Below are 56863 nucleotides of genomic sequence, written 5' to 3' on the forward strand. Positions count from 1 at the left end.
GGTCACACTGGCGACGCCGACACCAACGCCACGCAAGCCGATGCCACTACCAGCGCAGATCCCAACGCTGATCTCAAAATGCCACTGGAGTACTAAATGAGAAATTATGAGCTGTTCGGCGGCTCACTCCCCGCGTATTGCCCTCAGGTGGCGCCTCATGATCTGGAGACCTGCCGGGCATCGTCGGCGCCGTCGCCGGCATCGCCTGGCTGCAGACCCGCCAGCATCAGCAGATCGCCACGTCGTACTCCATCGCCGCCCTGGAACTGGCCGATATCGTGTCGCGGGTGGAATGGCCTCGGACGGAGACCGAATGGGCCCATTTCGTGGACGAGTCCGAGGAGGCCATCGCCCGTGAACACATGCTGTGGTGGGGCTCGCGCAGCTGAGGGAGGCCGTTCGCCGGTGGCCCGGCACTCGGCCGCGCCTCTACTGACTGAGCCCGCTCCTCGCCGTCCCGCCTCCGGTCCGTCGGTGAACGGCCGTGTCAGCCCCGCCGCGAAGCTCTTCGGCGGCACGGCGGACGGCTGGCGACGTATCGCGGTGTCCGGGCACCGGGGCCTGCCGGCCGCGACCGCCGCGCTGGTCGAGCGCGCCATCCGCGGCATTCTGGCGCGGCACGCCCCCGCTGTCAGGGGGGTGTCCTGCCTGGCCGACGGCGCCGACCAGATCTTCGCCAGGGCGGTCGTCGACCTCGGCGGCTCGCTGGAGGCCGTCGTCTGCTCCGAGCGCTACCGCGAGGGACTGCCACCCGACGCCAGGGACGAGTACGACTCACTCATGACGGCCGCCGAGAAGGTCCACCGCCTCGGGTACGTCGAGTCCACCAACGAATCCCACATGGAGGGCGGCAAGCTCATTCTCGACCTGGCCGATGAGCTGTACGCCGTCTGGGATGGCAAGCCGGCCCGTGGCTACGGCGGCACCGCCGACGTGGTCGCGGAGGCACGCCGCCGAGGCATCCACGTCCACGTGATCTGGCCCGAGGGCGCCCGCCGCGAGTAACCCCCGAGGTGAGGCGGGCCGGTGGTCGCGGTCCTCACCGGATTTCCGTACCTGACATCGGGTGACAGGTATGACGTCCAGGATGGGGGTCATGACGACGAAAGCGACTCTCATCGCCGTGACCATCGACTGTGCCGAGCCCAAGAAGCTCGCCGAGTTCTATTCCGCCATCACCGGGTTCGAGGTGCAGTACGCCGAGGACGAGTACGCCGGCATCGGGGACGGTACGACGAGCATCTACTTCGGGCGGGTCCCCGAGCGCAAGCCGGCCGAGTGGCCGGGGCCGGACAAGCAGTTCCACCTCGACTTCCGGGTTCCGGACGTCGACAAGGCCGTCCAGGAGTACGTCGAGCTGGGCGCCACCAAGCCGGACCACCAGCCCGGCCAGGGATGGATCGTCCTCGCCGACCCCGAGGGCCACCTGTTCTGCGTGTGCCCCGAGCGCTCCTGACCCTGCGGGCGCTCCTGACCGTGTGCCGCGGGCGCTCCTGACGGGGGGCGGACGATCGGAGAACGGCCGCCGTGCGATCGGATTACGGCGGTCTTCTCCGGGCAGCGTAGGAGGCCATGGCCGCCAGTGGGGACCACCAGCGGAGCGGCGCGCGACCGCCGTCCGTGCGCGAAACCGCCGATGCCGCAGGCACTCCGCTCGCCGGAGGCGTGCACGCCGATCGCCCGGCGACCCCCGGCCCGCGGGTCGCCTCCGCCCGGCGGGTACCCCCTGATCATGGAGTGATGCCAGGAAGGGCGACCGCGTTCCTCGCATTTGTCCTTAAGCTGGCATGGTGCTCCCTCTGATGACCCCACCTGTGCTCCCCGCTGCCCGCGTATTGCCCTCAGGTGGCGCCTCATGATCTGGCTCGGCGTGTCCATCGCGCTCGTCGGAGCCCTGGGGTACGCGGGCGGCGCCGCCCTGCAGCAGTTCGAGGCCGTGCACGGGGGCGCCAACCTCAAGCTCATCAGAAGGCCGCGCTGGCTGATCGGCGGCGTCATCGGGCTGCTCGGCGCCGGCCTGCACGCCGTGGCGCTGAGCTTCGCGCCGCTGGTGCTGATCCAGCCGGTCAGCGTGGCGACGCTCGTGTTCGCCGTCCCGCTGGCGGCGGTCCTGCACGGCAGGCGTCCGCACAAGGCCGAGGTGCTCGGCTCGATCGCGGTGGCCGCCGGCCTGCTGGGGCTCATGCTGCTGATCCCGCAGAGCAACACCCGCCCCGTCCTGTCCACCCCGGCGGCGCTCGCGTTCCTGGCCGTCGTCGGCGCGGTGGTCGCGGTGTGCGAGGTCGCGTCGCGGCGCGCGCGGGGTCCGGCGAAGGCGCTGCTGCTCTCCATCGGCGCCGGGTCGGTGACCGCGTCGGTCTCCACGTTCGTCCGGGTCGTCGGCGGCGGGCTGGGCGGCGACCTGTCGCGGCTGGTCCACTGGTTCACGGTCGCCATCCCGGTGCTGCTGGTCTTCGCCATCGTGCTGCTGCAGAAGTCGTACGCCGTGGGCTACTTCGGCATCGCCTACGCCGGCGTCCAGGTGGTCGACCCGATCACCTCGGTGATCGCCGGAGCCGTGCTGCTCGGGGAGCCGCTGCCGACGGGGGTGGGCGACGTCATCCCGGCGATCATCTCGGCCGCCGTCCTGATAGCGGGGACGATCACGTTGAGCCGCCTGACGCCCGAGACCACCCAGGCCGTCTCCCCTCCGCACCCCGAACTCCCCGTTCCCGTCACCAGCCGGGCCGGCGCCAGGTAGGTCCCCGCCAGCGGGTCACGCGGGCGGGCGCCAGGTGAAGACGTCCTGGAACCGGCGCAGGGTCAGGTCATCGCCGAGGCGGCCGGTCAGCGCCATGGCCGCGTTCCTGGCGCCCACGGCCAGCGGGTTGGACCACTGGGTCATGCGGCACACGGCCCGCGACCTTCGCATGATCGTGGTGGTGCGGCGCAGCCTGGCCGCCGTGTAGGCGGGGAGGTCGTCCGCGAGGTGGGCGAGGACCACCGCGTCCTCGATGGCCTGGCACGCGCCCTGGCCGAGGTTCGGGGTCATCGCGTGGGCCGCGTCGCCGAGCAGCGCCACCTTGCCCGAGTGGTAGGCGGGCAGCGGAGCGGCCAGGCAGAAGATGTCGTGCCGCAGGATCGACTCCTCGCGCGCCGCCTCGATCAGCCGGGGGATCGGGTCGTGCCAGCCGCCGAACAACCTCGTGAGCTCGGCCTTGTGCGCGCCGCCGCCCGTCGCGGCGGCAGGGGACCGGGCGGGGACGGGCGCGGTGGCGTAGCAGTACACCAGGCCGCCTGCCATGGGCACCACGCCGAACACCTGGCCGTTTCCCCATGACTCGCTGCCGCGCGGCTCGCCCTCCGGCCGGTCGGCCAGCAGCCGCCAGGCCGTCACGCCGGAGTGCGCGGTCCCCGGATGCCGGGGGAACAGGGAGCGGCGCACGGCCGAGTCGATGCCGTCGGCCGCCACCACCAGGTCGGCCCGCAGGTCCCCGGCGCCGGTGGAGACCTGCCCGGTGCGCGGGTCGACGGCGTGGACGGTCGTGCCGAGGCGCAGCGCCGCGGGCGGCAGGCGGCTCGCGAGCAGGTCGACCAGCGTGGCGCGCAGCAGGATCACCGTCGGCTCGCCGAACCGCGCCAGGGCGGCGTCGGCGCTGGTGCGCAGCAGCCATCGACCCCGCTCGGTGCGTATGCCCGCCTCTCCCTGCATCGCCGACAGCTCGCGCACCTCGCCGCCCACGCCGATGGTGTCCAGGGCCCTGAGCGCGTTGGGGGCGATGGCGATGCCGGAGCCGACCGGTTCGATCGACGCGGCGCGCTCGCACACCGTGACCGACCACCCTCTGCGACAGAGCGCCGCCGCGGCGGTCAGACCGCCGATGCCACCGCCGACCACCACCGCATGGGACATGCCGCGCCTCCTTCGACTACATCCTCCCGCGACCTTGAACGGTACGGCGCTGGTTGGTCGCCTTCGGGGGAGGGGTGCCGTTCGACGCGGGCGCGGGCGTCGTCGCCGCGCTGGAGGACGTGCGCGCCGGGATGCGGGAACTGCTCCACGGCATGCTCGCCTGAGTCTCAGGCCCGCCGTGCCGTGGCTCGGCTCAGTTCTTGGCTTCTCGCGTCCATCACCCGGCTTCGCCGCGTCCGACCCTAGGCTGGAGGCCGTGGCGTGCTCGGACGTGCCGGGTGTGCCGGGGCCTCGTCGAGCGGTCGACAGGCATACCGGCCGGTCGGTACGCTCCATGGCACTGGGACGACTGGGGAGCGCGATGCCCGCACGAATCGACACAGGCCCGCCGGGCTTGGACCTCGGCCGTCTGAGAGACCATCTCGGCCGGCACGGGCTCGCCGAAGGCGCGCTGACCGCCGAGGTGATCCACGGAGGGCGGTCGAACCTGACCTACCTCGTGCGCGACGGCGGGCGCCGGTTCGTGGTCCGCAGGCCGCCGCTCGGGCACGTCCTGGCCACGGCGCACGACATGGGCCGCGAGTACCGCGTGATGACCGCGCTCCGCGACACCGGGGTCCCCGTCCCTCGCACGTACCTGCTGTGCGACGACCCCGAGGTCATCGGGGCGCCCTTCTACGTCATGGAGTACGTCGAAGGCGGCCAGCCCCCGGCGACGCCCGCCATCGAGGCCGAGCTGACCGACATCCTCGCCCGGCTGCACGCGCTGGACCCGGCCGCCGTCGGGCTCGCCGACTTCGGCCGGCCGGAAGGCTTCCTGGAACGCCAGGTCAACCGGTGGAAGCGTCAGCTCGACGCCTCACGCAGCCGGGAGATCCCCGGCATCGACCACCTCTACGACCGCCTCGCGCGCGCCGTGCCCGTCACCCAGCGCCACGCGATCGTGCACGGCGACTTCAAACTGGGCAACACGCTGATCGCCGGCGGGCGGGTGCGGGCCGTCCTCGACTGGGAGATGTCCACCCTCGGCGACCCGCTCACCGACCTGGCGCTGTTCCTCCTCTACGGCGACTTCGCGGCCCTGAACACCGGGGGACGGCCCGAGGCCGGCACGGCCGCCGCCTCGGCCGCGCCCGCGCTGGCGCAGCGGTACGCGGCCGGCGCCGGCCTTGAGGTGTCCCGCCTCGGCTGGTACCTCGGCCTGGCCTGCTTCAAGCTCGCGGTGATCTCCGAGGGCATCCATTTCCGCTATACCCAGGGCCTGACCGTCGGAGAGGGCTTCGACGAGATCGGCGGGCACGTCGCCCCGCTGGTGGCCCACGGACTGCACGCACTGGAGTCACTGGAGGGCTGATGCACTTCCCACACGCGCTCACGTCACTGGAGGGCTGATGGACTTCGCTTACGACAACACCACCGAGGACCTGCGCAAGCGGCTGCTCGAGTTCATGGACGAGTGCGTGTACCCGGCGGAGGAGGCCTTCGAGTGGCAGGCCGCGGAAAGCGGGTGGACCGCCCCGCCGATGCTGGAGGACCTCAAGGCCGAGGCGCGCGAGCGGGGCCTGTGGAACCTGTTCCTGCCCGGTGAGTACGGCGCGGGGCTGACCAACCTGCAGTACGCCCCGCTCGCCGAGATCATGGGCCGCAGCCCGCGCATCGCCCCGCCCGCCACCAACTGCGCCGCCCCCGACACCGGCAACATGGAACTGCTCGCCACGTTCGGCAGCGACCGGCAGCGCGACAGGTGGCTGCGGCCGCTGCTGGACGGCGAGATCAGGTCGGCGTTCGCGATGACCGAGCCGGAGGTCGCCTCCTCCGACGCCACCAACATCGCCACGTCGATCGTGCGCGACGGCGGCGAATACGTCATCAACGGCCGCAAGTGGTTCGCCTCCGGCGCGATGAACCCGCGCTGCGCCGTCTTCATCGTGATGGGCAAGACCGCCCAGGAGGGTCCCGAGCACCGGCGGCAGAGCATGGTGCTCGTGCCGCGCGACACCCCGGGCGTCACCGTCCAGCGCGGCATGAACGTCTTCGGCTACACCGACGGCGACCACGGCGGCCACGCCGAGGTGGTCTTCGAAGACGTCCGCGTGCCCGTGGACCACCTGATCGGCGAGGAGGGCGGCGGGTTCGCCATCGCCCAGGCGCGCCTCGGGCCCGGCCGCATCCACCACTGCATGCGCCTGATCGGCATGGCCGAGCGGGCGATCGAGCTGATGTGCCGGCGGGCCCTGTCGCGGGTCGCGTTCGGCAAGCAGGTCGCCCAGCAGGGGGTCGTCCAGGACTGGATCGCCGAGTCGCGGGTCAAGGTGGAGCAGCTGCGGCTGCTGGTCCTGAAGACCGCATGGCTGATGGACACCGTCGGCAACCGCGGCGCGCACACCGAGATCCAGGCCATAAAGATCGCCACGCCGCGCGAGGTGGAGTGGATCCTGGACAAGGCCATCCAGGTCCACGGGGCGGGGGGCGTCAGCCAGGACTTCCCGCTGGCCGGCCTGTGGGCGGCGGCCCGCACGCTGCGGCTCGCCGACGGCCCCGACGAGGTGCACAAGCGCTCGCTGGCCCGCCGCGAGCTCAAGAAGTACATGCCCGCGGAATGACCCCGCCCTCCGCCGGACGCCCGCGCCGCGCCGCTCCGGGTGACCGGCCCGTCTCCGGCGCGGTGAGAGGACAGAGGCGATGACATGCCGAGTGCGGCCACGCGGGCGGTGACATGCCGAGCGCGGACACGCGGGCGGTGACATGCCGAGTGGGAACACGCGGGCGGTGACGTGCCGAGTGGGAACACGCGGGCGGTGACGTGCCCGTCAGGGGCCGGCCCGGCCGTGACATGCCGGACGATCGAAGGGACCTTTCAGTGACTGTGGACGAGGCGGCGATCAAGGAGCGGGTGCGCGCGTTCCTTGCGGGGAACGACCCGGCCGCGACCGCGCCGCTCGACTTCCTGCGGGCGCGGTTCGACGCCGGGCTGGCCTGGGTGCACTTCCCCGAGGGCCTCGGCGGGCTGGGCGCGCGCCGCGAGCTGCAGGGCGTCGTGGAGGCCGAGCTGTCGGGCACCCCGCAGCTCGACGTCGGCAAGCTGGGCATCGGGCTCGGCATGGCGGCGCCCACGATCCTCGCCTTCGGCACCGAGGAGCAGAAGAAGCGCTTCCTGCGGCCGCTGTGGACCGGCGAGGAGATCTGGTGCCAGCTCTTCAGCGAGCCCGGCGCCGGATCCGACCTGGCGACGCTCGGCACCAGGGCCGTGCGCGAAGGTGACGAATGGGTCGTGGACGGGCAGAAGGTGTGGACGTCCGGGGCCCACCACGCCCGCTGGGCCATCCTCGTCGCCCGGACCGACCCGGACGTGCCGAAGCACCGGGGCATGACCTACTTCGTCTGCGACATGCACGCTCCGGGCGTGGACGTGCGGCCGCTGCGGCAGATCACCGGCGAGGCCGAGTTCAACGAGGTCTTCCTCACCGGCGTGCGGTTGCCCGACGACCTCCGCCTGGGGGAGGTGGGCGACGGCTGGCGCGTGGCCCAGACCACCCTCATGAACGAGCGCGTGGCCATCGGCGGCGCGCCCTCGCGACGCGGCGGAGGCGTGATGGGAGCGGTCGCCGAGACCTGGCGGCGGCGTCCGGAGCTGCGCACCCACGACCTGCACCAGCGCCTCCTCCGCCTGTGGGTCGAGGCCGAGGTCACCCGGCTCGCCGGGGCGCGGCTGCGCGAGCAGCTCGCCGCGGGGACGCCCGGACCTGAGGGCTCAGGGATGAAACTGGCCTTCGCCCGCCTGAACCAGGCGCTCTCCGGGCTGGACGTCGAGCTGCGCCGCGAAGAGGGCCTGCTGTACGACGACTGGACCTTCCGCAGGTCCGAGACGGTCGACTTCTTCGGCCGCGGGCCGGGATATCGATATCTGAGGGCCAAGGGGAACTCGATCGAGGGCGGCACCTCCGAGATCCTGCGCAACATCATCGCCGAACGGGTCCTCGGCCTGCCCGCCGAACCCCGCGTCGACAAGAACGTCCCCTGGAAGGACCTCCCCCGATGACCGCGGGCGGATCCGCCACAGGCCGGGACGCCGTCTCCGTCCGGGCCGAGGGCCATGAAGAGCGAGTGGGCGGCGCATGAGGACGGGCGCACGGACCGTGAGACGGGCCGCCGCCCGCACACTGAACGAGGAGTGGTGAGCGACCAGATGACACTGCTTTACTCCGAGGTCGAGGAGGAACTGCGGGCGGCCGTCCGCGACCTGCTGGCCGACCGGTGCCCGCCGTCCGCGGTGCTCGCCCGGGTCGAGAGCGCCTCGCCGTACGACGCCGACCTGTGGAAGGCGCTGGCCCGCGACATCGGCGCCGCCGGGCTGCTCATCCCCGAAGACCTGGGCGGCGCGGGGGCGTCCGCCCGCGAGGCGGCGGTCGTACTGGAGGAGCTCGGCCGCGCGGTCACTCCGGCGCCGTTCCTGACCAGTGCCGTCATGGCGACGTGGGCGCTGGTGGACTCCGGCGTCGGCGAGGCCCGCGACCTGCTCGCGGCCCTCGCGACGGGGGAGACCACGGCCGCCCTCGCCGTCTCGTTCGCCACCTCGCCGTACGCGCTCCCCTCACCGCCGACCGGCCTCGCGAGCACGCCCGGCGCACCCGGCGCACCCGGCGCGACCGGTGAGACGGACGCGGCCGATGCCGGCGCGGACCGTGCCGCCGGGGCGGTGCCGGCGGGCGTGCGGGCCGAGCGGGGCAGGCTGACCGGGCGGGTCACCGCCGTCGCGGGGGCCGAGGTCGCCGACGTGCTGATCGTGCCCGCCTCCGGCGTGCTGTACGCGGTGGACGCGGCCGACGCGACCGTCGAGCCGGTCACCTCCCTCGACCTCACCCGGCCGATCGCCACCGTGACCTTCACCGGCGCGCCCGGCCGGCCGGTCGCCGCCGACCTCGCGCCGCTGCGCGCGGCGCTGGAGATGGGCGCGGGACTGCTCGCCTCGGAGCAGCTCGGCCTGGCCGAGTGGTGCCTGACCACGACGCTGGCCTACGTCAAGGAGCGGCACCAGTTCGCCAGGCCGGTCGGGTCGTTCCAGGCGCTGAAGCACCGGCTCGCCGACCTGTGGATGGAACTCGTCCAGGCCAGGGCCGCGGCCCGCAACGCCGCCGACGCCCTCGCCTCCAGGGCGGACGCCCTCGCGTCCAGGGCCGGCGGCGGCGCCGGTCACGCGGACGAAGCCGCTCTGGCGGTCGCGGTCGCGCAGGCGTGGTGCGCGGAGGTGGCCGTGCACGCGGCCGAGGAGTGCCTGCAACTGCACGGAGGCATTGGGATGACCTGGGAGCATCCCCTGCATCTCGCCCTGAAGCGCGCCAAGGCCGACGAGATCGCGCTCGGTACCCCCGGCGACCACCGCGACGCCCTCGCCCACCTCGCCGACCTCCCCGCCCCGCTCACCGTCTGACCTCAGGCGCGAGATCCCTTCCCGACGCGGGCCCGCCCTCGCGCGTGGCACCGAGGGCCCCACGGAGACGTGCGGGCCCCTTCCGCCGGTCGCTCAAGGGCGGAGGGGCCGGTCGCTCAGGGGTGCGGAGGTGGTTGCTCAGGGCGGAGGGAGGCCAGGAGGAGGTCGGCGAAGTGGCGGCCGACCTCGCCGCCCGACAGAGGGCCGTTCGCGTGGTACCACGTGCCGAGGTGGTGGACCGAGCCGAAGAAGAAGTCGACCACGAGATCGGCGGGCACGTCCTTCCTGAACACCCCGGCGCGCTGTCCCTCGGCCAGCAGGTCGCGGAAACGCTCGTGGTAGCGCCGCCGCTCGGCCCGTACGGCCTTCTGCGTCTCGGGCGCGAGCTGGTGCATCGACCGGAAGAAGATCTTGGAGTCGTTCAGGTTCTCGATCGTGGTGGCGATCACGTCGGCCGCGGCGGCGTGGAGGCGTTCGCCGACCGGTCCGGGCGCGTCCGCGAACCTGTCCAGCCGGTCCATCTGCAGCCGCAGCACGCGGGCGTAGATCTCCTGGAGCAGGTCGTCCTTGGAGCCGAAGTAGTGGTACATCGCCCCCTTGGTGACTCCGGCCGCGGCCACGACCTCCTGCACCGACGTGCTCTCGAAGCCCTTCTCGGCGAACAGCCTCGTCGCCTCGGCGATCAGCCGCTGCCGTACGGGCTCGTCCGGCCTGGCGCCGTCGGCCGGTCGGTCCTGTGTCGTGGTGGCTGGTTGCCGGGCCCCGTTGCGCGCCATCTCGCACGCCTCCCCTGAATCGCGATGGCACCAGCATACCGACTGGTCGGTTAACTACCTGCGAAAACCCGACTTCCGGCGTGCTCTTTTACCCCCGCTCGCGAAAGTTCGCGTGCCCATGCTGTGTCGCGGATGTGTTAGTTCCGTTACCTTGAGAAAGTTGGAGCCCCGGCTTGGGTACTCCATAACGTAGTCGACTGAGCCCGAAATCGTGGGGGTTTCCGGTGCCCAATGGGTCCATCTACGTGCCGCAGGACGACAAGTTCAAATGGGGCTCACCTTCGGTGATGTACGAGCTCCGGTGGCGCGAGACAAGGTCGGAGCGCCGTCGTCGGCGCCACTTCATGGCGGGAGCGGGACTCATCCTGTTCACCGCCCTCGCCTTCTACCGCTCCTTCCCGATGCCCTTCCTCATCGGGCTGCTCGGCGGCGGCGGGGTCTGGGTGGCCGACGCGTTCGTCTCCTGGCGGATGTTCGAGGCCACCGCCGTCTGGCGCGGCAAGCGCAGCGGCGCCACCCGTACCGGGCGGGTGTTACGGCGCAGGCTCAGCAAGCACGGGTACCGCGTGCTCGACGGCCGCGCCGTGCCGGGCAAGGCGTCGATCGACCACCTCGTGATCGGTCCGGGCGGCGTCTGGATCGTCGACAACGAGGCGTGGCCGCCGGACACCCACATCGCCGCGTACGGCGGCAAGCTCTTCTTCGGCGAGCGATCCGGTACCCCGGTCGCCAAGGGGCTGGTGGACGCCGCCACGGCGATGGGAGAGCTGCTCTCGCGCGAGTCCGGCATCCCTGTCGACATCGCCCCTCTGCTGGTCGTGCACGGCGGCCGGGTGAAGGCGCCGTTCGTGACCGCCGAGGGCCTGACGCTGTTCCTGCCCCGCAAGGCCGCGCGGTGGATCCTCGGCGACGCGCACGTCGACCTGTCGGAGGAAGAGGTCGAGATCCTCGCCCGCACGGCGGCACGCATCCTGCGCAGAATGCCCTGACGCCCGGCCCATCGCGGAATGCCCCGACGTCCGGCCATGGCCGGCCGGAACTCAACTCGCCGCGCGAGCCCGAGCGGACGCAGGCCGGCCGCGCCCTGCCGGGTGACGGTGCGGTGACTGCTTCCGTGCGCCGGGTGCGCTTCCTCCCATCCGTCCGATGGGGGTGCTCCCATCGGCGCCGGGGCGGTGGACGGTGGATGTCGGCGCCGGTCTACGGCGGGGAGCCGGTGCACCGTTCGGGTCTCGTCGGGCTAGGCGAGTTCCTCGATGAAGGCGGCCAGCTGGGCCGCGTTGCGGCATTCGTGCATCGGGACCACGCCGCCGTAGGCGGTCGCCACCGAGTCGCCGGTGTCCCACTGCACCCGCGGCTCGGGGTTGAGCCAGTACGCGTGCCGCGCGGCGCCGGCGAGCCGCTTCAGGGTGGGCAGCGCCGGACGCTGGTAGTTCGACCGCGCGTCGCCCAGGATCAGCAGTGACGTCTTGGGCGTGATGGCGTCGGCGTACTTCTCGGCGAACCTCTCCAGCGCCTGCCCGTAGTCGCTGCGCCCGAAGCGGGTGATGTCCGCCTCCCTGGTCATCGCCGTGATCGCCTCGACGACGTCCGCGCCGGGCGTGAAGAACCGGGTGATCTCGTCCACGGTGTCCACGAAGGCGAACGCGCGCACCTTGGCGAACTGCTCGCGCAGGGCGTACGTCAGCAGCAGCGTGAAGTGCGAGAAGGCCGACACCGAGTCGCTGGCGTCGCACAGCACCACCAGCTCCGGCTTGTGCGGCCGGCGCGGCCGCATGTGGGTCGCGATCGGCACGCCGCCGGTGCTCAGCGACGCCCGCACCGTGCGCCGGAAGTCGAGCCGTCCCCGGTGCCCGTGCCTGTGCTTGATCGTCAGGCGGGTGGCCAGGCGGCGGGCCAGCGGGTGGACCTCGCGCCGCAGCCGGGCCAGGTCGGCCTTGGTGACCCGCAGGAAGTCGATCTGGTCGATCGGCGGCCGCACCGTCGCCTTGGCGATCTTCTCCACGCCCGAGTCCTCGGCGATGCGCCTGCGCACGTCCGACGCCACGGCCTCCTCGAAGCCGGTGATGCCGTCCGACAGCCGCCGGCGGGCGACCTTCTCGGCCAGGCCGCCGCGCTCCTGCCCGCGAAGCGCCTCGTTGAGCATCCCGGCCATGAGCGTGCCGGGGGACAGGGCGCCCAGCACCGAGTAGGAGAACCAGTTCTGCCGTCCCGGTGCGGCCGGCCGGCGTCCGAACCGCTCGACCATGGCCCGCACGAACACGCCGAAGGCGGGGTCGCCGGTCGCGCCCGCGTCGGCGAGCAGCAGCTCGGCGAGCCGGGCGCGCAGCTCGGCCACCTCGGCCCGCTCCAGGTCCGGCCCGGCCTGCTCGGTCCCCGCGCCGGGGCTCGGGCCGCCGGTCACCGGCGGGAACCACAGGTCGAACAGCGTGTCGAAGGCCGGCCGGTACGCCGGGCGCTTCACCAGCGTCGCCGCGTACGCCTCGCGCAGCGTCTCGCGTTCGGCCAGCTCGACCACCTGGAGCGCGCGAACGGCGTCCAGCCCTTCGGCCGGCGACACCGGCACCCCGGCCCCGCGCAGCGCGTCCAGGAACCGCACATGCCTGTCCAGCAACGACACCCTGTCCCCCTGTGTTCGTCTCGCCGTGCTCGCCCCGGCGGGTGCGCGGGGCCTTCGCAGCGGGTTCGGCGGCTTCGCGCGGCGCGGGCCTAGGCCCCTTCGCGCGGCGCGGGCCTAGGATCCGGCGAGGCCCAGTTCCTTGACCGCCCGGGTCTGGTCGGAGGCGTGCTTGAGCACCACGCCCAGCGTCCCCGCCGTCGTGGCCTCGTCGAGATCGGAGCGTCCCAGCGCGAGCAGCGTGTGGGCCCAGTCGATGGTCTCGGCGATCGACGGCGACTTCTTCAGCTCCAGCGCGCGCAGCGTGGCGACCGTGCGGGCGAGCTGCTCGGCCAGCGAGGCGGCGATGCCGGGCACCTGGGCGACGACGATGTCCCGCTCGCGTTCGGGCGACGGATAGTCCAGGTGCAGGTACAGGCAGCGCCGTTTCAGCGCCTCCGACAGCTCCCGGGTCGCGTTCGAGGTCAGCACGACGTACGGCCTGCGGATGGCGGTGATCGTGCCCAGTTCGGGGATGGTCACCTGGTAGTCGGACAGGATCTCCAGCAGCAGGCCCTCGACCTCGACGTCGGCCTTGTCGATCTCGTCGATCAGCAGCACGGTCGGCCCGGTGCGCCTGATCGCCTTCAGCAGCGGCCGCTCCAGCAGGAACTCCTCGCTGAAGATGTCGTCGTGGGTCTCCTCCCACGCCTGCCCGCCCGCGGACTGGATGCGCAGGAGCTGCTTCTTGTAGTTCCACTCGTACAGCGCCCGCGCCTCGTCCAGCCCTTCGTAGCACTGCAACCGGATGAGCTCGGCGCCCGTGGCCTGGGCGACGGCCTTGGCGAGCTGCGTCTTGCCCACTCCGGCCGGCCCTTCGGCCAGCAACGGCTTGCCCAGGGCGGCGGCCAGGAAGACCGGCGTCGTGATGCCGTCATCGGCCAGATAGTCCACGGCCGCGAGCCGTTCCCCGGCATCGGCGGGCGAGGTGAACCACGACGTCATCGGCGCTCCCGTCAGTGACCCGAATGATGTTCTACTCTAACCCGGTCGACAGGTACGAAGTGGCTCACAAGGTGCGCTAATCTTGTCCTGCTTCCAAGCGCCGCTAGCTCAGTTGGTTAGAGCAGCTGACTCTTAATCAGCGGGTCCGGGGTTCGAGTCCCTGGCGGCGCACAGCACATGCGCACAGCGCATCCCTTGATCACCAGGGATGCGCTGTTCGTGGTTCAGGCACCGGTTCCGGCCGATTGATCCCCTGGCCGATTGCTCCCCCGGCCTGGGTGGGCGAGGTTCTCGCGCGGTCGTCCCACGTGAGAAGCCGCCTCGGTCGTACGCGACGCCGAGGCCGAAAGCGTGGCCAGGGAAGTGAGAGCGATGGCGATCGGCACCCCCTTCTCGGCGGAGTTCGCGCCAGGCCGCGGTCTGCTCCTGCCTGAACCCCTGCCTCCACTGCTGCTCGGCGCCACGTTCCCCGAGGCTCGTGAGACCTTGACACGAGTCGCCCAGGCCGTCGGCGCTCCCGGCCCATCGCACCTGCTCGGTAACGGCTTCGGCGTCACACTCGGGAGCGGCCGCGTCTCCGTCATCTGCGTCGACTATCTGGACGATGGCATCGAGCGCGTCGGTGAGATCACGGTGACAACCGGGATCCCCGCCGCACTGAACGGCTTCGACCTGCTCGGCGACCCGGCCGAGGACGTTCTCTGGCTCCTGGACGAACTGGACGTCCCGGTCAGGCGTCTCGGCGCCATCCAGTGGCTGCTTCCCCGCGAGCTGATCACGCTGCTCCGCCTGGAGCCCGAAGGCCCCTTCTCCCACGCCGGCCTCTGGACCCCCGCCTACTTCACCCAGCGAGACCGCTGGCGATTTTGAATCCCGTCCTTGGAGGCGAACATTCACGTCAGCATCGGCCGATGACCTGGGCACTTTCCACTCGGTGGGGGGCGTCCACGGTCATGTCGGCGTCCGGTAGCCGCAGGCGTCGATGAGCGAGCGCATCTGGGGCCGGTCGAGCAGGTCACGCAGGGACGTCGGCAGCGTGTGCCATTCCCGCAGGTCGCGGGGCAGGTGGGCGAAATCGTCGCCGACGTGTACGCGGGTGGCGAGCACCTCCGGGTCGAAGGCCCCGGGGTGCAGGCCGGTGTGCCGTGCGATGAGTTCACAGGTGCCCCCGGGATCGGCGACGAGATCCTCGTAGCGCAGGCGCAGTACCGGTGGTCCGTCCTGCGGGGGTGCGAGGAAGTCCTGCGCGACGCGCTGCCAGTTCATCATCGCGTCCTCGGTCAGCTGTCGCGTCCAGCGGCCGTTGGTCTTGCGCTCCCACTCGTCCAGACTGCGCAGGATGGCCCGTGGGTCGCGGATGAGCAGGATGACGGCCAGGCCGGGATAGAGCACCTGCAGGCGGCGCACGTCGGCCAGGGTGTAGCGCACCTCCTTCAGCCCCCAGATGGGACGGCCGAGGCGGGCGGCGGGCTCGACGTACAGGGTGTCGACGAAGCGGCGGAGCGCGAGCAGGATCAGATCGCGGTCGGGCGTGAGGTTGGCCATCCAGCTCTGGTACGAGCGTTGCGAGAACTCCACGCGGGCGTCTCCGCCCAGCTCGTGCGACCAGGACAGCAGGCTGTCGGCGGCTTCGAGGATGCGGCCGAGCTGCCCGCCGTGCTCGCCCCAGATGAGGACGCCCGGATGGGAGGTCAGCAGGCGCTGCAGGAGCGTGCTCCCGCAGCGCTGACCGGCGGCGAGGACGACCAGTGGCGTGTGCGGTGTGGTCATCACCCCTCTGTACCGGCCGAAGGACGCGGGGCGACATCGTCCGCGAGACGATGCGACATCGTCCCTGAGACGATCCGCCCCTGCGCCTCTCGCCGTGGACCGCGGTGCCGCCCCGCGGCGACCCGACCGGCCCGCCGGCCGCCCGATCGACCTGACCAGCCCGCGAACGATCGACCGGTCGCGGGCGGGCCTGGTGAGATCAGCCGGTCGCCGGGGGGATGTTCTGGTTGAGGTGGAAGAAGTTGGTCGGGTCGTACTCGGCCTTGATCGCCCGCAGCCGGTTCCAGGTCTCGCCCGGGTAGGCGTCGCGGACGCGGTCGGGGCTCTCGTCGCCGAGGAAGTTGACGTACGCGCCCGAGTCGCTCTGCCGGATGGCCGCCATGAAGTCGGCGACCCACGCCTCGCGGACGACCCGCTCCTCGGGGCCGTCGTAGAACGCGGCGACGTTCACCATGATCTTGCTGTCGCGGTGCGCGAACGCGGTGGCGTCGGCCGGCACGCGGGTCACCGCTCCGCCGAGCACCCGGAGCTGGATGGCGCGCATCGAGGCGTCGGAGGACTCCAGGAAGGACAGGATCGTGTCGGCCATGTCGCGGTCGACGCCGTCCATGAACATCGTGGACGCCACCGCCGTCGGCTGCTCCCCGTGCTCCTCCGGCGGGAACATGCCCGAGTAGGGGATGCGCTGGATGAAGTCGGCGAGCGGCGTGGCCAGCGCGCGGAACGGCGCGAGGACCCGGTCGCCGTCCTCCTCCGGGCCGGAGTGGACCAGGAAGGCCAGCAGGATCATGGTGCCGTGCAGCTCCTCCGGCAGGAACGGCATCGGGGGCGCCGGCATGACGTTCGCGATCGTCGACAGCTCCTCGGGCGCGGCCTCCGCCTCGGCCATGAACCCGGCGATGACCTCGGACGTCGCCGGCAGCACCAGGATCCCGCCGAGGACCGACGACAGCGGGTACAGCTTGAAACGAAGGCGGGTGACCACGCCGAAGTTGCCGCCGCCGCCGCGGATGGCCCAGAACAGGTCCGGGTGGTCGCGCTCGTCGGCGAGGAGCACCTGGCCGTCCGCGGTCACGACCTCGGCGGCCAGCAGGTTGTCGATGCTGAGTCCGTGCTTGCGGACCAGGAATCCGATGCCGCCGCCCAGGGTGATCCCGCCGATGCCGACCGAGCCGGTGTCACCGAAGCCGGTCGCGAGGCCGTGGGCGCCGGCCGCGACGGTGTAGGCGCCGGCGGTCGCCCCGCCCTGGGCCCACGCGGTGCGCCCCTCGACGTCGATCTCGATCTCGGACAGGTCCTGGAGGTCGAGCACGATGCCGCCCTCGGTGACGCTGTGTCCGGCGTTGCTGTGGCCGCCGCCCCGGACGGCCAGTTCCAACCCCGCCTCACGGGCGAAGGTGACGACCCGCACGACGTCGTCGACGTCGGCCGGCCGGACGACGGCCACCGGCCGGCGGTCGAAGCCGCCGTAGACCTTGCGCGCCTCGTCGTATCCGTCGTCATGGGGCTCGATCACGCTGCCGCTGAGAACGGTACGAAGGTGCGAAATCGTGTCAATCGACACATTCACCGACATAAGGATTAACCCCTTCGAAGCGGCCTCTTGAACTCGCCGCTGGTCGCTGACAGAGAGCGCCGTACTCACGTTCCGGCGATGACGGAGTCATCGATCCAGGCATTCACCTTCAGGCAGGATTTCGTCCGGCGCATTCGTCCCACAACCCGGATAGGGGTGGGGTCGGGGTGGGGGCGCGGACCTTCGTCAAAGGGGCGTATCCGTCTTTCCGGCGGTCCCGGTGACCGTGCGCCCGCCGAGCGGTGCATCCCGGGACGCGCGAGATCAACTCGGTTGGCCGCAGGCCCGCGCGTCAGGGAGACTTGGCGGTGATGGATGAACGACGAAGGGTACGGGTCTCCAAATACCTGGCCAAACATCTGCGGCACGAACCGGAGCGCATCGGGCTCAGCCTGGACGCGAACGGCTGGGCCGAACTCGACGCGCTCCTGCGGGCGGCCGACGCGCACGGTTTTTCGATCACGATGCCAGAAGTGGAGCACGTGGTCGCCGCCGACGACAAACGACGTTACGTCCTCAAGGACGGGCGAATCCGCGCGAATCAGGGGCATTCGGTGCCGGTCCAGCTCGACCTGCCGGTGGCCGAGCCGCCCGCGACCCTCTACCACGGCACGGTGGCCCGCAACCTGGCCCCGATCCGCGAGCAGGGGCTGTGGCCGATGAGCCGCCACCACGTCCACCTGTCGCCCGACCGGGAGACCGCGACCCGGGTGGGCGCCCGCCGGGGCGTCCCGGTCGTGCTGGTCGTGGACGCGGCCGCCATGCACGCCGCCGGCCACGCGTTTCACGTCAGCGCGAACGGCGTATGGCTGGTAGACCACGTTCCGCCCGGCTTCCTGATCTTCCCCGATGACGGCGGATTTCAGGCCGATGAACCCGGAGAGCGGTCCAGCGCGTCGTAGCCACTGTGCACCCGTCCGATGAGTCGCTCATCGAGAGCATGGCGTCCGGGGACCAGGACGCGACGTCCGCTCTCGTACGGCGGTTCCACGCACGGGTGTACGGGCTGGCGCTCGGGGTGGTCGGCGACCCCGGGCTCGCCGAGGAGGTGGCCCAGGACGCCTTCGTGCGGGCCTGGCGGCACGCGGCCACCTACGACGCGCGCCGCGGGCGCGGGGCCACCTGGCTGCTGACCATCACCAGGAACGCCGCGGTGGACGCCGCCCGCCTGCGCCGCGACCTGCCGATAGAACCCGAAGGCATCCGCGCCCGGCCGTTCCCCGCGATCCGGGACGCGACCGATCATGACAGGACCGAGCGGCTGGCGCTGCGCCTGCGAGGCCTCCCGCCCGAGCAGAGCAGGCTCGTCGTGCTGTCGGTGGGCTACGGGTTCACGGCCAAGGAGATCGCCGAACGTGAGGGGATACCGCTGGGCACGGCGAAGACCCGGATCAGGCGCGGCCTGGCACGGCTGCGCCGCGAGCTCGGAACGGTGAGCGACGCCGCCGGGTGACGGGGGCGGTCAACGCGTGAGGTTGGACGGGCGGTCATGCGCGGGTGACGTGGGCGGTCATGCGCCGGGTGACGCGGGTGGTCGCGTGCCGGGGCCGCGCCGGCCGCTTCGATCACTTCCAGGACACGCCGCCGAGCAGGTCCGCGGTCACCTCGGCGGGCGCGGCCGCGCCGCAGAGCGTCAGCGCGTTCGCCAGCTCGTTCCCCAGCAGTTCGAGGACCCGTGCCACGCCCGCCTGGCCGGCGACCGCCAGCCCCCACAGCACCGGACGCCCGATCGCCGCGGCTGCGGCGCCGAGCGCGAGCGCCTTGACCACGTCGGTGCCGCGCCGCACCCCGCCGTCGACCAGCAGCGGCACCGTCCCGCCCACCGCCTCGGCGATCAGCGGGAGCCGGTCGGCCGAGGCCGCGGCGGTGTCGAGCTGGCGGCCGCCGTGGTTGGAGACGACGAGCCCGTCGGCGCCGTGCTCGACCGCGAGGCGCGCGTCCTCGGGGTGGAGCACGCCCTTCAGCACGATCGGCAGCGAGGTCGTCCGCCTCAGCCAGTCGATGTGCCACCAGGAGATCTCCGGCGACAGCACGACCTGCCGCGCGTCGCCCTCCTCGCCCATGTTGGCGCAGTGCATGCCGGCGGGCAGGTCGTGGAAGTGGTTGCGGTCCGCGCGCTCGTTGCGGCCGAGGGCGGGGGAGTCGACGGTGACGACCAGCGCGCGGCAGCCCGCGTCCTCGGCGCGCCGGACGAGCGACGTGGTGAAGTCCAGGTCGGGCTGGATGTACAGCTGGAACCACAGCTTGGGCCCGCAGGCGGCGATCCGCTCGATCGTGACCGTGGAGAGCATCGCGGCGATCATGATGACGCCGGCCTCGGCGGCGGCGCGGGCCGTCGCGAGCTCGGCGTCGGGGTGGGCCAGCCGGTGGAACGCCGTCGGCGCCAGCAGGACGGGCATGGACGCGCTCTGCCCGAGCACCTCCACCTCCAGCCTGGGGGCGCCTTGGCCGCGCAGGACGCGCGGGACCAGGGTGTGGCGCCGGAACGCCGCCTCGTTGGCGGCCACCGTGACCTCGTCCTGGGCGCCGCCCGCGAAGTAGTCGTAGTACACCGGGTCGAGCCGCGCGCGGGCGGCCTGCTCGAAGTCGCGGAGGTTGACCGGCGCCCACGCCGTCTCACGCGTCGTCGGCGCCGCCTCGTGCGGCTCCCGGTTCGCCCCGGCGAGGTCCGGCGCGGGCGGGAGGTCGGGACCGCTCACGCCCGCCGGTCCCGAACTGATCGCAACATGATCCATGCCGGTTATACGAATCCCCACACATCTGGAGATTCACGACGAATCCCTCAAGACTCTCTTTTGCGTATAACTGGCACCTCGAGGGATGGGAAAGTCGTGATCGTACTCTTCTCGCTTCTGCTCCTGGCGCTGTTCCTCAGCCTGCCCTACTGGCTGCCCCGCGCGGTCGTCGCGCTGCGGATCTGGCTGTTCGCCCGCGTCAACGGGGCCGAGGGGATCACCGTGCCCGGCGACCGGTTCGGTCCCTCCCGATTCATGGAGATCTACTCCCACCCCGCGGCGGACGGCCGCAGCCGGGGCGCCGCGCTGTCGGACCTGTTCTGGTACTGGCTGTCGCCGGGCCCGGAGCTCCACCAGGAGCACCTGGAACCCGGGCCGCGCTACGACCAGGTCGCGCGCTGCACCCGTGCCATCCTCAGGATGCCGAGCCGGACGGCCGACGACCTGGCCGTGCGAAGCGTGGCGGCGGCGCTGCCCGACCACACCGGCATGGTGCGGCTCCGCGACCTCGTCATGCCCGTCTGGGCTGATCTGTACTACCGGGTGGTCTTCGCCGCGCCGTGCCCGGACGACGTCCGCCGCATGATCGTGGCCAACGCCGACGACGTCGTCACCGCGCTCAAGTGCTGCGGCCTGCGGCACATGGGACGCCGGCTCCGGCTGACCGACCACCTCGAACGCGTGCTGGACGAGGTGCCCCACGAGCTTCCGGGGTCGCTGTCGCGCCGGGAGCGCGCGCTGTACCTGCACGGCACCTTCTTCACCACCGCCGTGGTGCAGAGCTCAGAGGCGACGGCGCACGTGCTGATGATGCTCGCGCGGCACCCGGAGATCCAGCGCCAGGCGGCGGCGGACGAGAAGCTGCTCGCCCACGTCATCGAGGAGACGCTGCGCGTCTTCCCGCTCTTCGGGATCGCCCACCGCATCACCTCGGCCGACATCGCGCTGGAGGAGGGCGAGACCATCCCGGCGGGCTCGGTGGTCTGTTTCGACTACCAGGAGTTCCAGCGTTCGGGATACCGCGACCCCGACACCTTCGACCCGTTCCGGGAGGAACGCCCGACGTACATCCCGTTCGGGGTGGCGGCGAACCGGCCCTGCCCCGCCTGGCACCTCGCCCCGCTGACCGTCCAGGGTGTCGTCAGGGAACTGCTCACCCGTTTCGAGTTCGCGACCTCGGCCGGGCACACCCGCTCGCTGCCGAACCGGGGCCCCTGCCTGGTGACTCCACGCCCGGCGGCCCACGGGCGGCCGCGCCGCGCGGCGCTGGCGGCCATGCGGCTGCGCGACCGGTGGGAGGACGTGTGGCGCAGCCTCGTCCAGCTCTTCCTCGGCACCTTCATGGTCTGGCACGCCCGCCGCCTGCGCCTGTGCGCCCGGTACTTCGCCTCGGAGGAGGGCAGGGCGTAGGGCGGCCCCGCGACGGGCCGAAGGTGCGCTTTGGGCTCCTTGACCTGCGCCGATAGAGTGTGCTTGTACGCCCGCCGGGCCGTCGGACCTGCGTCGGGCCGCGGCACCGGTAGGCCGGGCCGTGGGGGCCGGGTACGGGTGTCGCCGCGCATAAGAGCCAAGGGAGCGGACCACGCTCGAACATCGCCGGCACGTCTCTCGCGTCCCGCCGTCCACCGGAGCCGGGCGGGACGCACTGATCGGCGCGGCCCTGAGCCGCGCGGTCCGCGAGATAGGCGCCTACTCGGGCGCCGTCTACCTGCCCGACCGCGATGGGCTGCATCTGTCCGCGACCGTGATCTGCGGCGCGCCTCCGTCGATCTTCACGATGCCCGATCGCATGGCGATGGACAGCCTCTACGCGACGCCGACGGCCTACCGCACCGGTCGGCCGGTGAGCGCGGGCCTGCCCGGGGAGACCCACCCGAACGCGCAGCTCGTGCCGCTGATCCCGTTCGCGTACTCGGTGGTCGCGGTCCCGCTCGTCGCGGGGGAGCATCGCGTCGGAGCGCTCACCCTGGCCTGGGTGCCCCCGCGCGGGGAACGGTTGCCGGACGCCGACATGCGCCGCCTGCGCGGCATCTGCCGCACTCTGGCCCGCGACCTGGTCGGCCTCGCCACCCGCGGCACGTCCCTGCTGGCCACCCGCTCGCCGGTGGTCGTGCCGCTGTACGACAGCGTCGGCCACGAGCCGGCGTGGGGTCTGGCGGGAGTCCCCGGCTCGATCGGCCTGTCGCTCATGTACCAGGTGTACAAGCTGTCCGGGGCGCTCAACGAGGCGTGCGGCCTGCCGGAGATCGTCAGGACCGCCGGGCAGCGGATCATGTCCCCGTTCGGCGGCTCCTGCTTCGCCCTGGCCACCATCAACGAGGGCCGGCTGCGCCTGGCCGGCCAGGCCAACTGCGAGGCGGAGCTGAGTGAGGAGATCCGCGGCGTCGCCCTGAACCGGTCCACGCCCTACACCGACGTGATCCGCACCGGCCGGCCGCTGTTCTTCAACGACAGTGACGCCCTGCTCCGCGACTATCCGGATATGACGGGCGGCGGCGTCCAGTCCATGGCCGTGCTGCCGATCGGCCCGTGGGCCACGCCACTCGGCAGCTGCATCATCGGCTTCGACGAGCCGCGGCGGTTCGGCGCAGGCGAGCGCGCCGTCCTGCTGATGATGACGGGCCTGCTCGGCATGGCGGTGGAGCGGGCGCAGCTCGGCGAGAACGAGCGGGCTCTCGCCCAGGGACTGCAGAAGAGGCTGCTGCCGCGCACGCTCGCCGAGCTGCCGCAGGTGATCACCACCGCCCGCTATCTGTCCGCCTCCACCTGCACCGAGGTGGGCGGCGACTGGTACGACGCGTTCTGCCTGCCCGGAAACCGCATCGGCCTGGTGGTGGGCGACGTCGAGGGGCACAACATCGACAGCGCGGTGATCATGGGCCAGCTGCGCAGCGCGCTGCGCGCCTACGCGACCGAGGGGCACGACCCGGCCGCGGTGCTGGCGAGATCCAGCGACCTGCTCGCCGATCTCGACACCGACCTGCTCGCCACCTGCTGCTACGTGCGCATGGACCCCGAGACCGGCGTCGCGGAGATCGCGCTCGCCGGGCACCCCGTGCCGCTGGTCTGCGAGGCGGGCGGCACGGTCACCGTGCCGGAGGTCCCGGCGAACGTGCCGCTGGGGGTCCCGCTCACCGGAGCGCACCGCACGGCCGAGATCGGCCTCCACCCGGGGACGCTGCTGATGCTCTACACCGACGGGCTCGCGCAGTCGGTCACCGGCGATCCGGTGCACGGGGCCCGCGTACTGCTGGACTCGATCGAGGAGTTCGACGACGACTCGCTGGACAGGCTCGCCGACCGGCTCATCGCCGTCGCCCCGGACCGCGAGGCGCGCCGGGACGACATCGCCGTCCTGCTCGCCCGCTACGAGGGCAACCCGTGCGGCGAGCACTGCCGCATCGACCGCCTGGCCATCCAGCGGCACGACCTGCAAGGGGTCAGGGCCGCCCGCAGGTTCGTCCGGGCGCACCTGCGCGAATGGGGCATGGACGCGCTCGCCGACGATCTGGAGGTGATCGTCTCCGAGGTGGTCACCAACGCGCTCATCCACGCCGACAGCGACGTGGAGGTGCGGCTGCGCGAGTATCCCGACCGCGTCCACCTGGAGGTCAGGGACACCGACACCAGCCCCGCCGTGCCGACGCCGATCTTCGTCTCCGACGAGGCCAACGCGGAGGCCGAGCACGGGCGGGGGCTGGTGATCGTCGGGCTGCTGGCCACGACGTGGGGGAACTCGCCCAGCGGCCGCGGCAAGACGGTCTGGATCGACATCGCCACCGAGGAACAGCCGATGTTCGGCATCGGCGGCGAGGTGGGCTCCGACGACGGCGGCTACACCGCCGAAGAGGCCGCCATGCGCGTCGAGCGGGAGTGAACCGCTCCGCACCGAAGCGGAGCGGACCGGCCCGGGGAGCGGGCCGCCGGAGGGTGACCGCCGGAGAGCGCGGTCATGGGCGGGTCACTCGAAGTCGTCGGGGTTGAGTTCCTTCAGGCGTTCGCGTTCCCCGTCGCTGATCTCGGTCTCGCCCTCGGCCGTTCTCGACCCGAACGGCATCCCGCGCGGGGCCTCTGGCCGCCGCGCGGAGCTCTCGTCCTCCGCCGGCGTGCGGGGCGCGCCGGTCGTTTCCTCGGAGCCGCCGCGCTCGGCATGCCCGGATTCCTGCTGGCTGGATGGTGTGCTCATTTCGTCCCCCGAACCTCCACGGCGGAGGCGGCCCCCGTACGGCCGGGACGACGGCCGGTGCGGCCGCCGGGCGGGGTCGTCCCGGGGCGAGGCGGTGCGCGCCGTGGAATGGGCGCGTGAAAACCCTGCTCAGCCCTGCGGTACCCCATGGTGCGCGCGGCTACACGGTTTCACGCTCGCGAACATGTGAACGCCGTCCAGGGCGCTGCCCCAGGGCAGGGGCGGACGCCGTCCTCCGGCCGGATGGAGGCCGGGAGTCGTCCACGGTGGCGGCATCCCGCATCAGCGCCCGGCGTGTCCGGCCGGGTCATGGAAGACCGTGTTGATGCCGAGGAACCTCATGGCTTCTCCCTCCGTCGGCGGGGGATGACTACCGGGGAAGCGCTTCTCAAACAGCGAGCAGCCGAGAACGAGCCGGTCAGGGGTGACACGCTGGGTGTCGTCACACAAAGCAGTTGTTTGTCGCATCTGGAACGGGGCACACGGCAGCAGGGAGGTGCCCTGGTGCCGCTACGCCCCCGCCCTCGCGCCGTGCTGTTCGACCGCGACGGCACGATCATCGAAGACGTCCCCTACAACAAAGACCCCCGGTTGGTGCGCCCGATGCCCGGCGCCCGCGCCGCGCTCGACCGATTGCGCCGGGCAGGGATGCCCATCGGCGTGGTGACCAACCAGGCGGGCGTGGCCAAGGGCCTGTTCGACGCCGACGAGCTGCGCCGGGTCAACGCCCGGGTCGAGGAACTGCTCGGCCCGTTCGGCGTCTGGGCGGTGTGCCCGCACGACGACGGCGACGGCTGCGACTGCCGCAAACCGCTGCCCGGCCTCGTCCTGCGGGCGGCCGAGGCCCTCGGCGTCGACCCCGCCGACTGCGTCGTCATCGGCGACATCGGCCGCGACATGGAGGCCGCGCGCTCGGCCGGGGCCAGGGCCATCCTCGTCCCGACCCCGGTGACGCTCCCCGCGGAGATAGCCGCCGCGCCGGAGGTCGCGCGCGACCTCACCGACGCCGTCGAACGGCTGATGGCATGAGACCAGAGGCGACCGGCATGAGACCAGAGGCGACCGGGGACGGCACGCTGCCCGCGACGCTCGCCCCGAGGTGAGGGAGGACGTCTTGAGGGTTCTGGTGTGGCACGTCCACGGGTCCTGGACGACCGCGTTCGTCCAGGGCGGCCATGACTACGTCGTCCCGCTCACCGACGACCGCGGGCCTGACGGGCGCGGCAGGGCGCGCACCTACACCTGGCCCGGCTCGGTGCGCGAGGTCGCCTGGGACCGGCTGCGCGAGGAGGACTTCGACGTCGTCGTGCTCCAGCGCCCGCACGAACCCGGCCTCGCCGAGCGCTGGCTCGGCCGCCGCCCCGGCAGGGACGTCCCCGCCGTCTACGTCGAGCACAACACCCCGGCCGGCGAGGTGCCCGCCACCCGCCACCCGCTCGCGGACCGCGACGACATCCCGCTGGTACACGTCACCCACTTCAACGACCTGTTCTGGGACTCCGGGCGCGCGCCGACCCGGGTCATCGAGCACGGCGTCGTCGACCCCGGCCACCGCTACACCGGTGAGCTGCCCCGGGCCGGCGTCGTGGTCAACGAGCCGGTCCGCCGCACCCGGGTCGCCGGCACCGACCTGCTGCCGGCGTTCGCCCGCGCGGTGCCGCTGGACGTGTTCGGCATGAAGGTCACCGGCCTGCCGTACGGCGCCTTCGAGGACCTGCCGCAGCGCGAGATGCACGCCGAGCTGGCCCGCCGCCGCGTCTACCTGCATCCGTACCGGTGGACGTCGCTGGGCCTGTCCCTCATCGAGGCCATGCTGCTGGGCATGCCGGTCGTCGCGCTCGCGACCACCGAGGCGGTCGAGGCCGTGCCGCCGGAGGCCGGGGTGATCTCCACGCGCATGGAGACGCTCACCGCGGCCCTCCGGTCGTTCGCCGCCGACCCCGCGCGCGCGGCGCAGGCGGGCAAAGCGGCCCGCGCCGCCGCCTCCGCCCGCTACGGGCTCGCCCGCTTCCTGGCCGACTGGGACGACCTGCTGACCGAGACGACCGGCCGCTAGCTCCGGACGGGCCTGCGCCGCCGCCTGTCCGGTGACGAACGAACCGGGTCACCGTCAGACGTCGGGCCGGACCCGTCAGGAGGCGCTCACCCGCGTCATCGCTGTCAGCCGTGGTCGGCGCAGCAGGGAGTCGGGTGCGCCACTTCGGCGGGCATGATCGTCCCGCCCGCGGCCGGCATGGCGAGCAGGACGACGCGACCGTCGCGATACTGCGGCCGGACGAAGTCGCCCGTCACCACGGGTGTGCCGGGGGAGGGCTCCTCGGCGTGGCCGAGCACGACGACCATCTCGACCGCCGAGCGGGCGAGCACGTCGGCCACGCTGAGGGTGCCGGTGAGCTCGTCCCTGCCGGGGAACAGCACCAGCCGGCCCCCTGACCCGGCGGCGTGCGCGGCCGCCGCCAGCGCGGCGCCCTCCGCGAGGTCCGCAGGTCCGGTGCGGGCGTCGCCGAGCGCCGCACCCAGCTGGGCGGGCACCGCGCCGAGGTCGAAGGCGGGCCCGGACGGTCCCCCGGCATCGCCGGAGGGCCCGCTCGCCCCGGACCCCGGAGCCGCAGAGGCGGCCTCGGGGGCGGGGATGCTCAGGGAGCAGGCCACGTGCGGCGCCCCCGTCGTGGTGCGGACGAAGTGAGTGCAGCCCACCGATCCCGCGGGCAGGCCGAGCGACTCCGCCATTTCGTGGAGGAGATGCTCGGCCTCCGCGAGCGTCCGTGAGCCCGCGTCCAGGCCGAGGATCATCCGCGTGGCACGATCCAGATCGGGTTGCTGTAGAACCAGAGGTCCTTCCACGGGTCGGCGTCGCCGAAGACGTCGATCGCCGGACCCGCCGGGTCCACCCCGGCGCCGAGCAGGCCCACGGCGCCGCGGTTGCCGTCGGTGCCGCGCAGCCGCACGTACACCGGGCGGTCGACGGCGCCGACCTGGTAGCCGAAGGTCACCGTGCCGGTGTTCTTCTTCACCTCGAAGGACCTGACGACCTTGGTGGCGGGCGTGGTGAAGACGTCCCGGTCGGCGGCCGGGCCGGTGACGTCGCCCTGGATGACGTCCACGCGGGCCAGGGCCGGGATGAACTGCGCCCAGTTCGGCCGGTCCGCGAGCGTGATCTCGATGGCGATCTCGACCTTGGCGCCCTTGCGGACGTGCAGCGTGTCGCCGAGCGTCACCCCGCGCTGCCCGGTGCCCGACTGGCGGGCGCGCACGACCAGCGCGCTGATCAGGCCGCCGTGGTCCACCCAGACGCGGCCCTGGCGGATGCCGTCCATGACCGCGATGTAGGAGAAGTCGCGCGACCCGACGTGCGTCTTGCTGTAGTAGCCCGGCCAGAAGTCGCCGCTGGTGACCGAGGGGACGCCCTTGTACACCGGGTCGTTGTAGCGGCCGTTGGCCTCGAAGTCGCTGTTCGGCCCGCGGTCGCTCGTGTCGAGGTACACCGCGTGGGAGTCGGAGTTGGCGGTGATCCACCAGGTCTTGCCCTCGGCGAGCAGGCTGTCCCACAGGCCGCCGACGGTCGCGGTCATCCAGTCGAAGCCGCCGAAGGTCTTGTAGCTCTCGGGAGGGTAGCCGGGCCAGGAGTCCGCGCCCGGCGTGCTGTCGTAGAGGCCGCGCCCGGAGCCGGGGCCGTTGGGCTTGGGAATGCCCGCCGCCTGGTGCCCGGGCGCGCCCTCCATGCCGACGGCGATGGACGGCTGCGCGTCCCGCCAGCCGCGGATCTCGTGCGGGGAGTCGAGGCCCTTGCGCGCGGGGTGGTTGGCGAGGAACAGCGCGTCCTCGACGCGACGCCGGCGCACCGCGTCGGCGAGGAAGTTCAGGCCCGCGATGGCCAGGGCCTCGTTCTGCGGGGTGCTGGCGGAGGCGCCCTTGACCGAGCCGTCGTAGGAGTTCTCGAACTCCTTGAGCGTGGCGACCTCGTTGCGGCCCGGGGCCACGAACACCGTGCCGTGCTCGGCGGCGGGGATGTTCCACTCCAGGCCCTGGAAGACCAGCGTGTCCTTGACGGCCTTGCGCGCGGCGACGATGTCCGGGTTGACCTTGTCCACGCCGATCTTGGCGTGCGTGACGCTGCCGTGGTCGGTGATGACCATCCAGTCCAGCCCGTACGCGTTGCCGTGCCTGACCTGGTCGCTGACCTTGTACATGCCGTCGGAGCTGTGCTGGGTGTGGATGTGGTGGTCGCCCGCGAGCCACAGGTAGCCGTCGCGCGGCTCGGCGCCGTGGCGGGCCTTCTGGGCGGCGTCGGCCGCGGCGCTCTGCGCGCCGAGCACGCCGGCGGCGGTGAGGCCGGCGCCGAGCAGGCCGGCCCGGCGGAACATCTGGCGGCGCGAGAGCTGGCCGGGGGACAGCTCGGCGTCGGGGACCGACAGGTCCACGACCGGTGCCATGTCGCGGTGCTCTGCGGCGTGCTCTGCGGCGTGCTCGTACCCGTGCGAGTGGTCGTGGGGATGAGCGTGCGAATGCTCGTGAGGGTGGTCGTGCCCGTGGCCCATTTCTTGCCTTTCCGTCCCGCCGGATAGATCTTGTCCGGCTACGTACGGCACCTTGGCAAGAGCGGTTGAACCGGGCGTGAACAACCCGGATCGATCGGAGGGCGATCGGTTTGCGACGTCGCGTACGTCACGATCCGGGCGGGGACGGCGAGGGTTCGCCGCGGGTCACTACTCGATGAACAGGCAGAACGGGTGGCCGTCGGGGTCGAGGAAGATGCGGACGTTCTCCTGCGGCTGGGGCTGGAAGTCGGCCAGGACCGCGCCGGAGGCGACCGCGTGCGCCGCGGCGACGTCCAGGTCGTCGACCGCGATGTCGAGATGGACCATCATCTGCTGGTCGCCGTTGGCGGCGGGCCACGCCGGCCGGACGTACTCGGTCTCGGCCTGGAAGGCCAGGCCCGGCCCGCCGTCCGGGTCGGCGAGCTTGATCCAGCCTGGCTGGTCCTGCGACCTCTTCCAGCCGAGGAGGCGCTGGTAGAAGGCCGCGAGCGCGTTCACGTCGGGGGTGCCGAGCACGACGCTCGACAGTGACATGCGGGGCTGGTCTGACATTTTGCCTCCCGTGGGGTGATCGTGACTTCATCTTTCTGCGCCGGCGGCGATCGACTTAAACGATCGGCACGCCAGGCCGGTCGGTCCGGCCAGGCGGGTGGCGGTTGGATGGATCATCAGACCGTATACGCCCCGACTGTCGAAGAACGTGCGTTACCGGTCGGCACTAGATGAATGTTTCATCGGGCTCCTTAATCGTGCCTTGCGGTGTAACGAGCGTTTGTCGAGGCCATGGCGGGTGACGTAGATCACGGGAAGAAGCCGGTGTCGCCCTGCGGGGGAGGGGGCCCGCAATCTGCTGTACATCCTCTCGAAACACTCCGACGATGGGAGCGCTCCCACCGCAAACGTCGAGTCGGGTGCTGCTTGGCCGCCTCAAGAAGACGGCGACCCCATCAGTTTCATGAGGGAGACAAACGGACAATGGGACCCCACAAGAGTTCCTGGCGAAGAGGACTGACGGCGGTGACAGCGATGCTGCTCACCGGCATCGGCCTCGCCGCCGCTCCGACCCCGGCCAGTGCCGCGGTCGCCTGTGACGTCACGTATACCAAGGCATGGGAGGGCGGAGGCGGCTTCGGCGGCAACCTCACCGTCCGCAACCTTGGTGACCCGCTGACGAACTGGACGCTCACCTTCGCCTTCTCCGGCAACCAGCGCGTGACCAACGGCTGGAGCGGCCAGTGGTCGCAGTCGGGCTCGAACGTGACCGTGCGTAACGAGTCCTACAACGGCAACCAGGGCACTGGGGCCTCATGGACGCTCGGGTTCAACGGCAACTTCAGCGGGACGAACAACAACCCGTCGACGTTCGCCATCAACGGCACGAGGTGTAACGGGCCCAACCCGACGCCGACGCCGACGCCGACGCCGACCCCCACGCCCACGCCGACTCCCACGCCGACCCCGACTCCGACCCCGACCCCGGGTGTCCAGTCGCTCGTGGTCAGCCCGACGTCGGTGGGCGTCACCGAGGGCAGCACCGCCAGGTTCTCCGTGCGCCTGTCGCAGCAGCCCAGTTCCAACGTGACGGTCACCACGACCGCCGGCAGCGGCGACTCCGACCTCACCGTGTCCAGCGGCTCCAGCCTGACCTTCTCCACGTCGAACTGGAACACGGCGCAGAACGTCACCCTGGCGGCGGCCGAGGACAGTGACTCCACCAACGGCTCGCGGACCTTCACCGTGGCCTCCTCCGGGCTCACCTCGGTGGCCGTGACCGCGACCGAGGCGGACAACGACGGCACCACCAACCCGACGCACGTCGACAACCCGTACTCGGGCGCGACCGGTTACGTGAACCCCAACTGGTCCTCGAAGGCGGCGGCGGAGCCGGGCGGCGCGGCCATCGCCAACACCTCGACCGGCGTGTGGCTGGACCGCATCGCCGCCATCGAGGGCAGCGACAGCGTCATGGGCGTGCGGGCGCACCTGGACGAGGCCGTCCAGCAGGACGCCGCCAACGGCAGCACCCCGCTGACGATCCAGTTCGTCGTCTACGACCTGCCGAACCGCGACTGCTCGGCGCTGGCCTCCAACGGTGAGCTGAAGGTCTCGGAGAACGGCATCAGCCGCTACAAGACCGAGTTCATCGACCCGATCGCCGCCATCCTGAGCGACTCGAAGTACGCGAACCTGCGCATCGTGACGATCATCGAGATCGACTCGCTGCCCAACCTGGTCACCAACACCGGTATCGCGGCGTGCGCCGAGGCCAAGTCCAGCGGCGCCTACGTGCAGGGCATTCAGTACGCGCTGAACAAGCTGCACGCGATCAAGAACGTCTACACCTACATCGACGCCGGGCACCACGGCTGGCTCGGCTGGGACAGCAACTTCCGTCCCTCCGCCCAGCTCTTCGCCGAGACGGTCCGCGGCACCACCGCCGGCTTCGCCAGCGTCGACGGCTTCATCACCAACACCGCCAACTACTCCGCGCTGAGCGAGCCGTACTTCACCATCAACACCCAGGTGGGCGGCCAGTCGGTGCGGCAGTCCAAGTGGGTCGACTGGAACTTCTACGTCGACGAGCTGACCTACGCCCAGGCGTTCCGCCAGGAGCTGGTCTCCCAGGGGTTCAACTCCGGCCTCGGAATGCTGATCGACACCTCGCGTAACGGCTGGGGCGGCTCGGCTCGGCCCAGCGGGCCCAGCTCCTCGACCAACGTCGACACCTTCGTGAACGCGTCCAAGGTCGACCGTCGCATCCACGCCGGCAACTGGTGCAACCAGGACGGTGCGGGCATCGGCGAGCGGCCCAAGGCGGCTCCCGCGACCGGTATCGACGCCTACGTGTGGATCAAGCCTCCGGGCGAGTCCGACGGCGCCAGCAAGGAGATTCCGAACAACGAGGGCAAGGGCTTCGACCGGATGTGCGACCCGACCTACGGCGGCAACGAGCGCAACGGTAACAACCCGACCGGTGCCCTGCCGGACTCCCCGATCGCCGGTGCGTGGTTCTCGGCGCAGTTCCGCCAGCTCCTCGCCAACGCCTACCCGCCCATCTCCTAACCACCCCAGACTGCGGACCCCGTCCCGGCCGATCACGGCCGTGGCGGGGCCCGCCGCCAGTACACCAGCGTGGTCTCACTCCGGACCGGGGTCCTGCCGGAGTGGGGCCACGTTCCACGTTCAGGCCTCGCCCAGGCGGGTCCTCGCCCCCGGCTCGCCGGTGACGTACCGGCGGAGGCGGGGGACCGGCGCCTGATCGCCATGCGCCGCCGTAGTGGCCGGTCTCAGGCGGCGTTCTTGCGCTCTGAAGTGTTCTGACCGCGTCACGTCAGGCCCGGGACGTGAGCATTCCGTGCGGGTCCAGGACGTACTTGCGGGCGGCGCCCTGGTCGAAGTCCGCGTAGCCCTGCGGCGCCTCAGTGAGCGGGATCGGGGTCGCGTTCACGTTCTCGGCGATCGACACCCGGTCGTGCAGGATCGCCATCATCAGCCGCCGGTTGTAGCGCATGACCGGGCACTGGCCGGTGAAGAAGGCGTGCGACTTGGCCCAGCCCAGGCCGAGCCGCAGCGACAGCGAGCCCTGCTGGGCCGCCTCGTCCGCGGCCCCCGGGTCGCCGGTGACGTACAGACCCGGGATGCCGATCGCGCCGCCCGCGCGGGTGAGGTCCATCAGGCTGTTGAGCACCGTCGCCGGGCGTTCGACCCCGGCCTCGGCGCCGTGGCCGCGCGCCTCGAAGCCGACCGCGTCGACCGCGCAGTCCACCTCGGGAACGCCGAGGAGCCGCTCGATCTGGTCCGCCGGCTCGCCCTTGGACACATCGGCCGTCTCGCAGCCGAAGCTGCGCGCCTGTGCCAGACGTTCCTCGTTCAGGTCGCCGACGATCACCACGGCGGCTCCCAGCAGGAACGCCGCGGTGGCGGCGGCCAGCCCGACCGGGCCCGCGCCCGCGATGTACACCGTGGATCCGGGACCCACCCCGGCGGTGACGCAGCCGTGGTAGCCGGTGGGGAAGATGTCCGCCAGCATGGCCAGGTCGAGGATCTTGTCCATCGCCTGGTCCCGGTCGGGGAACTTCAGCAGGTTCCAGTCCGCGTAGGGCACCAGCACGTACTCCGCCTGCCCGCCGACCCATCCGCCCATGTCGACGTACCCGTACGCCGACCCGGGCCGGTCGGGATTGACGTTCTCGCAGATGCCGGTCCTGCCTTCCTTGCAGTTGCGGCACCGGCCGCAGGAGATGTTGAACGGGACCGACACCAGGTCGCCGACCTTGGTGAACTCCACGTCCGGGCCGGTCTCCACCACCTCGCCGGTGATCTCGTGGCCGAGGATCAGCCCGGTGGGCGCGGTGGTGCGCCCCCGGACCATGTGCTGGTCGCTGCCGCAGATGTTGGTCGCGATGGCCTTGACGATCGCGCCGTGGCGGACCTTGCGGCCGACGTTGGCCGGGTTGACGCCCGGCCCGTCCTTCAGTTCGAACTCGGGGTAGTCGGTGTCCTCGATCTCGACCCTGCCGGGGCCCCGGTAGGCCACGGCCTTGTTACCGGGCATTCCGCTCGCCTCCTCACCCGGAGGCGCGACCGGGGACGCCCACGGGACGGGCGGGGGACAGCCACGTCACCACGCCGTGGCCGCGGCCGGACGAGATCGGCCGCGGCGTGGCATGGCAGGCCGCTGTCCCCCTGAGCGCGGCGACGGCTGAGCCCGGCCCGAACGCGCTGCGCGGCACCCGGCGAGACCTCCGTGAACGGGATCCGTCGCGGGTGACCGGCCGTCGCACGCCCCCACGGGAGTCGTTCTTCCCCGGGCTGTCGCCATATATCCGCAGCTCATAGGCATAAATCGGGCTATGGGAGGCATTGGTTGTATTGTTAGAATGATTGTACTGCTACAAGCATGGGGGCGTCGTGTCGGAACTGAGCCGCCGCAGGCGGATGCTCGTCCTGGTGATCTGCTGCATGAGCCTGTTCATCGTCGGCCTCGACAACACCATCGTGAACGTCGCCCTCCCGGCGATCGAGCGCGACCTGCACGCGCCGGTCTCGGGCATGCAGTGGACGATCGACGCCTACACGCTCGTGCTGGCCAGCCTGCTGCTCCTGTCCGGCTCGACCGGCGACCGCGTCGGACGCCGGCGCACCTTCCAGCTCGGCCTGGTGGTGTTCGCGCTCGGCTCGCTGCTGTGCGGGCTCGCGCCCAGCCTGGGCTGGCTGGTGGCCTGCCGCGTGCTGCAGGCCGTCGGCGGCTCGATGCTCAACCCCGTCGCCATGTCCATCGTCACCAACATCTTCACCGACCCGCGCGAACGCGCCCGCGCCATCGGCGTGTGGGGAGGCGTCGTCGGCATCAGCATCGGCCTCGGACCGGTCGTCGGCGGCGCGCTCATCGACTCGGTCGGCTGGCGCGCCATCTTCTGGATCAACGTGCCGGTCGCCGTGGCCGCCCTGGTGCTCACCGCCGTCTTCGTCCCGGAGTCGCGGGCCGCGCGCGCCCGCCGCATCGACCCGGTCGGCCAGGTGCTGGTCATCGTGACGCTCGCCGCGCTCACCTACGCGATCATCGAGGCGCCGGAGCACGGCTGGGGGTCGCCGCTCATCATCGGATGCTCCCTCCTGGCGGTCGCCGGACTGGCCGGCCTGCTCATCTACGAGCCGCGCCGCCGCGAACCTCTCATCGACCTGCGCTTCTTCCGCAGCGTCCCCTTCTCCGGCGCCTCGGTCATCGCGATGAGCGCGTTCGCCGCCTTCGGCGGGTTCCTGTTCCTCAACACTCTGTACCTGCAGGACGTCCGCCACCTGTCCCCGTTCCACGCGGGCCTGTGCACGCTGCCGATCGCCGCCATGACCCTGGTCTGCGGGCCGGTGTCCGGACGGCTGGTCGGCGAGCGCGGGCCCCGGCCGTCCCTGGTCATCGCCGGTGTCGCCTTCACCGTGAGCGGGCTCATGCTCACCCGGCTGAACGCCGACACGCCCCTGCTCTGGATCCTGGCCGCCTACACCGTCTTCGGCATCGGTTCCGGCATCGTCAACGCCCCGATCACCAACACCGCCGTCTCCGGCATGCCGATGTCCCAGGCCGGGGTGGCCGCGGCCGTCGCGTCGACCAGCCGGCAGGTCGGCCAGTCGCTCGGCGTCGCCATCGCCGGCTCGGTGCTCGCCGCCGGCATCTCCGGGTCGCTCCGCGACGGCTTCTCCTCCGCCGGCCGGGCCGGCTGGTGGATCACCGTCGGGTACGGGACGGTCGTGCTCGCCCTGGGTATCATCACCACGGGCAGATGGGCGAAGGGCACCGCGGAGCGGACCGCGGCGCACCTCTCCGTCGAGGACACGAGGATTGCCGTCACATCATGAGCCACGACCCCCAGCTGGCCGCCCGTGTGTGGCACGGCATGCGCACGCTCGTCCTCGACCGGTACGACCGCCGCAAGGAGGTCACCGCGGCCCTCGACATGAGCTTCGTCCGCGCCAAGGCGCTGCGCCGGCTGGTGAACTCACCCATGACCATGCGCCAGCTCGCCGCCTACCTGTCCATCGACGCGCCGTACACGACGCTCGTCGTCGACGACCTGGTCCGCCGTGGCCTGGTGCTGCGCGACGTGCACCCCGACGACCGCCGTCAGAAGATCGTGACAGTCACCCCCGAGGGCGAGAAGGCCGCCGCCGTCGCCGAATCCATCCTCGGCGAACCGCCACCGCCCCTCCTCGACCTCGACCCCGCCGACCTGGCCGCCCTCGACCGCATAATCGCCACCCTGACCAAATAGCAGACGCCCCCCGGGTCGGCAGTGCGAGATCGAAGAGAGGACTCCGTGCAGAGTGACGACGCGTACACCGACTTAGGCAGGGCGACCGGCGCCGCGCTCCGGCGCTCCGTCGGGACACGGCCCCGGCAGTGGGTGGCCGGGATCACCCTGCTGGTGGGCCTGTTGACGGCCGTGGGGCTGAGCACGTTGATGCCTCCCGCGGACCGATCTTTCGCCGCACTCACAGCAGTGGTGCAGCTTCTGATGTCGGTCCCGGCGCCGTTCCTCGGCGCGCTGCTGGCCGGCGACCTGCGGAAGGCGCCTCATACGGCCCGCCTCGTCCCGTCCTTGGTCGCGGCGACGTTGTTGGGCGTCGTCGTCGCCGTATTCGGGATCGCGTTCTGTGCCCTGGCCCTCGCAGTGGCCTCGTCCGGTTCCGGCACGGATCCGTGGCTCAACACCGGACCTCTCGCGGTCGGGAGCGTTCTGGTACAGATCGTCGGCCAACTGGTCGGTACCGGGCTGGGCCTGCTGCTGCGATCACCTGTGGTCGCGTGCCTCGGCACCATCGTGTTCCCGATGGCGACGTGGGCGGTGCTGGGCAGCGTCGAGATTTTCCAGCCCGCGCAGGCGTGGCTCGCCCCGTACGCCGCCGCCCGAAATCTGCTCTCCGGCCAGATGAACCCGCTGAGATGGACCCAGTGGCTGGTGATCCTGCTGATCTGGGGCGTAGCCCTGAACACCGCCGGCGCCGCCCGGCTGAGGCGCAACCGGCAACGAGCACGAAACGCGCACCCCTCGTTCACGCGCAAACCCGCGTAGGCGACCCTTCCCGGTCGCGACCCCGCCGTTCCGTATGCACAGGACATCAGGGTGAGGAACGCGATGCCCTGCGGCAACGGGGCTTGACGGGCTCAGGCTCCTGTGGCCGGTGCGGTGGCCAAGAGCACACGGAATTCGGTGACCGACGACTGGTCGCGCCGGTCGCGCGGCACAGCTCGTAGCACCATGCGGCCGGTTTCCAAGATGTGCCCGCTGCGGTAGGCAGGTGCCAGCGCGTCGATCGTCGTCATCGCATGACGCATTCCTTCATCCACGCCGCCTTGGACGACGGTGCAGAGTGCCTCGTGGAGATGGACGTTCGCTCGATACTGATAGTCCCGTGTGATCTTCAGAACGCACTCTCGAGCGGTGTCCGCCTTCGCCTGGTCGCCTGTGGCGGCGTAGACCCAGCTGTCGGCGAAGTGGATCTGCGAAGGGCTCCAGAAGCCGTAGCGGTCTCCGGTGACCCCTTTCTCTGCGACCGCATGCAGCGTCTTCAGAGCGGCGAGTGCCTCATCGTGCCTGCCGAGCAAGGACAGGACCTTCGCCTCGGTGGTCAAGAAGTCGACAGTCGGCCTCCCGGCGAGCCGCTGAGCTTGGCGTACCAGGTCGAGCACAGTCTCAGGAGCTCGTTGACCGTACAGACCATGTCCCGCTTCGTCTCCCCGAACCAGTAGCCGCAATCCCAGGTCGCCGCTGGCGTCGGCGGCCTGACGTGCGGTCCGCCACCAACGGATCGCGCCTCCGTGCTCCCCAAGGCGGGTCAGTGCGCTGGCGTGGATATCCCCAAGTACGGCCATGACGCGATGCAGGTCGGGGGCGGCGGCCGGGGGCGCGTCTTCCAGTTGGCGGCGTAGGGCCAGCAGGTCTATGAGGAGGTCGGCGGCTACTTGGGCGGGAGGGCGGGTGCGCAGGGCGTGGAGGTGGTCGGCGCAAGCCAGTTCCCATTCGTCGGGTTCGCGGTGGGCGTGTCCCAAGGATGCGTCCAGCAACTGGCGCAGGGGTTCGCCTGGGGTTCCGATGGCGCCGAGGGTGCCGAGTCCGGCGAGGAACTGGAGGGCGGCCCGACGTTCCATATCGTCTCCGTTGCGATATGCGGGGTTTGTCAGACACATACCCGCCCGCTGCCGCTCCGACTCGATGACCGCGTTCAGGCGCGTGAGGGTGTCGTAGAGCGCGGTGAGAACGCCCTGCCCGCCGTACACCTGGTCCAGGCGGGGAATCATGTCCGGTGGAGGTGTGCGTTCACCGCGTTCCCATTTGGCGAGATTCGAGAAGTCGACATAGAGGTCGGCCGCCGCCCTGCGCAGGGCGAGTTTGCGCTCCCCTTCCCGGCAGCGGCGCATGACCGCGCCGAACAGGTGCCAGGGGGAGGCGTGCGGGTCGATCGGGCCTGTGGTCATGACACCCCTCGTGGTCGCGGCGCGGCCACAACCGACCACACCGTTGCCCTTCCACCATTTTCGATCACTGTCCATGATTGCACTGCTACAGCCTGTAGCGCCCATGAAATGGCGAGACCTCAGACGGTCGCATCGTCGTATGGGTCCCATGATCAGGAAGGTGGTCCCGGCCCATGTCGCAGTCTGACCGCCGATGGCACCTGTTCGGGCGCACCGGCGGGAAACGTACTGGCCGCCACGCCATCGGACGGCCGTACGAGCCGGTCGAACCCGGCAACCCCGACCCGCGTTCCCATGCCACCGCCGTGCTGCTCGACCGCCTCGAACCGGCCTGGACGATCCTCTACGGACCGTGGAGCCGACGTTTCTACGCCGTGGCGCTGTTCCCTGCCCCAGAGCCGTTGATCGTCGAGGCCGCCACCCCGCAAGAGCTCATTGACCGGATGCGCCAGGCCGAGCAGGACGTCCTGATCGCCGTGGCACCGCGTATCGCGACCGAACTGGCCGCCGCGTGAAGATCTCGACTTCCTCTCCCCGCACATGAAGGACGACGATTCCGTGATCATCCCTGGCCGGCGGACGGAGACCGCCGCCTTCTCCGCCATCCCGACCTGCGTGGGGGAGGCCCGGCGCTGGCTGAGCAAGATCCTCCTCGGTCACCCGCGCCGTGACGACGCGGTGTTGCTGCTGTCGGAGGCCGTCACCAACTCACTGGTCCACACCGCATCAACCCTTATCGGTGTCACCGTGCTGATCGAGGCGAACGACGACGTCCGGATCGAGGTGACCGACGAAGGCGCGCCGACCACGCCGAGTCCTTCCTGCTCGGGGACGGACGACGAACCGGCGACCTCCGGCCGTGGCATCCAACTGGTCCGTTCGTTGTCCTCCCGCTGGGGCTTCACCGAGGAAAGCTCCCGCTCCGTCCTCTGGTTCCTGCTGTCCGCCCACGAACAGGCGAACATGACCGACCTCGCCTCCGTGACGACTCCGCACACGTTCGCGTACACGCTTGGTTCACCACGTGCATAGCCGTCGTCATTGCGATGATGGCTCGGTAGCTTGTGTCTTCGCAGTCGAGACGAGAAAGGAGGCGAAGCGGATGTCCTACAGTCCAACGCTCGCTGCCGCGTTGTCGGGCGCCACGCTTCGTCAACTCGCTCACTGGCGCAGAGCGAGCGCAGCCCGTGGAGCGGTGCTCGTACCGGAGCTCTCCAATGAGCGGCCGATCCTCTACTCCTTCAGGGACGTCGTCGCGCTTCGGACATGCGTCAAGCTACGCAACGACACTTCACTGCAGAAGATCCGACGGGCTCTGGACACGCTCCGCGATGACCTGCGGGAACGCGAGCATCTGTCGGCCTATCGGCTGGCGGCTGACGGCAGCAGCATCTACCTGGTGGAATCTGATCAGGCGACGGACCTCGTCCAGCGTAAGCGGAATGTCGTCATCCACGAGATGGTGGACGTGCTGCGCCCCTTCTATCGCGACGGCCGGCACATCCCCGATTTGTTGCGGCCGCGTGAGCACGTGACCGTGGATCCGGCGGTCCGTGGTGGAGTCCCGGTGATCGAAGGAACACGGGTTCCCTACGACGAGGTCGCGGCGTTGCTCCGGGATGGGGTTCCGGCCGAGTGTGTCTCTGAGTACTACCCGAGCGTGACGGCGTCGGCCGCGAGGGATGCGGTGGACTTCGCCGACTATGTCGATAGTTATGAACCCTCCAGTGAGCCCCGTGCGGCTATTGCTGGATGAGAACGTCCTCAAACCGCTCCGTCAGGCGCTCACCGCCTTCATCGTGCATCACGAGATCGTTCATCTACTGGATCTGCCCGGGTGGTCGGGAACGCGTGATGAGAGTCTTCATCCCCGTGCGGCGGCCGAAAGCTTCGACGCGGTCCTGACCAACGATGGCCGGCAGATGCAGCGCCCGCGAGAGGTCACAGCGATCAGAACTTCTGGGGTGCACCGCATCGAATACCCCCACAAGCACTCGGGCCTGATGGGGATGGGCATCGCGATCGCGACGGTCGTCGCGGGACTTCCAGCGGCGTTGAACGCGCTTGACGAGGCAGATGGTCAACGATTGATCACCCTGCGAGGAGTGGACCCGACCTCGGCCAGCCGGTTACGCGTCATCGACCCAAAGATCGCTCCTCCCAAGTTCTGGTTCACTTCCGTTTGAAGCCCCTCATCCCAGATGCGTCTTGAGGGTGACCCGTGTCCACATCCTTGGTCGGCGCGTGCCGAACCGGGCGAAGCACGAGGACGACGGCGCAGCCAGTTGAGACTCCCCGCGAGCCTCGCCGTCCCGCATGTGCAGGGGCCGGGCTGCAGCGGTGGTTTCGGTGGTGTCTGGGGGCGACTACGCGGTCAGTGGGGGGATGCGCGGAGGGGGTTATGTGGGGAGGAGGGCCAGGAGGTTGGCGGGGAAGTTGGTGAAGTCGTCCGGGCGGATGGCGCGCAGGACGGTGGCCGCGAGCACCGGGTCACGCTGGATCATGAGGATGGCGGTGTCGCGCTGGCTGAAGAACTGCACGGTCATGGACAGCAGCTCGGTGTCACCCGAGGCATAGAGCTTGGCCGGGTAGTACTTTCCGCTTCTCTGCTGATCCGGGTTCGCGTAGAACGCCTCGAACGCCGGCATGGCGCCGACGTCGAAGGCGGGTTCCGGTTTATCCGATTTGGGATAGATATTGACGAGCACGGCATTGACCGTGCGCATTCTGATGATCTGGTGCAGGCGCATCCATTCAACTGCGGGAAGATAGAACTCGACCTGGTGCCCGATCTCGTGCACCACCGTCGGGACGTCGTCCATGACCGAGAGGCGCACCTTGTTGCCCACTCGTGCGGCGTTCGCCCGGTACTGCCGCACGCGGGTGCCGAGCCAGAACCGGCCGGGCTCGACGGTGTCCTCGGTCACCTCGATGTTCGACACGTGCTTCGCGGGAGGCCGGCGCGACGCCTGCACCAGCGCGGCATAGATCATCATGCCGATCGGCGCGTTCTTGAAGAATCGTTCGGCGTACTTCTCGAAGTGCTTCTGGGTCTTGCACGCGTTGGTGACCACGATGTTGGGCAGGGAGCCGCCCTCTGCGCCCAAGCCGACGGCGAGCTTGCCGTTGTACATGGCCTGGACCACCGGAAGCGCCTCCAAGGCCTGGACCAGCGCGGCCTTGTCGGTGGAGCTGGGATCGGGGGGCGTGTGCGCCGCCTGGAGGATCTGCTCGGCGGCCTCCACCAGGGGGTCCTTGACCGAACCAGGGGCGTGGTTCTGGATGAGGACCTTCAGGTCGGCGGGGACGTCCGCATGGGCAAGGTAGAGCTGCCGCTCACACGCGACGACGTACGGGTCCAAGCGCGCGCGCACCGCAAGGCCCACCCGAACTACCAGGTCCTCGTCGGCGGCGACGTTGGTGGCCGCCGCGTACGTGTTGGTCGCCTTGGAGGTGACCATGGACGCGTAGGACGAGACCGAAGACCCGGCGGCCATGAGCGAGCACGCGTACATCGCCCCGTCGATGTGGTTGTTCAGGTCGGCCAGCGCGGGCATGCCGAGAGTGTCGAGGTGGGGGTCCTGGACCGCCGCGAGGTAAGCGGTGACCGCGCCGTTGCATATCGCGTTCTGCGTGATCCCGGCCTCCTTGACGTGGTCCTCCAGGCGTGTCAGCAGCAACGGGAAGGCGGTCGGCGCGATCTGGCCGGGGTCACAGTTCACTTTGGAACGGTCCCCGCGCATGTCGCTGTCAAGGGACGGTTGGGCCGGAAACATGGTGGGCCCCTTTCGGGAGGGGAGCGCAAAATCGCGGTCGGGCGCACGCTGAATAGGAGCGGTATTCAGCGGAAGTGATGACTTGTGCAGCGTAAGCCGGACGAGTCGTCCCGGCAATTGCCCGCCGTCGTCTGTCCGCATGAGGACAGATGACGGAGAAATCCCCTGAGTTGTGCGCGACCGGTCCAACCGGCCTCATTTCAATGCGACCGCACGGCGTTGACACTTCCTGCGTATCCCATGCAGGCCCGTTGGTCGTCCACCATTTCGTTCGAAGCCAAGTCGCGTTTCGGCGGGTCGTCGGTCGGCGAGAAGGGAACCGCGCGGGCTAGCGATCGGGTGGGGACTGGCTGCCGATGAGGGTCAGCAACGCGGCGTGCGTGTCGTGGTCGGCCGCCGCCACGAGGCCGCCCGCGCCGGTGTGCAGGGGGCGCCCGTCGATGCCGGTCACCACGCAGCCGGCGGCCTGGCACAACGCGATGCCGGCGGCGAAGTGCACGCTGTCCCGGAGATCGCCGTCGGTGACGTACGCCGCCCGTCGCCCGGCGGCGACCCACGCCACCGCCAGGGTGGTGGAGACGACGCGCGGACGGAAGCGTCCGGCGAAGCCGGGGTCGGCGAGCAGCCGGGCGGCCATGAAACCCGGCGCGTTGGGGAACGGCGGATCGAGGTTGACGTCCACCAGGCGCGAATCGGGCGACGGCACGAGTCGCTCGTCCACGCCGTCCCGTCGCGCGTACGCCTGAGCGCCGTCGGTCCAGAAGACCTCGCCTGAGAACGGGTCGGCAGAGGCCGCCACGGTGATGGCGGAGCCCACGCGCAGGGCGACGTTGACCGCGACCAGCATGTTCCGCGCGGCGTAGTTCAGCGTGCCGCACAGGGGATCGACCAGCCACATGCGGTCCGCGCCGTTCGCGCCCGTATGGCCGCTCTCTTCGCCGGTGACGGCGTCGTCCGGCCGGGCGGTGCGGATGACGCCGATGACGGCCTTCTCCGCTTCGATGTCCGCGGCCGTCGCGAAGTCACCCGCGGACTTCTCGAAGCGCGCGAGCGACGCGCCGTACATGGCGCGCACGACGGCCGCTCCTGACCGCGCCGCCGTCACGGCCAGTTCCTCGTCCGAGATCGACACGTTCGCACGATAGCGGGTGAGGACGAATCGGCGGCTCGGGCGTCACCGGCGGCGGCGGAGCCGGGCGCGATCACTACCGCGAGCCGATTCGCGTGGGGGAGCCGGCGGTGCTGGCCGGCATGAGCGAGTCCACCTTCTACCGGAACTCGCCACGTTTTCGTTGATGTTGATCAGTCCGACAGTCAGCAGGTCGGCGCCGTATGACAGGATAGTGAGGGGCTTGGCTAGTTGCGCAGGGTGAGCGTCACGTCGGCCTTGTCGTCGGGCTGCCTCTCACTCCAATTCTGCACGTGTATATTCCTGGAAGCGCTTGCGCCCGGAAAGAGGATCATATTCGCGAAGGCTGACGTACCATCGAGGTCGCCGGTGTCCTCACGGTCCCCCTCATAGAACTCGACGCGGCCTTCGGTCACGCGGATGACTCCATTCGGATCGACGGTGAGCTTGTAGTGAACTTCGACCCTTATCTCTCCGCCGCACGTGGACCATGCTCGGATTTTCCGGGAAGTGCCGCTTCTGATTAAGCGTGGGGTAAGCGAGAAGCCGCGGTTGCAGACTGGGTTCGAGCCGAAGTTCTCATAGTCCATGATCCGCATGCGGACGGTTCCGGTTACCGTCCGCTCGGCGGCCTGAGCATCCGTCGCCAGAGCGGGGACCGCTATGGCCGCTGCGACGGGAATAACGAGCGCCCGCCAGAGTGCGGAGCGATAGGAGCCGTGGCGCATACCTTTTACCTTCATGAGGTTTTCCTCCATCAAAATGGGTGAACGGGGCTGAAACCTAGCCGGTCAACGCCGGTAGTAGTGGACGCGCCCGCCGATGCCCTTTGAGCGTGAGCCGCCGGCGGCGGGCCAGCGCCCGGATCCGGAGCGCGTCAGCCTCCGACACGTCGAGCGGACGCCTGCCTGTTGTCGGACGCCGCCTGGGAACGCCATACCGGTAACACGCAGACATGGTCACCCGAAACCGCCTCGCGCCAGACGAAGCCCGATATGCACGAGTCGGGTCCCGACGCACCGTTAGGGTCAACCCGTTCAGCGGCCGCCTGGTTGTCCAGGCGTGTTTGATCACGGACCTGCGGCTCGACACATACGCGGTCGCTGGGAACGGCTTCTCGCCAGACGAAGCCGGATATGCAGGTGTTGGGGTCGGTATTGTTGCTGTTGCTGTTGCTGTTGGTGTTTCCAGCGGGTTTGGGTGACTTCGTACGCGTCGGCTTGGCGCCCGAGGACCTTCCGTCGGATGATCCTTTGTGGGAGCCGGACGAGTCCGCCTGGGCAGTTGAGGGTTTTCGGTTGCCGTCGTCGGGCTTTTCGTAGCCGACAGTGATCGCCGCCGCTGCGATGACCGCGGCGGCACCGATGAGCGCAGCAATGATCGTCCCACTTTTGTCGGGCATGATCCTTCACCTCCAGAGGCAGGGAGTTGGGTTGCTGCGTTTCCCGTGGTTCGCATGGGCGTTCGGGGTGAGTGGCAGGCTGCGGCGCGGACCAGGCCTGCAGGCCGGGTGCGCTACCGCAAGTCGACACGGGCTGCACACGGGGCGCCTTCATCGGCGCCGATAGGTGAATTTCTACGCGCATTGGCGGAGCGCGACGCTTTTTCGTTCCAATGCGGAATCGGGTCTTGACAGTGCCAAATCGCCTGGCCTACGCCACAATGTGGCATATGGACCTGGATCTCGGTGCGGTCGCCAACTTCTTGGTTCTCATGGAGGAGATGCACTATGGCCGTGCGGCCGTGCGGCTGCACATGAGCTCATCTGCGTTGACGAAGCGCATCCAACGTCTCGAACGACAACTCGGGGTTCCCCTCGTCGAGCGGGACTCTACTGGTGTACTTGCCGTTACGTCCGCAGGCCGACGGTTCGCGATCGCCGCCGGACCGTTGATGGCTCAGGCCAACGCAGCCCTCGAGAGCGCCCGGGCCGAAACCGCCCGGTACACGCTGCGGGTCGGTATACCCGCCGGCGCCCGCGCGCTCATTGGAGGATTCGACATAAACGGCATAGGCCGAGAGGTCCGCCGCAGCTTCCCCGAGATCCGGTTGGTGCTTCAGGACATCCCCATGCCCGCACTCACCCACTGCTTGCCCGAGCATCGCATAGACGTCTTGTGGAACACCGCCCCCGTACACCATCCCGCCGTGGACTCGTTCCCCCTGGCCATCACCAGCGCGCGCATCGGCGTGGTCGGCGCCCGGCATCCACTCGCCGAGTCCGGAACGATTGACGTGGCGGACTTCAGCGAGCAACCGATCCTGTATAACCCCGCCGCCGGCGACGACGAGTGGATGAAACAGTTCTGGCTCGGGGATGTGCGGCCACGTCGCGAGGCGCGCCTGATCGAGATCGTCGCCGATGACATCACACCCGTCCTTCGCCGAGTCGGCGAGGGCACAGCCGTGATGGTCGGCATCGCGGAGTACGCACCACGCCTGCTGGGCTTTCACTTGCGGGCGGTGACGCTGACTGGCGCCGCCCCGGTGATATTCCATGTCGCATGTCGGCGCACCGACCGGCGTGGCGCCGTCCGCGCCCTCGTGGAAGCCTTCCAGGCTGTCGGCCCCCGCCGCCTGCCGTAGGCCCATGCGGGCTTTTACGTGCGAACGCTGGCCCGTGCCTGCGCACGTGACCTCCTGACGAAACTGCCGTAACGCCGCCTCCTTGACCAGGCTTTCGTGGGTTTCGGGAGGCACTGCCACGCGCGCGCACGCGACGGAATTTCGGGACTTTCGGGACGCCCTACGCGCGGGCGCGCGATGGGAGTTTTTGCGACTTTCGCGACGCCGCTACGCGCGCGGGCACACGCGTGCCGCCTGGTGCTCTGACCTGGGCATACGTAAGCGACCAGAGCGCCCCTACGCCTCTAGAGCACCCTCTAGACCTAGATCCCCTCCGCTCTAGCTAGGGATGGGGCGCCTTCCCCCGAGGAGGGCGCTTATGGGCGGGACGGTCAGTGGTCGCGGCGGGCGAGGAGGTGGGCCAGGGCGTGGAGTTCGGCGGCGGGGCGGGGGACGGGGTCGGCGGAGGCGAGATGGGCGAGCGCCTCGGCCAGCAGGTCGTCCGCCCGGGACTGGGCCCACGCGCGGCCGCCCGCCGTCTCGATGAGCGAGGCCATGCGCGCCGGCTCGCCCGTCGCGCGCGCCTGCTCGGCCGGGGTGAGGGGGGACGAGGCGGGTGGGTGGGCGTGGCGGTAGAAGGCGGACAGTTCGGCGCCGGCGGGGGTGCCTGAGGCGAGGGCGGCCACCACGGGCAGGGACTTCTTGTGGTTGCGCAGGTCGGAGAAGACGGGCTTGCCGGTGACCGAGGGGTCGCCCCAGATGCCGAGCAGGTCGTCGACCATCTGGAAGGCCAGCCCGAGCCGGGAGCCGAACGCCCGCAGGGACTCGATGACCTCGGGGCCGCCACCGCCGGACAGGGCGCCGAGCGCGCAGGAGGCGGCGAGCAGGGCCCCCGTCTTGCCCTCCGCCATGCTGACGCACTCGGTAACGCTCACCTCGTCGCGGGTCTCGAACGAGGTGTCGGCGCTCTGGCCTTCGACCAGGTCGAGCACCGCCGCGCCGAGCACCCGCGTCGACTCGCCGGCGACCGGGCCGCCGCCGGCGCGCAGCACCTCGAACGCCAGGGTCAGCAGGGCGTCCCCGGCGAGGATCGCCGCGCTGACCCCGAACACGCTCCAAGCGGTCGGACGGTGGCGCCGGGTCGCGTCGCCGTCCATGACGTCGTCGTGCAGGAGGGAGAAGTTGTGCACCAGCTCCACCGCCACCGCCGCGGGAACGGCGGCGGCGGCGGAGCCCCCGGCCGCCTCGGCGGCCAGCAGGACCAGCGCCGGGCGGACGGCCTTGCCCGCGTTGCCCGACGCGGGCCGGCCCTGCTCGTCCAGCCAGCCGAAGTGGTAGGCGGCGATGCGCCGCATCGAGGGTGGCAGCGACTCCACGGCGGACCGCAGAGGCGGGTCGGTCAGCTCGCGGCTCCACGCGAGCACCTCTCGGGGCGGGCGCCCGGTGGTCACCGTCTTCGCCATGCGCACGGCTCCTTCCTGCTCTCGTTCGTCGTGTCGGCCATGCGCGTGACACCCCTTCCTGCCCTCGGGCGCCGCCGGGGCCGTGCGCGCGGCCCCGCTCGTCACCCGAGTTGTTCCCTGAACGGCGTCGCCGACCGCCGGATCAGTGACCGATCTCGACGTGTTCGAGGACGCCGAGCGCGTCGGGCACCAGGACGGCCGCCGAGTAGTAGGCGCTGACGAGGTAGGAGATGATGGCCTGCTCGTCGATGCCCATGAAGCGCACCGACAGGCTCGGCTCGTACTCGTCGGGGATGCCCGTCTGGTGCAGGCCGATGACGCCCTGGTCGTCCTCGCCGGTGCGCAGCACCAGGATCGAGCTGGTGCGGGTCTTGGTGATCGGGATCTTGTTGCACGGCAGCAGCGGGACGCCGCGCCAGGCGGGCACGGCGTGGTCGAACAGCTGGACGGTGTCCGGATACAGGCCGCGGCGGCTGCACTCTCGGCCGAACGCCGCGATCGTCTGCGGGTGGGCCAGGAAGAAGTGCGACTTCCTGCGCCTGCACAGCAGCTCGTCGAGGTCGTCGGGGGTGGGCGGGCCGGTGCGGGTCTGGACGCGCTGCCGCAGGTCGGCGTTGGGCAGCAGCCCGAACTCGGGGTTGTTGATCAGCTCGTGCTCCTGGCGCTCGCGCAGGGCCTCGATGGTGAGGCGCAACTGCTCCTGCGTCTGGTTCATCGGCTGGTTGTACAGGTCGGCGACGCGGGTGTGGATGCGCAGGATGGTCTGCGCCACGCTCAGCTCGTACTCGCGGGGGCTGGCCTCGTAGTCGACGAAGGTGGTCGACAGCGACGGCTCGCCGGAGTGGCCCGAGGTGATGTCGATGACGGCCTCGCCGTGCTTGTTGTGCGGAGGCCGCGGATGGCGTTCGTGCTCCTCGACGTGGTCGCGGAGCTGCGGCGACTGGTCGATCAGCTCCTGGAACGCCTGGCGGGAGAGGGTGAGCGTGGTGGTCGGGGTGACCGCCTTGATGGTGTGCTCCCACGTGGCCGCGGCGCCCGCGAGGGCGTGGTCGCCGTAGTACTCGCCGTCGGCCAGGACGGCCAGGGTGGTCTGGTCGCCGTACTCGCCCACGCCGATCTTGTTGACCTTGCCGTGCGCGATGAGGATGAGCCGGTCGGCGGGCTCGCCGATCTGCGCGATGGTGTTGCCGGGCTCGTGCTGGTGCTGGGTGAAGCGGCCGGCCAGAGCCTCCAGCACGCCGTCGTCGCCGAAGTGGCGCAGCAGCGGAAGCTCGCGCAGCTCGGGCGGGACGACGCGCACGTCGTTGCCCTGGTTGGTGAAGCTCAGGCGGCCGTCGCCGATGGCGTACGTGAGGCGGCGGTTGACGCGGTAGGCGCCGCCGGGGGTGTTGACCCAGGGGAGCATGCGCAGCAGCCACCGGGAGGAGATGTTCTGCATCTGCGGCTGCGACTTGGTGGTCGTGGCCAGGTTGCGCGCCGCCGTGGTCGCCAGGCTCTGCTGAGGCCGGCCGTTTTCCGTGCCTGTTCTCTCGCTGGTCGTCTCGGTCACGACCACACCACCTATCCCTATCGCATCGAACGGGGGAGACGCTGAAGCTGGAGCGATGTCTTTCCGGAGGATTCCGGGTCGTGCGGTGCGCAGTGATCAGGTGCATATGAATGAATGGCCGTGGAAACCCGCGCCGACCTTTACGGGGCCGGACGCCGGCGATTTCCGGGGGCGGACGCGGAAACGCCGGACGGCGCGGGGGGCGCCGTATGGTGCCGTTTGTTCGCGGTGCCGGTCGAATGCGGCGGTGCGCGCTCTTCGCCGTGGTGGTAGGGGGATCGTCGCTGTGTCGAGAACGGGGTTGCTCTGGTCGGGTGGCGCTTTCCCGCGGCCTGCTCGGACGCAATGATTATGGAGCCCCGATCTTCGGCGTGTCAATTACGGTTTTCCCTCGCCGTGGACATCGCCGCGAAGAAGTTTTACCGGTAAGAGGGCGCTGTCAACCCATATTTCCATACACTACGGCCTTTATTTGGCCTGCGGTGGTAAATGGTTTATGACCGACTTTCCCCGGGTCGCCGCCGCCCGGCTCCGCGCCCGTCCAGGAACCCGGACACCCGGACACCCGGACAAAGGAGCCCGCGGAGGACAAGGCGTAGGCTCGGATATGGCCCAGGTCCGTCCGCCCGAGCCCGTGCCGGCAGCCACGCCGCCGCCGCGCCGCGCCGCCGGGCGGCCGCCTCCGAGCACGATAGGGGGCCACGATGTCCGACCGCCTGTTCCAGGACCGCAGGGATGCCGGGCGCGCGCTGGCCGGCCTCCTCGACCGCTACCGGGGACGGCCGGACCTTCTGGTGCTGGCGTTGCCGCGCGGAGGAGCCCCGGTGGCGTACGAGGTGGCCAGAGCCCTCGGCGCGGCCCTGGACGTCTTCGTCGCCCGCAAACTCGGCGTGCCCGGCCAGGAGGACCTGGCGATGGGCGCCATCGCGGGGGACGGCGTCATCGCGCTCAACGACGACGTGGTGAGAGGGCTGGCCATCCCCCCTGAGGTGGTGGAGCACGTGGCGGGCCAGGAGGGGCGGGAGATCGCCCGCTGGGAGCGGCACTTCCGGCAGGGCCGTCCCGCGCGGCGCGTCGAGGGCAGGGAGGTGATCGTCGTCGACGACGGCCTGGCCACCGGCGCCGCCGTGACCGCCACGCTGAAGGCCCTGCGGCGGCTGCGTCCCGCGCGCGTGGTCGTCGCCGTGCCCGCCTGCTCGGCGGCCACCTACGAGGAACTGCGGACGGCGGCCGACGAGGTGGTCGTCGCGACCACTCCCTCGCCGTTCTTCGTGGTCGACCCCTCGTACTGGGGTTTCGTCGAGGTGACGCTGGAGGACGTGCGTGACCTGCTGCGCGCCTCGGCGACGTCGGCGCAGGCCAGGGCCGTCGGGCAGAGTCCCGGCGAGGTGGCGGCCATCCGCGCCGAGGCGGTGCCGGTCGAGAACGGAGCCCCGCCGCCGGAAGTGCTCTTCGACCTGGTGGGCGATGCCCGCTTCGTCCTGATCGGCGGGGCCTCCCACGGCACCCACGAGTTCTACGCGGCGCGCGCCGCGCTGACGCGTCGCCTCATCGAGGAGCGCGACTTCCACGCCGTCGCCGTGCAGGCCGACTGGCCCGACGCCTACCGCGTCAACCGGTACGTCCACGGCCGGGGCCAGGACGCCACCGCCGATGAGGCGCTGGGCGACTTCCAGCGGTTCCCCCGGTGGATGTGGCGCAACGCGGTGGTGCTGGACTTCGTGAACTGGCTGCGCGAGCACAACGACGGCGTCCTGACGGGGCTCTGCGGCCAGGTCGGCTTCTACGGCCTCGACGTCTACGGCGCGCACCGGACGATGCAGCAGATAGTCGCCTTTTTGGAGGAGCGCGACCCGGCCGCCGCCGCCCGCGCCCGCGACCGGTACGCGTGCTTCGACCATCTCGGCCCCGAGGACCGCCCCTACGGGTTCAGCCCCGCGTACGGGCCGGGCGCGGGCGGCGAGGAGGAACTGATCGCCCACCTCGTGCGCCTGCGGCGCGACGCGATGAGACCCGCGCGGGAGGAAGGGCTGCTGCCCGAGGACGAGTTGTTCTACGCGCAGATGAACGCCGCGGCCCTGCAGAACGCCGACGCGCACTACCGTTCCCTGCTCTGCGGCCGGATCGCGGCCTGGAACCACCGCGACCGCCACATGACCGACACGCTGGACGCGCTCGCAGACCACCTCGGCCGCCGCTGCGACGTCCCCGCGAAGATCATCGTGTGGTGCCACGACGCCCACGCGGGGGACGCGCGGGCGACCGAGGCGTCCGGACGCGGGGAGGTCAACCTCGGCATGCTCGCCCGCGAGCGGCACGGGGACGACTGCCGCAACATCGGCATGACCACCTACACCGGCACGGTCACCGCGGCCGACGAGTGGGGAGGGCGGGCCGACCGCAAGTGGTTGCGCCCCGCGCTGTCCGACAGCGTCGAGGAACTGTTCCACGAGGTGGGCGAGAAGCAGTTCTTCACCCGGTTCGCGACTGCCCCCCGCAGTGCCGACGTGCTGCGGTCGGCGCGCCTGCAACGCATGATCTCGGCCGTGTACCGCCCGAGGTCCGAGCGGCAGTCTCACTATTTCCGCGCCCGCATGTGCGACGAGTTCGACGCCGTCCTGCACATCGACGAGACCAGGGGCGTGGAACCGCTGGACCGCACGCCGCGGTGGGACCTCGGCCAGCTTCCCCACACCTACCCCCCGGCCATGTGAGGGCCGGACCCCCATGCCGGACCCCGGCGTGGGGGACGCGGCCCGGCCGGCGATCTGGAAGGAGGCGCGATGGTGGAGTCGCGGAGCATCGACATCCCGGCGGGCGGCGTCTTGCTCGGAGCCGACGTCGCCGTGCCGCAGGCCGCCCACGGCGTCGTGGTCTTCGCCCACGGCAGCGGCAGCGGCCGCCACAGCCCGCGCAACAGGCGCGTCGCCGCCGAGCTGAACACGGCCGGGCTCGCGACCGTGCTGGCGGACCTGCTGACCCGCGAGGAGGAGGACATCGACGCCCTCACCGGCTCACTCCGCTTCGACATCGGCCTGCTGGCGGGGCGGGTGGCCGACGTCGCCGACTGGGTGGCGCGCGACAGGCGGCTGGCGACCCTGGGCGTCGGGCTGTTCGGCGCCAGCACGGGCGCCGCTGCGGCGCTGGTGGCCGCGGCCCGGCGGCCCGGCTCGGTGCAGGCGGTGGTCTCCCGGGGCGGCCGGCCCGACCTGGCCGGCGACTTCCTGTCCGAGGTGCGCCAGCCGACCCTGCTCATCGTGGGGGAGAACGACCCGGCCGTGGTCGCCCTGAACCGGCAGGCGATGGAGCGGATACCCGGTCAGACCGGGTTCGCGATCGTCGCCGGGGCCTCGCACCTGTTCGAGGAGCCCGGCACGCTCGACCAGGTGGCGCGCCTGGCCCGCGACTGGTTCGCCCGCCATCTGAGGAGCGTGCACCGACGCGAGGTGCATCCCTCGGCGTAGGAGATCAAGCCTTTACTCCGGGTTGTCCGCCTTGGGGTGTCGGCCCCGTGTGTACGCATCGTAGCCTGACGACTACGGTACATAACGGAGCGTGAACATGCCTGTGACGTCGACCACGCGCGAGGCGGTCAGCGAAGCCTTCACCCGGCGGGAGGCGGCGGGACGCCGGCTCGCCGAGGACTCCGAGCGCATCACGCGCGCGTGCCGGGCCATGGCCGCGAGGTTCCACCGCGGCGGCAAGCTGATCGTCTTCGGCAACGGCGGGGCCGGCACGGACGCCTCCCACATCGCGGTCGAGTTCATGCATCCGGTCATCGTCGGCAAGCGCGCGCTGCCCGCGATGGCGCTGAGCAACGACGCCGCGACCGTCTCGGCGGTCGGCGCCCGCGACGGGCTGGCCGAGGTCTTCGCCCACCAGGTGCGCCACTGGGCCGGTCCGGCCGACATGGCGCTCGGCGTCTCGCCGGACGGGTGGTGCGCCAACGTCCTGAAAGGGCTGGAGGCCGCCCACGAGATGGGCCTGTTCACCATGGCCCTGCTCGGCGGGGACGGCGGCGCCGTCGCGCGCAGCGCCGCGGTCGACCACGCGCTCATCGCCGGGTCCGACGACCCGGCGGTGATCAAGGAGATCCACGTCACGATGTACCACGTCCTGTGGGAGCTGGTCCACGTCTTCCACGCCCGCACCCGTCCGGACGCGGCCCGATGAGCGCTGAGGAGGCGTCCTCCGAGGGGACGCACCAGCTGTACCCCTTCCTGCGCGGCCGCGGTGACGACCGGGCGGGCGGCAGGCGGCGCGGCGAGCTGGAGGAGCACGCCGTGCGGTCCACCCAGGCCAAGGCGCAGGAGATTCTGATGCTGCGCGGGCTGGTGGCCGAGTCGCACGCCGACCGGCTCGCCGCGTGCGCGCGGGACATGGCCGACAGGTTCGCCGGCGGCGGCCGGCTGTTCACCTTCGGCAACGGCGGCAGCAGCACCGACGCCCAGGAGGTCGCCACCCTCCATCTGCGTCCCCGGTACGGGCGGCCGCTGCCGGCCCTGTCGCTGACCTCCGACGTGGCCGTCGTCACGGCGCTGTCCAACGACGTCGGGTTCGACGTCGTCTTCGCCCGGCAGATCGCGGCCCTCGCCAGGCCCGGCGACATCGCCTTCGGCCTGTCGACCAGCGGCGGCTCGGCCAACCTCGTGCAGGCCTTCGAGGAGGCGTGGGGACGGGGGCTGCTCACCGTCGGCCTGGCCGGCTACCAGGGCGGACGGCTCGCCGAGCTGGCCGAGCTGGACGTCCTCGACCACCTGTTCGTCATCCCGTCCACGTCCGTGCACCGCATCCAGGAGGCGCAGACGACGCTCTACCACGTGCTCTGGGAGGTCACCCAACACCTGCTGGACCAAGACCGGCCGGGCGCCGACCGCGCCGCCGCCGGGGAGGGACGCGTCCCGACGCTCACCGACACCGACCAGGAGTGATGGAGGCGGTATGGGCACCATGACAGAGTCAGCGCAGGAGAGGTCGCGGGAGCAGGAAGAGCCCGTCGTCCACATCCTCTGGATCAACGCGGGCATGAGCTGCGACGGCGACTCCGTCTCGCTCACCGCGGCGACGCAGCCGCGCATCGAGGACATCGTGCTCGGCGGCCTGCCGGGCCTGCCCGCGGTGGACGTCCACTGGCCGCTGATCGACTTCCACAGCGGGCCGATGCAGGGCGCCGACGCCATGATCGAGTGGTACTTCCTCGCGGCGCGCGGCGCTCTGGAGCCGTTCGTGCTGGTGGTCGAGGGGTCGATCCCCAACGAGTCGATCAAGCAGGAGGGCTACTGGTCGGGGTTCGGCAACAACCCCGAGACCGGTCAGCCGATGACCCTGCCCGAGTGGCTGGACCTGCTGGCCCCCAAGGCGACCGCCGTGGTCGCGACCGGCACCTGCGCCACCTACGGCGGCATCCACGCGATGGCCGGCAACCCGACCGGGTGCATGGGCCTGGCCGACTACCTCGGCTGGGACTGGCGGTCCAAGGCCGGCATCCCGATCGTCAACGTCCCGGGCTGCCCGGTCCAGCCGGACAACATGTCCGAGACGCTGCTGTACCTGCTCTACCAGCTCAACGGGCAGGCTCCGATGATCCCGCTGGACGAGGCGCTGCGCCCCACGTGGCTGTTCGGCATGACCGTGCACGAGGGGTGCGACCGCGCCGGCTACTACGAGCAGGGCCAGTTCGCCGTCGAGTACGGCTCGCCGAAGTGCCTGGTCAAGATCGGCTGCTGGGGTCCCGTCGTCAAGTGCAACGTGCCGAAGCGGGGCTGGATGGCCGGCCTCGGCGGCTGCCCCAACGTCGGCGGCATCTGCATCGCCTGCACGATGCCCGGCTTCCCCGACAAGTTCATGCCGTTCATGGACGAGCCCCCCGGGGCGATGGTGTCCTCCACGGTCAGCACGGTGTACGGCGGCGTCGTCCGCAAGCTGCGCGGGATCACCCTGCGGACCGTCGACAAGGAGCCGAAGTGGCGGGCCAAGGGCCGCGCCCTGCTCACCGGCTATCGAGCGCCGTGGAGCTGAGACATGACCACGCGAACCGCACGGCGCCCTGGGGGCTGAGATGACCACCGCGAAGGACCAGAACCGCGACCTGGTGGAGATGGCCTGGGACCCGATCACCCGCATCGTGGGCAGCCTGGGCATCTACGCCAAGATCGACTTCAAGGCGAGGGAGGTCGTCGAGTGCCACAGCACCTCGTCGATCTTCCGCGGCTACAGCGTCTTCATGAAGGGCAAGGACCCGCGGGACGCGCACTTCATCACCAGCCGCATCTGCGGCATCTGCGGCGACAACCACGCCACCTGCTCGGTCTACAACCAGAACATGGCCTACGGCGTGCGCCCGCCCGCGCTCGCCGAATGGATCATCAACCTGGGCGAGTCCGCCGAGTACATGTTCGACCACAACATCTACCAGGAGAACCTGGTGGGGGTCGACTACTGCGAGAAGATGGTGCGCGAGACCAACCCCGGCGTGCTCGACCTGGCCGAGCGCACCGAATGCCCGAACGCCGGCGCGCACGGCTACCGCACCATCGCCGACATCATGCGCTCGCTGAACCCGCTCGAAGGCGAGTTCTACCGCGAGGCGCTGGTGATGAGCCGCCTCACGCGCGAGATGTTCTGCCTGATGGAGGGCAGGCACGTCCACCCCTCCACCCTCTACCCGGGCGGCGTCGGCACGGTGGCGACCGTCCAGCTCTTCACCGACTACCTGACCCGCCTCATGCGGTACGTCGAGTTCATGAAGAAGGTCGTGCCGATGCACGACGACCTGTTCGACTTCTTCTACGAGGCGCTGCCCGGGTACGAGGAGGTCGGCAGGCGGCGGGTGCTGCTCGGCTGCTGGGGCAGCCTCAACGACCCGGCGTACTGCGACTTCACCTACGAGAACATGAGCGCCTGGGGCCGGGAGATGTTCGTGACGCCCGGCGTCATCGTCGACGGCGAGCTGGTCACCAACGACCTGGTGGACATCAACCTCGGCATGCGCATCATGCTCGGCAGCTCCTACTACGAGGACTGGGCCGACCAGGAGCCGTTCGTCACCCACGACCCGCTCGGCAACCCGGTCGACATGCGGCACCCGTGGAACCAGCACACGATCCCGCGGCCGCAGAAACGCGACTTCGCCGACAAGTACAGCTGGGTCATGTCGCCGCGCTGGTACGACGGGTCGGACCTGCTCCCGCTGGACACCGGCGGCGGGCCCATCGCCCGGCTCTGGTCGACGGCCCTGTCCGGCCGGGTCAACTTCGGCGGCATCGAGGCCACCGGGCACAGCGTGATCATCCGGCTGCCCAAGACCGCCACCAAGCCCGAGACGACGTTCGAGTGGAAGATCCCCGAACGCAACGGCGAGCTGCTGTCCAACGCCCTCGAACGCAACCGCGCCCGCTCCTACTTCCAGGCGTACGCCGCGGCCTGCGCGCTGTACTTCGCCGAGAAGGGGCTGGACGAGGTGCGCAGGGGACGCACCCAGACGTGGGAGCCGTTCGAGGTGCCGGAAGAGGCGATCAGCTGCGGGTTCACCGAGGCGGTGCGCGGCCTGCTGTCCCACCACATGGTGATCAGGAACGGCAAGATCGCCAACTACCATCCGTACCCGCCGACGCCCTGGAACGCCAGCGTCCGCGACAGCAACGGGACGCCCGGCCCGTACGAGGACGCCGTGCAGAACACGCCGATCTTCGAGGAGAACCCGCCGGAGCGGTTCAAGGGCATCGACATCATGCGGACCGTCCGCAGCTTCGACCCGTGCCTGCCGTGCGGAGTGCACATGTACCTCGGCGGAGGCCAGGAACTGCGGAAGCTGCACAGCCCTCATGCCTTCAATGCCATCTGACCTGGGAGGCGGTGCCGCGCACCGATCCTCCCCGCGGGCCCCGGCGACCGCGACAGGGTCGCCGGGGCCCGCCTCCGACGAGAACCGCGGAACACCTGACGTGCGGGCGGCCGGGGAGCGGGTGGAGGCGCTGATCGACGAGCTCGGCGCCCTCGCCGACCCCCTCGCGCGAGCCCGCGCCGAGGAACTGGTCAGAGCCCTCGTCGACCTCTACGGCGCCGGGCTGGAGCGGGTCATGGACATCGTGGTCCAGAGCGAGGCCGCCGACGTTCTGCGGCGGCTTGCGGGCGACGAGCTCGTCTCCGGGCTGCTCGTCCTGCACGACCTGCACCCGCTCGGCACCGAGGACCGGGTCCGCGCCGCCCTGGACGCCGTGCGCCCCGCGCTCGGCCTGCACGAGGGCGGTGTGGAACTGCTCGGCGTCGACGCGGCCGCGGGCGTCGTGCGGCTGCGGCTGTCCGGCAACTGCCACGGGTGCGCGTCGTCGCAGGTCACGGTGACCGACGCCATCGAAAGGGCCGTGCTGCGCGCCGCGCCGGAGGTGTCCCGGCTGGAGGTCGACGGGGTGGCGGACGCCTCCTCGCCGCTGCTGCAGATCCAGCGCCGCCCCCCGGGCCCGTGCCCGGTTCCCGAGGAGGCGACGCCATGAGCGCTCCAGAAGGCGGCGCGGCGAGCGGTCCGGGAGGTGCCGCCGTGAGCGGGCCGGGCCCTGGGCTGCGCAGGTTCCGTGAGCGGCGGGGGCCGGTGGCGGAGGTGTGCGAGATGTGCGCCGAGCCGCTGGACGACCGGCACGGCCACGCGGTGAACACCGGCACGCGGGCGCTGCTGTGCATCTGCGGCGCCTGCCGCCTGCTGCTCTCGCGCGGCGGCTCCGTCGCCCGCGGCCGCTATCGGTCGGTGCCGGAACGCTACCTGTACGTCCCGGCGTTCCGCCTGACGGCGGCGGACTGGGAGGAACTGCAGATTCCAGTACGCACCGCCTTCCTGTTCCACAACTCGGAGCTCGGCCGGTTCGCGGCGTTCTATCCCAGCCCCGGCGGGGCGACGGAGTCGCTGCTCGACCTG

At 70.8% G+C, this 56863-nt stretch carries 52 protein-coding genes and 1 tRNA gene (1 of these 53 cut by a window edge); 34 read left to right on the forward strand and 19 right to left on the reverse strand.

What is annotated here, in order from left to right:
* Positions 1–179: 179 nt before the first annotated feature.
* The 4 genes from ACZ6QO_RS19475 (at position 180) to ACZ6QO_RS19490 (ending at position 2740) form a co-directional block, all read left to right on the forward strand.
* Positions 180–389 carry an SLATT domain-containing protein gene (locus ACZ6QO_RS19475; protein WP_465852895.1) on the forward strand — a complete coding sequence of 70 codons (210 nt, stop codon included), beginning with the start codon at positions 180–182 and terminating at the stop codon, positions 387–389.
* 85 nt (positions 390–474) lie between these two features.
* Positions 475–1005, forward strand: a complete 531-nt coding sequence (locus ACZ6QO_RS19480; protein ID WP_465852446.1) for a hypothetical protein — start codon at positions 475–477, stop codon at positions 1003–1005.
* A 91-nt stretch (positions 1006–1096) separates the two neighbouring features.
* Positions 1097–1456: a VOC family protein gene (locus tag ACZ6QO_RS19485; protein ID WP_465852448.1), complete on the forward strand. Its 360-nt coding sequence runs from the start codon at positions 1097–1099 to the stop codon at positions 1454–1456.
* A gap of 399 nt (positions 1457–1855) precedes the next feature.
* Positions 1856–2740 carry a DMT family transporter gene (locus ACZ6QO_RS19490; RefSeq protein WP_465852450.1) on the forward strand — a complete coding sequence of 295 codons (885 nt, stop codon included), beginning with the start codon at positions 1856–1858 and terminating at the stop codon, positions 2738–2740.
* Between the two features lie 15 nt (positions 2741–2755).
* On the opposite strand, the gene ACZ6QO_RS19495 is transcribed toward ACZ6QO_RS19490, so the two are convergent.
* Entirely contained in the window at positions 2756–3892 is a 1137-nt protein-coding gene (locus ACZ6QO_RS19495; RefSeq protein ID WP_465852452.1) for an FAD-dependent monooxygenase, read from the reverse strand.
* A 361-nt stretch (positions 3893–4253) separates the two neighbouring features.
* Between ACZ6QO_RS19495 and ACZ6QO_RS19500 the strand changes: the two genes are divergently transcribed.
* The 4 genes from ACZ6QO_RS19500 (at position 4254) to ACZ6QO_RS19515 (ending at position 9320) form a co-directional block, all read left to right on the forward strand.
* Positions 4254–5246: a phosphotransferase family protein gene (locus ACZ6QO_RS19500; RefSeq protein WP_465852454.1), complete on the forward strand. Its 993-nt coding sequence runs from the start codon at positions 4254–4256 to the stop codon at positions 5244–5246.
* 37 nt (positions 5247–5283) lie between these two features.
* Positions 5284–6495 carry an acyl-CoA dehydrogenase family protein gene (locus tag ACZ6QO_RS19505; protein WP_465852456.1) on the forward strand — a complete coding sequence of 404 codons (1212 nt, stop codon included), beginning with the start codon at positions 5284–5286 and terminating at the stop codon, positions 6493–6495.
* 230 nt (positions 6496–6725) lie between these two features.
* Complete coding sequence (locus tag ACZ6QO_RS19510; protein WP_465852458.1) at positions 6726–7931, forward strand: acyl-CoA dehydrogenase family protein; 1206 nt, start codon at positions 6726–6728, stop codon at positions 7929–7931.
* Between the two features lie 147 nt (positions 7932–8078).
* Positions 8079–9320, forward strand: coding sequence for an acyl-CoA dehydrogenase family protein (locus ACZ6QO_RS19515; RefSeq protein WP_465852897.1), 1242 nt, complete (start codon positions 8079–8081; stop codon positions 9318–9320).
* Positions 9321–9436: 116 nt separating this feature from the next.
* Here ACZ6QO_RS19515 and ACZ6QO_RS19520 read toward each other — a convergent pair whose 3' ends face one another.
* The gene (locus ACZ6QO_RS19520) at positions 9437–10096 is read right to left on the reverse strand and encodes a TetR/AcrR family transcriptional regulator (protein WP_465852460.1); all 660 of its coding nucleotides are present in this window, start codon (positions 10094–10096) and stop codon (positions 9437–9439) included.
* Between the two features lie 224 nt (positions 10097–10320).
* On the opposite strand from ACZ6QO_RS19520, the gene ACZ6QO_RS19525 reads away from it, so the two are divergent.
* Positions 10321–11085 (forward strand): nuclease-related domain-containing protein, encoded by a 765-nt coding sequence (locus ACZ6QO_RS19525; protein WP_465852462.1) that lies wholly within the window; start codon positions 10321–10323, stop codon positions 11083–11085.
* A 251-nt stretch (positions 11086–11336) separates the two neighbouring features.
* Here ACZ6QO_RS19525 and ACZ6QO_RS19530 read toward each other — a convergent pair whose 3' ends face one another.
* Complete coding sequence (locus ACZ6QO_RS19530) at positions 11337–12716, reverse strand: vWA domain-containing protein (protein WP_465852464.1); 1380 nt, start codon at positions 12714–12716, stop codon at positions 11337–11339.
* Between the two features lie 114 nt (positions 12717–12830).
* Positions 12831–13697 carry an AAA family ATPase gene (locus tag ACZ6QO_RS19535; protein ID WP_465852466.1) on the reverse strand — a complete coding sequence of 289 codons (867 nt, stop codon included), beginning with the start codon at positions 13695–13697 and terminating at the stop codon, positions 12831–12833.
* A 97-nt stretch (positions 13698–13794) separates the two neighbouring features.
* Here ACZ6QO_RS19535 and ACZ6QO_RS19540 point away from each other — a divergent pair.
* Both ACZ6QO_RS19540 and ACZ6QO_RS19545 read left to right on the forward strand, forming a co-directional pair.
* Positions 13795–13868: transfer RNA gene (locus ACZ6QO_RS19540), tRNA-Lys, on the forward strand.
* Positions 13869–14069: 201 nt separating this feature from the next.
* Positions 14070–14567: a hypothetical protein gene (locus ACZ6QO_RS19545; protein ID WP_465852468.1), complete on the forward strand. Its 498-nt coding sequence runs from the start codon at positions 14070–14072 to the stop codon at positions 14565–14567.
* Positions 14568–14648: 81 nt separating this feature from the next.
* Here ACZ6QO_RS19545 and ACZ6QO_RS19550 read toward each other — a convergent pair whose 3' ends face one another.
* Both ACZ6QO_RS19550 and ACZ6QO_RS19555 read right to left on the reverse strand, forming a co-directional pair.
* The gene (locus ACZ6QO_RS19550; RefSeq protein WP_465852470.1) at positions 14649–15467 is read right to left on the reverse strand and encodes a sulfotransferase family protein; all 819 of its coding nucleotides are present in this window, start codon (positions 15465–15467) and stop codon (positions 14649–14651) included.
* 199 nt (positions 15468–15666) lie between these two features.
* Positions 15667–16983, reverse strand: a complete 1317-nt coding sequence (locus tag ACZ6QO_RS19555) for an FAD-binding oxidoreductase (RefSeq protein WP_465852472.1) — start codon at positions 16981–16983, stop codon at positions 15667–15669.
* Positions 16984–17354: 371 nt separating this feature from the next.
* On the opposite strand from ACZ6QO_RS19555, the gene ACZ6QO_RS19560 reads away from it, so the two are divergent.
* Both ACZ6QO_RS19560 and ACZ6QO_RS19565 read left to right on the forward strand, forming a co-directional pair.
* Entirely contained in the window at positions 17355–17945 is a 591-nt protein-coding gene (locus tag ACZ6QO_RS19560; RefSeq protein ID WP_465852474.1) for an RNA 2'-phosphotransferase, read from the forward strand.
* 5 nt (positions 17946–17950) lie between these two features.
* On the forward strand, positions 17951–18496 hold the full coding sequence (locus ACZ6QO_RS19565) for an RNA polymerase sigma factor (RefSeq protein WP_465852476.1): 546 nt from the start codon (positions 17951–17953) through the stop codon (positions 18494–18496).
* 112 nt (positions 18497–18608) lie between these two features.
* On the opposite strand, the gene ACZ6QO_RS19570 is transcribed toward ACZ6QO_RS19565, so the two are convergent.
* Positions 18609–19742 carry an alpha-hydroxy acid oxidase gene (locus ACZ6QO_RS19570; RefSeq protein WP_465852478.1) on the reverse strand — a complete coding sequence of 378 codons (1134 nt, stop codon included), beginning with the start codon at positions 19740–19742 and terminating at the stop codon, positions 18609–18611.
* Positions 19743–19874: 132 nt separating this feature from the next.
* Between ACZ6QO_RS19570 and ACZ6QO_RS19575 the strand changes: the two genes are divergently transcribed.
* Positions 19875–21188: a cytochrome P450 gene (locus tag ACZ6QO_RS19575; RefSeq protein WP_465852480.1), complete on the forward strand. Its 1314-nt coding sequence runs from the start codon at positions 19875–19877 to the stop codon at positions 21186–21188.
* Between the two features lie 238 nt (positions 21189–21426).
* Positions 21427–23655 carry a SpoIIE family protein phosphatase gene (locus ACZ6QO_RS19580; RefSeq protein ID WP_465852899.1) on the forward strand — a complete coding sequence of 743 codons (2229 nt, stop codon included), beginning with the start codon at positions 21427–21429 and terminating at the stop codon, positions 23653–23655.
* 84 nt (positions 23656–23739) lie between these two features.
* On the opposite strand, the gene ACZ6QO_RS19585 is transcribed toward ACZ6QO_RS19580, so the two are convergent.
* A complete protein-coding gene (locus ACZ6QO_RS19585) occupies positions 23740–23964 on the reverse strand; it encodes a hypothetical protein (RefSeq protein WP_465852482.1) in 225 nt (74 codons plus the stop codon).
* 504 nt (positions 23965–24468) lie between these two features.
* On the opposite strand from ACZ6QO_RS19585, the gene ACZ6QO_RS19590 reads away from it, so the two are divergent.
* Entirely contained in the window at positions 24469–24993 is a 525-nt protein-coding gene (locus ACZ6QO_RS19590; protein ID WP_465852484.1) for a D-glycero-alpha-D-manno-heptose-1,7-bisphosphate 7-phosphatase, read from the forward strand.
* 85 nt (positions 24994–25078) lie between these two features.
* Positions 25079–26020, forward strand: coding sequence for a glycosyltransferase (locus ACZ6QO_RS19595; protein ID WP_465852486.1), 942 nt, complete (start codon positions 25079–25081; stop codon positions 26018–26020).
* A gap of 104 nt (positions 26021–26124) precedes the next feature.
* On the opposite strand, the gene ACZ6QO_RS19600 is transcribed toward ACZ6QO_RS19595, so the two are convergent.
* The 3 genes from ACZ6QO_RS19600 to ACZ6QO_RS19610 form a co-directional block, all read right to left on the reverse strand.
* Positions 26125–26757: a hypothetical protein gene (locus ACZ6QO_RS19600; protein WP_465852488.1), complete on the reverse strand. Its 633-nt coding sequence runs from the start codon at positions 26755–26757 to the stop codon at positions 26125–26127.
* Positions 26754–28397, reverse strand: a complete 1644-nt coding sequence (locus ACZ6QO_RS19605; protein ID WP_465852490.1) for a PHP domain-containing protein — start codon at positions 28395–28397, stop codon at positions 26754–26756. The genes ACZ6QO_RS19600 and ACZ6QO_RS19605 overlap by 4 nt, the downstream gene beginning before the upstream one ends.
* A gap of 273 nt (positions 28398–28670) precedes the next feature.
* Positions 28671–29054: a VOC family protein gene (locus ACZ6QO_RS19610; protein WP_465852492.1), complete on the reverse strand. Its 384-nt coding sequence runs from the start codon at positions 29052–29054 to the stop codon at positions 28671–28673.
* Between the two features lie 474 nt (positions 29055–29528).
* Between ACZ6QO_RS19610 and ACZ6QO_RS19615 the strand changes: the two genes are divergently transcribed.
* Positions 29529–31565 (forward strand): glycoside hydrolase family 6 protein, encoded by a 2037-nt coding sequence (locus tag ACZ6QO_RS19615; RefSeq protein ID WP_465852901.1) that lies wholly within the window; start codon positions 29529–29531, stop codon positions 31563–31565.
* 268 nt (positions 31566–31833) lie between these two features.
* Here ACZ6QO_RS19615 and fdhA read toward each other — a convergent pair whose 3' ends face one another.
* Positions 31834–33057, reverse strand: a complete 1224-nt coding sequence (fdhA, locus tag ACZ6QO_RS19620) for a formaldehyde dehydrogenase, glutathione-independent (RefSeq protein WP_465852494.1) — start codon at positions 33055–33057, stop codon at positions 31834–31836.
* A gap of 356 nt (positions 33058–33413) precedes the next feature.
* Here fdhA and ACZ6QO_RS19625 point away from each other — a divergent pair, with 356 nt between their 5' ends.
* Genes ACZ6QO_RS19625 through ACZ6QO_RS19635 form a run of 3 tightly spaced genes read left to right on the forward strand, consistent with a single transcriptional unit; the run spans position 33414 to position 36070 of the window.
* Positions 33414–34856 (forward strand): MFS transporter, encoded by a 1443-nt coding sequence (locus ACZ6QO_RS19625; protein ID WP_465852496.1) that lies wholly within the window; start codon positions 33414–33416, stop codon positions 34854–34856.
* Positions 34853–35269, forward strand: coding sequence for a MarR family winged helix-turn-helix transcriptional regulator (locus ACZ6QO_RS19630; protein ID WP_465852498.1), 417 nt, complete (start codon positions 34853–34855; stop codon positions 35267–35269). Before ACZ6QO_RS19625 ends, ACZ6QO_RS19630 begins: the two co-directional genes overlap by 4 nt.
* A 45-nt stretch (positions 35270–35314) precedes the next feature.
* Entirely contained in the window at positions 35315–36070 is a 756-nt protein-coding gene (locus tag ACZ6QO_RS19635; RefSeq protein WP_465852500.1) for a hypothetical protein, read from the forward strand.
* A gap of 92 nt (positions 36071–36162) precedes the next feature.
* On the opposite strand, the gene ACZ6QO_RS19640 is transcribed toward ACZ6QO_RS19635, so the two are convergent.
* Positions 36163–37548: a helix-turn-helix domain-containing protein gene (locus tag ACZ6QO_RS19640; RefSeq protein WP_465852502.1), complete on the reverse strand. Its 1386-nt coding sequence runs from the start codon at positions 37546–37548 to the stop codon at positions 36163–36165.
* Between the two features lie 98 nt (positions 37549–37646).
* Here ACZ6QO_RS19640 and ACZ6QO_RS19645 point away from each other — a divergent pair, with 98 nt between their 5' ends.
* The 4 genes from ACZ6QO_RS19645 (at position 37647) to ACZ6QO_RS19660 (ending at position 39659) form a co-directional block, all read left to right on the forward strand.
* A complete protein-coding gene (locus ACZ6QO_RS19645) occupies positions 37647–37988 on the forward strand; it encodes a hypothetical protein (protein WP_465852504.1) in 342 nt (113 codons plus the stop codon).
* A 25-nt stretch (positions 37989–38013) separates the two neighbouring features.
* Positions 38014–38505, forward strand: coding sequence for an ATP-binding protein (locus tag ACZ6QO_RS19650; protein ID WP_465852506.1), 492 nt, complete (start codon positions 38014–38016; stop codon positions 38503–38505).
* A 70-nt stretch (positions 38506–38575) separates the two neighbouring features.
* Complete coding sequence (locus tag ACZ6QO_RS19655) at positions 38576–39229, forward strand: DUF433 domain-containing protein (protein ID WP_465852508.1); 654 nt, start codon at positions 38576–38578, stop codon at positions 39227–39229.
* Complete coding sequence (locus ACZ6QO_RS19660; protein WP_465852510.1) at positions 39210–39659, forward strand: PIN-like domain-containing protein; 450 nt, start codon at positions 39210–39212, stop codon at positions 39657–39659. The genes ACZ6QO_RS19655 and ACZ6QO_RS19660 overlap by 20 nt, the downstream gene beginning before the upstream one ends.
* A gap of 213 nt (positions 39660–39872) precedes the next feature.
* On the opposite strand, the gene ACZ6QO_RS19665 is transcribed toward ACZ6QO_RS19660, so the two are convergent.
* The 4 genes from ACZ6QO_RS19665 to ACZ6QO_RS19680 form a co-directional block, all read right to left on the reverse strand.
* Positions 39873–41195, reverse strand: coding sequence for a hypothetical protein (locus ACZ6QO_RS19665; protein WP_465852512.1), 1323 nt, complete (start codon positions 41193–41195; stop codon positions 39873–39875).
* A gap of 382 nt (positions 41196–41577) precedes the next feature.
* A complete protein-coding gene (locus ACZ6QO_RS19670) occupies positions 41578–42381 on the reverse strand; it encodes an inositol monophosphatase family protein (RefSeq protein WP_465852514.1) in 804 nt (267 codons plus the stop codon).
* Between the two features lie 224 nt (positions 42382–42605).
* Positions 42606–43136: a hypothetical protein gene (locus tag ACZ6QO_RS19675; protein ID WP_465852516.1), complete on the reverse strand. Its 531-nt coding sequence runs from the start codon at positions 43134–43136 to the stop codon at positions 42606–42608.
* Between the two features lie 119 nt (positions 43137–43255).
* Positions 43256–43780, reverse strand: coding sequence for a hypothetical protein (locus tag ACZ6QO_RS19680; protein WP_465852518.1), 525 nt, complete (start codon positions 43778–43780; stop codon positions 43256–43258).
* Between the two features lie 269 nt (positions 43781–44049).
* Here ACZ6QO_RS19680 and ACZ6QO_RS19685 point away from each other — a divergent pair, with 269 nt between their 5' ends.
* Positions 44050–44964, forward strand: coding sequence for a LysR family transcriptional regulator (locus ACZ6QO_RS19685; protein WP_465852520.1), 915 nt, complete (start codon positions 44050–44052; stop codon positions 44962–44964).
* Between the two features lie 371 nt (positions 44965–45335).
* Here ACZ6QO_RS19685 and ACZ6QO_RS19690 read toward each other — a convergent pair whose 3' ends face one another.
* Both ACZ6QO_RS19690 and ACZ6QO_RS19695 read right to left on the reverse strand, forming a co-directional pair.
* Positions 45336–46406, reverse strand: coding sequence for a family 2 encapsulin nanocompartment cargo protein polyprenyl transferase (locus tag ACZ6QO_RS19690; RefSeq protein WP_465852522.1), 1071 nt, complete (start codon positions 46404–46406; stop codon positions 45336–45338).
* Positions 46407–46548: 142 nt separating this feature from the next.
* Positions 46549–47955, reverse strand: coding sequence for a family 2B encapsulin nanocompartment shell protein (locus ACZ6QO_RS19695; protein WP_465852524.1), 1407 nt, complete (start codon positions 47953–47955; stop codon positions 46549–46551).
* 704 nt (positions 47956–48659) lie between these two features.
* On the opposite strand from ACZ6QO_RS19695, the gene ACZ6QO_RS19700 reads away from it, so the two are divergent.
* The 8 genes from ACZ6QO_RS19700 to ACZ6QO_RS19735 form a co-directional block, all read left to right on the forward strand.
* A complete protein-coding gene (locus ACZ6QO_RS19700; RefSeq protein ID WP_465852526.1) occupies positions 48660–50669 on the forward strand; it encodes an erythromycin esterase family protein in 2010 nt (669 codons plus the stop codon).
* Positions 50670–50738: 69 nt separating this feature from the next.
* A complete protein-coding gene (locus ACZ6QO_RS19705; RefSeq protein ID WP_465852528.1) occupies positions 50739–51419 on the forward strand; it encodes a dienelactone hydrolase family protein in 681 nt (226 codons plus the stop codon).
* Between the two features lie 97 nt (positions 51420–51516).
* Positions 51517–52128, forward strand: a complete 612-nt coding sequence (locus ACZ6QO_RS19710) for a D-sedoheptulose-7-phosphate isomerase (RefSeq protein ID WP_465852530.1) — start codon at positions 51517–51519, stop codon at positions 52126–52128.
* The gene (locus tag ACZ6QO_RS19715) at positions 52125–52886 is read left to right on the forward strand and encodes a D-sedoheptulose-7-phosphate isomerase (protein WP_465852532.1); all 762 of its coding nucleotides are present in this window, start codon (positions 52125–52127) and stop codon (positions 52884–52886) included. Before ACZ6QO_RS19710 ends, ACZ6QO_RS19715 begins: the two co-directional genes overlap by 4 nt.
* A gap of 10 nt (positions 52887–52896) precedes the next feature.
* Complete coding sequence (locus ACZ6QO_RS19720; protein ID WP_465852534.1) at positions 52897–53973, forward strand: NADH-quinone oxidoreductase subunit B family protein; 1077 nt, start codon at positions 52897–52899, stop codon at positions 53971–53973.
* 40 nt (positions 53974–54013) lie between these two features.
* On the forward strand, positions 54014–55798 hold the full coding sequence (locus tag ACZ6QO_RS19725) for a nickel-dependent hydrogenase large subunit (protein ID WP_465852536.1): 1785 nt from the start codon (positions 54014–54016) through the stop codon (positions 55796–55798).
* A 100-nt stretch (positions 55799–55898) separates the two neighbouring features.
* A complete protein-coding gene (locus ACZ6QO_RS19730; protein ID WP_465852538.1) occupies positions 55899–56447 on the forward strand; it encodes a NifU family protein in 549 nt (182 codons plus the stop codon).
* On the forward strand, positions 56444–56863 hold the 5' portion of the coding sequence (locus tag ACZ6QO_RS19735) for a DUF5947 family protein (RefSeq protein ID WP_465852540.1). Its footprint extends 402 nt past the window's final position; only the first 420 of its 822 coding nucleotides appear in the window; its start codon is at positions 56444–56446; the stop codon falls past the right edge of the window. Before ACZ6QO_RS19730 ends, ACZ6QO_RS19735 begins: the two co-directional genes overlap by 4 nt.

The sequence above is a fragment of the Sphaerisporangium sp. NPDC049457 genome, from assembly GCF_055586705.1.

What these genes read in the sequence shown, in the direction of transcription:
- ACZ6QO_RS19485 (WP_465852448.1), top strand. Translation starts at nt 1,097, where the DNA reads ATGACGACGAAAGCGACTCTCATCGCCGTGACCATCGACTGTGCCGAG.
- ACZ6QO_RS19490 (WP_465852450.1), top strand. Translation starts at nt 1,856, where the DNA reads ATGATCTGGCTCGGCGTGTCCATCGCGCTCGTCGGAGCCCTGGGGTAC.
- ACZ6QO_RS19495 (WP_465852452.1), bottom strand. Translation starts at nt 3,892, where the DNA reads ATGTCCCATGCGGTGGTGGTCGGCGGTGGCATCGGCGGTCTGACCGCC.
- ACZ6QO_RS19500 (WP_465852454.1), top strand. Translation starts at nt 4,254, where the DNA reads ATGCCCGCACGAATCGACACAGGCCCGCCGGGCTTGGACCTCGGCCGT.
- ACZ6QO_RS19505 (WP_465852456.1), top strand. Translation starts at nt 5,284, where the DNA reads ATGGACTTCGCTTACGACAACACCACCGAGGACCTGCGCAAGCGGCTG.
- ACZ6QO_RS19510 (WP_465852458.1), top strand. Translation starts at nt 6,726, where the DNA reads ATGCCGGACGATCGAAGGGACCTTTCAGTGACTGTGGACGAGGCGGCG.
- ACZ6QO_RS19515 (WP_465852897.1), top strand. Translation starts at nt 8,079, where the DNA reads ATGACACTGCTTTACTCCGAGGTCGAGGAGGAACTGCGGGCGGCCGTC.
- ACZ6QO_RS19520 (WP_465852460.1), bottom strand. Translation starts at nt 10,096, where the DNA reads ATGGCGCGCAACGGGGCCCGGCAACCAGCCACCACGACACAGGACCGA.
- ACZ6QO_RS19535 (WP_465852466.1), bottom strand. Translation starts at nt 13,697, where the DNA reads ATGACGTCGTGGTTCACCTCGCCCGCCGATGCCGGGGAACGGCTCGCG.
- ACZ6QO_RS19545 (WP_465852468.1), top strand. Translation starts at nt 14,070, where the DNA reads ATGGCGATCGGCACCCCCTTCTCGGCGGAGTTCGCGCCAGGCCGCGGT.
- ACZ6QO_RS19550 (WP_465852470.1), bottom strand. Translation starts at nt 15,467, where the DNA reads ATGACCACACCGCACACGCCACTGGTCGTCCTCGCCGCCGGTCAGCGC.
- ACZ6QO_RS19560 (WP_465852474.1), top strand. Translation starts at nt 17,355, where the DNA reads ATGGATGAACGACGAAGGGTACGGGTCTCCAAATACCTGGCCAAACAT.
- ACZ6QO_RS19585 (WP_465852482.1), bottom strand. Translation starts at nt 23,964, where the DNA reads ATGAGCACACCATCCAGCCAGCAGGAATCCGGGCATGCCGAGCGCGGC.
- ACZ6QO_RS19600 (WP_465852488.1), bottom strand. Translation starts at nt 26,757, where the DNA reads ATGATCCTCGGCCTGGACGCGGGCTCACGGACGCTCGCGGAGGCCGAG.
- ACZ6QO_RS19605 (WP_465852490.1), bottom strand. Translation starts at nt 28,397, where the DNA reads ATGGCACCGGTCGTGGACCTGTCGGTCCCCGACGCCGAGCTGTCCCCC.
- ACZ6QO_RS19610 (WP_465852492.1), bottom strand. Translation starts at nt 29,054, where the DNA reads ATGTCAGACCAGCCCCGCATGTCACTGTCGAGCGTCGTGCTCGGCACC.
- ACZ6QO_RS19615 (WP_465852901.1), top strand. Translation starts at nt 29,529, where the DNA reads ATGCTGCTCACCGGCATCGGCCTCGCCGCCGCTCCGACCCCGGCCAGT.
- fdhA (WP_465852494.1), bottom strand. Translation starts at nt 33,057, where the DNA reads ATGCCCGGTAACAAGGCCGTGGCCTACCGGGGCCCCGGCAGGGTCGAG.
- ACZ6QO_RS19630 (WP_465852498.1), top strand. Translation starts at nt 34,853, where the DNA reads ATGAGCCACGACCCCCAGCTGGCCGCCCGTGTGTGGCACGGCATGCGC.
- ACZ6QO_RS19640 (WP_465852502.1), bottom strand. Translation starts at nt 37,548, where the DNA reads ATGGACAGTGATCGAAAATGGTGGAAGGGCAACGGTGTGGTCGGTTGT.
- ACZ6QO_RS19645 (WP_465852504.1), top strand. Translation starts at nt 37,647, where the DNA reads ATGTCGCAGTCTGACCGCCGATGGCACCTGTTCGGGCGCACCGGCGGG.
- ACZ6QO_RS19650 (WP_465852506.1), top strand. Translation starts at nt 38,014, where the DNA reads ATGAAGGACGACGATTCCGTGATCATCCCTGGCCGGCGGACGGAGACC.
- ACZ6QO_RS19655 (WP_465852508.1), top strand. Translation starts at nt 38,576, where the DNA reads ATGTCCTACAGTCCAACGCTCGCTGCCGCGTTGTCGGGCGCCACGCTT.
- ACZ6QO_RS19675 (WP_465852516.1), bottom strand. Translation starts at nt 43,136, where the DNA reads ATGGAGGAAAACCTCATGAAGGTAAAAGGTATGCGCCACGGCTCCTAT.
- ACZ6QO_RS19680 (WP_465852518.1), bottom strand. Translation starts at nt 43,780, where the DNA reads ATGCCCGACAAAAGTGGGACGATCATTGCTGCGCTCATCGGTGCCGCC.
- ACZ6QO_RS19685 (WP_465852520.1), top strand. Translation starts at nt 44,050, where the DNA reads ATGGACCTGGATCTCGGTGCGGTCGCCAACTTCTTGGTTCTCATGGAG.
- ACZ6QO_RS19690 (WP_465852522.1), bottom strand. Translation starts at nt 46,406, where the DNA reads ATGGCGAAGACGGTGACCACCGGGCGCCCGCCCCGAGAGGTGCTCGCG.
- ACZ6QO_RS19700 (WP_465852526.1), top strand. Translation starts at nt 48,660, where the DNA reads ATGTCCGACCGCCTGTTCCAGGACCGCAGGGATGCCGGGCGCGCGCTG.
- ACZ6QO_RS19705 (WP_465852528.1), top strand. Translation starts at nt 50,739, where the DNA reads ATGGTGGAGTCGCGGAGCATCGACATCCCGGCGGGCGGCGTCTTGCTC.
- ACZ6QO_RS19710 (WP_465852530.1), top strand. Translation starts at nt 51,517, where the DNA reads ATGCCTGTGACGTCGACCACGCGCGAGGCGGTCAGCGAAGCCTTCACC.
- ACZ6QO_RS19715 (WP_465852532.1), top strand. Translation starts at nt 52,125, where the DNA reads ATGAGCGCTGAGGAGGCGTCCTCCGAGGGGACGCACCAGCTGTACCCC.
- ACZ6QO_RS19720 (WP_465852534.1), top strand. Translation starts at nt 52,897, where the DNA reads ATGGGCACCATGACAGAGTCAGCGCAGGAGAGGTCGCGGGAGCAGGAA.
- ACZ6QO_RS19725 (WP_465852536.1), top strand. Translation starts at nt 54,014, where the DNA reads ATGACCACCGCGAAGGACCAGAACCGCGACCTGGTGGAGATGGCCTGG.